Source organism: Cupriavidus sp. UBA2010, from assembly GCF_002335265.1.
In the GTDB taxonomy this organism is placed as follows: Bacteria; Pseudomonadota; Gammaproteobacteria; order Burkholderiales; family Burkholderiaceae; genus Cupriavidus; species Cupriavidus metallidurans.
Genome location: NZ_DDCI01000036.1, coordinates 113,449 through 169,813 on the forward strand (window position 1 = coordinate 113,449; position 56,365 = coordinate 169,813).

Consider the following 56,365-nt stretch of genomic DNA (forward strand, 5'->3'; position numbering starts at 1 on the left):
GGAGGACACCCCGGCGCGGCCCTGCATCCGTACCGCATCCAGCCAGCCACGCACGCGTGCGTCGAAGTCTGCGGTGGCGGCCAGCGGATAGGCCAGCGTGGCGCGGTTGGCCAGCATCGGCGGCAGCAGCTTGTCGATGTCTTCGACCGAGTGCGCCTCGTCGAAGCCGAACATCGCGCGCGCGCCTTCTGGCCCATAGCGGAAGCCATCCCAGATCTCGCGTTCTTCGTGCTTGGGCCGGCAGAACAGGATGCTGCTGTTGGTGTCGTCGCCCGGGCCGCCCGCCACCAGCACGAGCACTGCGTCTGGCTCGGTGAATCCGGTAAGGTAATAGAAATAGCTGTCGTGCCGGTACGGATAGTCGCTGTCGCGATTGCGCATGGCTTCCGGCGCGGTTGGCACGATGGCCACGCCGCCGCCGTTGGCGCGCAGATGTTTCAGCACACGGGCGCGGCGATCGCTGCACGCGCCGAGGAGGGCGGAGTCGGGTGCGGACATGGATGAAAGACGGTGAGGGGAATGCCCCGATTCTAAACCCGTCGGCGGGTAAAGCGGGCCGCGCGTGCGCACGATGCGGCGCAAAAGCGGGCGCGTACGGGGCTTTGGTAACGTTTGGGAGCGCGCCGCTATGCCCGCAGCGAGCGATCAAGCGCCGACAGTTGCGCAGGAGTGCCAACGTTTTCCCAGCGTCCGTCGAAGCGCTCGCCCGTGGCCAGGCTTGCCGCGATGGCTTCCCGATAGTAGGGCGACATCGCCACCTTCGCCCCGCGTTCGATTTCGCGGAACAGGCGGGTGTCGTACAGGCCGATATTGCCGAACGTCAGCGCGTGGCCGTCGGCGCTGGGCATCCGCAGCAGTCCGCCCGCATCCAGCACGAAATCGCCGCGCGGATGGAAGGGCGGATTCGGCACCATCACCAGATGCATGTGCGGGCGCGGGGCCGTGGCCATGGCGCGGGCGCGCGGCAACAGGGTGCGGTAGTCGAAGTCGCAGAAGATGTCGCCCGATACGGCCAGGAACACGTCGTCGGCGTCGGCCTTGCCGGTCAGCAGGGGCAGCGCGTGGGCGATGCCGCCGGCCGTTTCCAGTGCCGTGCCTTCGGCCGACCAATGGATGCGCGCGCCGAATTGCGAACCATCGCCCAGTGCCGACTCGAGCTGCTCGCCGAGCCAGGCGTGATTGATGACGATATCGGTGAGGCCGGCCCGCACCAGCGCCTCGACCTGCCACACGATCAGCGGCTTGCCTCCCACGGCCAGCAACGGCTTCGGGCAGGCATCTGTCAACGGTCGCATACGATCGCCGCGGCCGGCGGCGAAGATCATCGCTTTCAAATCAGAGCCTCCAGGGCAACCAGGGCGGCCATGCCTCCGGCGATGGTCCAGCCAACGCTGCGCGTGCGCGCGGCGATGACGATGGCCACCACGCCGGCGATCAGGCGTGCATTGTGCGGGCTGACGAACACGGCGCCGTCGCGCATTAGCAGGTCCGGCGCGATCAGGGCCGACAGCATGGCCGCCGGCACGAACTGCAGCGCCGTGCGAAACCATGCCGGAAGGCGCACGCGGCCCTCGACGGCGATGAATGACAGCCGGATCAGGAAAGTGGCCAGTCCCGCGCCGATGAATACCCACAGCAGGGTCATCTGGCTCATGCTGCGTGCTCCTTGCGATCGGTTTGGCCCGATGCGTCCGACGAGCGCCGCCCGGTACCGTCCCGGTCGCGCCCGCGCAGCAACATGCCTGCGGCAATGCCGCCCAGCGCCGCCACCATGATGCCGAGCTTGTGCGGCATGGCGAAGCACGCCACGGCCAGTACCGAGGCCACCAGCGCGGCGGCGGTCTGCGAGCGGTGCTTCAAATTCGGCACGATGATCCCGATGAAGGTCAGCGGCAGGAAGAAATCGAGCGGCCAGTCACGCGGCACCTGCGCGCCAACCAGCACACCGGCCAGCGTGGAGACCTGCCAGCTCGCCCAGAGCGAAAAGCCCGCGCCAAAGTAGAACCAGTGCCGGTAGCGCGCGCGCGGGCCAGTGTCTCCCAGACGGCGGGTCATGGCCGCGAACGCCTCGTCGGTCAGCAGATAGGCAATCAGCGCCTTCCAGCGGCGTGGCAGCGGTGCCAGGGATGCGGCAATCGTCGCGGAATAGAGCGCGTGTCGCAGATTGACCATCGCCACCGTGAACGCGACCACCAGCGCCGGCGTGCCGGCTGCCCAGAGTTGCGTCAGGATCATCTGCGATGCCCCGCCGAAGACGATCGCGCTCATCGCGCAGGCCAGCCAGGCCGGCATTCCGGCATTGACTGCCAGCACGCCGTAAATCAGGCCGAACGGCATCACGCCGAGCAGCATCGGCGCCAGCGCGCGGGCGCCGGCCCACCATTCGCCGCTGCGGGTGATAGCCTCGGCGGCCTCGGGGGTGTCAGGGGTGTCGGATGGGACCTCCACGTTGCACCCGCCTAGAACGTGAAGCCGGTGGGCCGCTCGGTGCCTTCGATCGCATCGAGCAGGCGCACGAGCTTGCGCATCTCGCTATACCGGCCTGCCACGTTGCGGGTGTATCGGAGCACGAGCGGCAGGTTGGCCAGATAGCCGTCCTTGCCGTCACGGTGATACAGACGCGCGAAGATACCAAGCACCTTGAGGTGGCGTTGCAGGCCCATCCATTCAAAGTCGCGGTAGAACTCGCCGAAATCGGCCGCCACGGGCAGCCCGGTCTTGCGGGCGCGTTCCCAGTAGCGGATCAGCCAGTCGAGCTGTTGCTCTTCTTCCCATTCGATATAGGCGTCGCGCCAGAGCGACACGGCGTCGTAGGTGATCGGGCCGATCACCGCATCCTGGAAGTCCAGGACACCGGGGTTGCTGGCTTCGGGCAGCACCATCAGGTTGCGCGAATGGTAGTCGCGATGCACGTAGACCTGCGGCTGCGCCAGGTTGTTGGCCATGATGGTCTCGAACACCTCACGCAGGTCGGCCTGCTGACGGTCGTCGAGCGTCACGCCGAGGTGCTTGGCGATGTACCACTGCGGGAACAGGTCCAGTTCGCGCTGCAGCAGCGCGCGGTCGTACGCCGGCAGTTCGCCCGGGCGGGTGGCGGCCTGGATCTTGACCAGCGCGGCGGCCGCATCGGTATAGAGATTGTGCGCCGAGGTGTCGTCCAGGCGCGACAGGTACGTCTGGCTGCCCAGATCGGCCAGCAGCAGGAAACCCTGCTCGAGATCCTGGGCCAGCACCGTCGGCACCGTCACGCCGGCATCGCCGAACAGCTTTGCCACATGGATGAACGGTCGGCAATCCTCGTGCGAGGGTGGCGCGTCCATCACGATCGCGGTGGGGTGCGCAGGGTGGCCGGTCCGCACGCGGAAGTAGCGGCGAAAGCTTGCGTCGGCCGACGCGGGGGCGCAGGAATCCGGGTCGATCGACCATGCCGCACCGAGTCTGGCTACCCACGTTTTGAGTTGTTCGATGCGCGGGTCTTGGCCCGTGGCGTGAAGAAGTGCAGACATGCCTGAAAGGGAGAATACGATGCCCCGTATAATACCCGACCAGACCCGGGCGCCGGGTGGCCTCCGGGAGGGGCCTTTGTCGCCCCGCAGCCCGCTCTGGCAATGGGTTGGCGTCGAAGCAGGGGCAAATTTTGCAGCCCCTTCGAAGCGCCGGCCCGCCGAGCTGACCGACCACCGTTTGCATGACCGAACAACGACGATCACCGCATCATCCGGCCACCCGACCGCCAGCGCCCCCGGGCACGTCCCGGCGCGTCCGCCTGCCCGCCAGCGCGCTGCGGCCGCTCGTGCTCGCCATGGCCGGGCTGACGGTGAGCGCCCATGCGCAGTACGGCGCGACGTCCGCCATTCCGAACATCGACCTCGTCGAGCCAGTGGTCACGCAGACCCCGGAGGCACCGCCGCCGCCGGCTGAAGGCGGCGATCTCGTTCCGCGCCTGACCGAGCCCGCCATGCGGACCGCTCCCAGCGGCAACACGCTCAACCTATCGCCGTCATCTACGCCCTCGAATCCGAACGCCCCAGCCTACGCGTCCGGCGACCGCGTAACGGGCTACAGCGAGAAGGGCGTGGAGATGGAAGGGCACGCCGAACTGCGCCGCGACGGTGGTGTGATCAAGGGCGACAAGGTCACCTACGACCAGGACACCGACGAAGCACATGCCACTGGCAACGTGCGACTTTCGAAGAGCGGCACGCTGGCCGTAGGCCCGGAAGCGCGGATGCGCGTGCAGGCCAATGAAGGCTACATGCTGTCCCCGGACTACTACTTCCAGCAGACCGGCGGCTCCGGCAGCGCCGAGCGCGTAGATTTCCTGGATCCGGACCGCAGCACGCTGAAGAAGGCGACCTACACGACCTGTTCGCCCGATAACGCGGACTGGTACTTCAGCGCCAGAAAGCTCGATCTGGATAGCGATCGTCAGGTGGGCACGGCCTATGGCGGTGTGCTCAATTTCTTTGGCGTGCCGATCGCGGGCGCGCCGGCGTTCAGCTTTCCGCTCAATAGCGAGCGTCGTAGCGGCGTGCTGCCGCCGTTGTTCGGATACGGCTCGAACTCCGGGTTCGATCTCACTGTTCCGTACTATTTCAACCTGGCACCGAACCGTGATCTGACGCTCTACCCGCGAATTCTGTCGTCCCGCGGCGTGCAGCTTGGCGAGGATTTCCGGTACATGGGGGACGGCTACAGCGGCCGCATCCGCGGCGAGTTCCTGCCCGACGACAAGAAGGCGGGCCGCAATCGCTGGGCCTACTCGATCCAGCATTATCAGACCGTCATCCCCGGCATGACGGCGTACGTGAACGTCAGCAAGGTTTCGGATGACAAGTATCCCGACGACCTGACGCGTTCCGTATCGCAGTCGACCCTGCGTCAGTACACGCAGGAAGGCGGCGTGATTTATGCGTGGCAGGACTGGGTGTTCATGGCACGGGTGCAGAAGTTCCAGACGTTGTTGCCCAGCGAGCCGTCCTACGAGCGCGAGCCGCAGTTGAACGCGAAGTACAACCGCTATGACTTCCACGGCTTCGATATTTCGCTCGAGACGGACTACACGCGATTCCGTATCCCGCTGACCAGTACCGGCATCCAGCAGCCCGAAGGCAATCGCGCATTCATCCAGCCGACAATCAGCTACCCGATCATCCGCCCGGGCTGGTACGTGACGCCGAAGTTCATCTTCAACGCGGCGCAGTACAACATGGATACCGGCACCAACACGGTTGGCGCGTCGAATACGCTCAATCGCACTATTCCGACCGTAAGCCTGGATTCGGGCATGACGTTCGAGCGTGACGCGCCGGGCGTCAGCAAGCTGTTTGGCGTGAAGTACACGCAGACACTCGAGCCGCGCCTGTTCTACGTCTATACGCCGTTCTACGACCAGAGTCAGTTCCCGCTGTTCGATACGGTGCAGTCGGACTTTGGCTACGGTCAGATCTTTACCGAGAACCCGTTTACCGGTAACGACCGCATCGCTGACAATAACAAGCTGACCCTGGGCCTGACCACGCGCCTGATCGAATCTGAGACTGGTGTCGAGCGTTTCCGTGGCACGATTGCGCAGCGTGTCGACTTTACGGGCCAGCGTGTGCAGCTCAATGGCACGCTGCCGGATGCCAAGCCGAGCTACTCAGACCTGCTGGCAGCCACCACGATCCAGCTGTTCCGCGGCTACTATCTTGATGCCGGCATCCAGTGGAATCCGGACCAGGACAAGGTCAACTACTCGAACGTGGCATTCGCGTACCGGCCGGAATCGCGCAAGCTCATCAATTTCGGCTATCGCTACCGTCGCCCGACCTCGGTGACGGACAATACCGCGATCGACCAGATCGAAGTGTCGGGGCAGTGGCCGATCACGCAACGCACTTACGGTATTGGCCGCGTGGCATTCGACAAGTCGGCCAACCAGCTCGTGGATGCGCTGGCCGGTTTCGAGTACGCCGCCGACTGCTGGGTCGGCCGGTTCGTGTACCAGCGTTTCCGCAATACCTCGAACGGTTACACCGGGCGGGTTTTCTTCCAGGTGGAGTTCCGTGGGCTGTCGAAGATCGGCTCCAACCCGCTGGACATGTTGCGCCTGAACGTGCCGGGCTACGAGCCCGTGACGGCACGGCCGGTGCCGACAACCCCGTACGATCACTATGAATGACGGACCAAGATGAAACGTCAAGCCTTCTCCCTGTTGTCCCGCCTGAACCCCTGGCAGCACCTGCTGCTGTCGGCCGTGCTCGTGACGCTGGCCGCGCCGGCAGCTGCGCAACTGCGCGCGCCCGGCACGCGTACGCAGGGCATCTTCACGCAGCAGGGCAGCCAATCGGCCAGCCAGGGCAGCGGCAGCACCGTGGCGCCGAGCCAGCCGATAATGGGCGTGCCGCAGCCTTCGTCCCAGCCGCGCTCGCAGTTGGTGGACGAGGTGGTGGCCGTCGTCAACAACAGCGTGATCACGCGCCGGGAACTGCTTGACCGCGCTGACGAGATCGAAAACCAGCTTCGCGCCGCCAAGCGCGAGGTGCCGCCGCGGCCCGACTTGCTCGGCGAAGTGCTGGAACGCCTCGTGATGGAGCGCGTGCAGACGCAGGCCGCGCAGGAAGCCGGGATCAAGGTGACCGATCAGGAAGTAGATCGGGCGATCGAATCGGTGGCGCAACAGAACAAGATGTCTGCGACGGAGCTGCGCAGCCGCGTGGAAGCCAGCGGCATGTCGTGGACCAAGTACCGCGACGAACTGCGCAAGCAGGTCCAGGTGATCCGCCTGCGCGAACGCGAGGTGGACTCGAAGGTGCAGGTCTACGACGGCGAGATCGACAACTATCTGGCCGCGCGTAACGGTGGCCAGGCGGCCGCCTCGGGCCCGACTGAGTTCAATGTGGCGCAGATCCTCGTGCGCGTGCCCGAAGATGCGTCCGATGCACAGAAGGCCCAGCTCAAGACGAAGGCGGAAGGCCTGCTGAAGCAGGCGCAAGGCGGGGCGGACTTTGCCGAACTGGCCAAGGCCAACTCCGAGGCGCCGGAAGCCTCGCAAGGCGGCTCGCTGGGTTTCCGCGAGATTGGCCGGTTGCCTGCCGTGTTTGCCAATGCCGTGGTCGACCTGCAGCCGGGCGCGGTGGTGCCCGAGGTTCTGGAATCGGCCAACGGTTTCCACGTGATCAAGCTCGTGTCCAAGCGCACGGCCGCCGCGCAGCCGGCGGCGAGCGACCGCATCGCGCAGACGCAGGTGCGCCATATCCTGATCCGCACCGGCCCGAACATGCCCGAGGCCGAAGCGAAGCGTCAGATGGCGACGATTCGCGACCGGATCACGCACGGTGTCGATTTCGCCGATGCCGCCCGTCGCTACTCGCAGGACGGCTCGGCGTCGCAAGGCGGTGAACTCGGCTGGGTGTCGCCGGGCGAACTGGTGCCCGAGTTCGAGCAGGCCATGAACCGCCTGCGCCCGGGCGAAATCTCCGACCCGGTCGTCACGCAGTTCGGTGTGCACCTGATCCAGGTGGAAAACCGCCGCGAGACCGAAGTGTCGCCCGAGAAGCAGCGTGACTTCGCACGAGCCGAAGTTCGCGAGCAGAAGCTGCGCGCCGCCTATGATGACTGGGTGCGCCAGCTCCGCAGCGCGGCGTATGTCGAATACCGGATCAACCGCCAGCGCTGATGCGCTGGCCCGAACAATGCCCGACCCCGCGCCACTCGACCTAGCAATCACGACCGGAGAACCGGCCGGCATCGGCCCCGACATCACGATCGGTGCCCTGCTGCAGTTCGCCGCCAATCACGGCGCCAACGGCGGCAACGTCGGCCATGGGGGGACGGTCCGCTTCCATGTGATCGGAGATGCGCGTCTGCTCGATCAGCGTGCCGAGGCGCTCGGCGTGGCCCATGCGTGGGCACGTCGGATTGCCGATGGCGACGTGATCGTGGAAGACATCGCGCTGGGCGTGCACTGCGAGCCGGGGCGGCTCGATGCCCGCAATGGCCACTACGTGCTGGCGCTGCTGGATGCCGCCGTCGATGGTCTGCGGACGGGCCGCTATGCGGCCATGATTACCGCGCCGGTGCAGAAGAGCACGATCAATGATGCTGGCGTGCCGTTTTCCGGGCATACCGAATATCTGGCCGAATGCGCTGGCGTGCCGCGTGTGGTAATGATGCTGGCCGGCCCGCAGCCGGCGCATGACAACGCCATGCTGCGCGTGGCGCTGGCCACCACGCATCTGCCGCTGCGCGTGGTGCCTGATGCGCTGAACGTTCCGATGCTGGTCGAGACGCTGACGATTGTCGATGCCGACCTGCGCCGGAATTTCGGCATCGCGCGCCCACGCATCCTGGTAACCGGGCTGAACCCGCACGCGGGGGAGTCCGGTCATATGGGGCGCGAGGAAATCGACGTGATTTCTCCCGCGCTCGAGCAGGCCCGCGATGCCGATATCGACGCGCGCGGCCCGTATCCCGCCGACACGCTGTTCCAGCCGCGCCATCTGCGTGATGCCGACTGCGTGCTGGCGATGTACCATGACCAGGGCCTGGCGCCCCTCAAGTACGGTACCTTTGGTCACGGCGTGAATATCACGCTGGGGCTGCCCTTCATCCGCACATCGGTGGACCATGGCACCGCGCTCGACCTGGCCGGCACTGGCCGCGCCGAGCACGGCAGCATGATCGAAGCCATCCGCTGTGCCATTACCATGGCCGGACATGCCAGCGGGCGCCACAGCAATGGGCGCGCGGACAATGGCATCGCCAACGGCCAGCACTGACTTATGCGTTCAAACGTGCATCAGGGCCATGTGGCCCGCAAACGGTTCGGACAGAACTTCCTCGTCGATGACGGCATTATTCATGGCATCGTCAGCGCGATCGACCCGCAGCCAAACGACATCGTGGTCGAGATCGGTCCGGGCCTCGGCGCGCTGACCGATCCGCTGCTGGAGCGGCTGCCAGGCATGCAGGTGGTCGAACTCGACCGAGATCTCGTGGAGCGGTTGCGCCGGCGCTACGGCGACCGCCTTGTGGTCCACGCCGGCGACGCGCTGGCGTTCGACTTTGGCAAGCTGCGCGAGCCCGGCCGCGCGCTGCGCATCGTCGGCAACCTGCCGTACAACATTTCCAGCCCGCTGCTGTTCCATCTGGTGGATTTCGCCGATGACGTGCGCGACCAGCATTTCATGCTGCAGAAGGAAGTGGTCGAGCGCATGGTGGCCGACCCCGGCAACAAATCGTATGGCCGCCTGTCGATCATGCTGCAGGTCCGCTATCACATGGAGCACGTGCTCGATGTGCCGCCCGCGTCGTTCAATCCGCCGCCGAAGGTCGATTCCGCCGTGGTGCGCATGATTCCGTGGCCACGCGCCGAGGATGGCACGCTGCGGTCGCCGTACGCCGCGTGCGATGCGGGCGTGCTGGGCGATGTGGTGACCGCCGCGTTCTCGCAGCGCCGCAAGGTGCTGCGCAATACGCTGTCGTTCCTGCGCGACCAGGTTGATTTCGACGCGCTGGGCTTCGATCTGACCCGCCGCGCCGAGGAAGTGCCTGTTGCCGAGTATGTCGAGCTCGCGCGAATCGTCGGTGGGGCGGAGCCGCCCGCCCGCGTGGCCTGAGCCCATTTTTATCCTGAATACCCTGAAGTCCTTGCGACGCCCATGACTGACCAGACCAACCCTGATAAGCGTCCCGTCATCCTGACTGGCGACCGTCCTACCGGCCCGCTTCACCTTGGCCATTTCGTCGGCTCCCTGAAGAGCCGCGTCACCCTGCAGGAGACGCACAAGCAGTACGTGCTGCTGGCCGATACCCAGGCGATGACCGATAACGCCCACGATCCCGACAAGGTGCGCCGCAACGTGCTCGAAGTCGCGCTCGACTACCTCGCCGTGGGCATCGATCCGGCCAAGACCACGATCTCGGTGCAGTCGCACCTGCCGGCGCTGGCGGAACTGACGCTGATGTATCTGAACTTCGTCACGGTATCGCGCCTGGAGCGCAACCCGACGATCAAGGAGGAAATCCAGGCGCGTGGCTTCGGCCGCGACATCCCGGCTGGTTTCCTGTGCTACCCGGCTTCGCAGGCCGCCGACATCACCGGCTTCAAGGCCGTGCTGGTGCCCGTGGGCGAAGACCAGGCACCGCTGATCGAGCAGACCAACGAGATCGTGCGTCGGGTCAACAACCAGGTGGGCCGCGAGGTGCTGCCCGAAGCCGCCGCGCTGATCCCGAAGCATGGCCGTCTGCCGGGCGTGGATGGCAAGGCGAAGATGAGCAAGTCGCAGGGCAACGCGATTCCGCTCGGCGCGTCGCCGGACCAGATCCGCGAAGCCGTGCACAAGATGTACACCGATCCGAACCACCTCAAGGTGTCCGATCCGGGCCAGGTGGAAGGCAATGTCGTGTTCACGTACCTCGACGCATTCGATCCGAATCCGGCCGAAGTGGAAGCGCTCAAGGAGCACTACCGCCGTGGCGGCCTGGGCGACATGGTGCTGAAGCGCCGTGTGGAAAGCGTCCTGCAGGAAATGCTGCGCCCGATCCGCGAACGCCGCGAGCAGCTTGCCCAGGACCCGGGCTACGTGTTCGACATCCTGAAGAAGGGCACCGCTGAAGCCCGCGAAATCACCCAGCAGACGCTGGACGAAGTGCGCGGCGCGCTGGGGATGTTCTCGTTTCCGCAGTAATTCGGCACGGATCGTTGTCGCCCTTGCCCGCTACGCGGGAGAGGGCGACAAACCGCCGGGGTGCACTACGCCCGCCGATTCACCAGCACAATCCCCCCCAGCACCATCACCGCCGCCAGGGCGAACCGCACGCCGACGTGGTCGTGCATGAGCAGCACGCCGAATGCCACGCCGAACAGCGGCGTCAGGAACGAGAACACTGACAGTCGTGATGCCAGATACTGGCGCAAGAGCCAGAACCAGATCAGGTAGCTCGCGAACGCGATCAGCACCGACTGGTAGAACAGGCTTGCCACGACGAAGCCCGTGATTTCCACCGTATGCGCCTGGCCTGCCGCCAGCGCCATCAACAGCAGCATCACCGCCGACACACCCAACTGGTAGAGCAGCGTCTTGCTGGCAGGGGCACCAGACAGCTTGCTGCCGCGCACGACGACGGTTGTCGCCGCCCACAAGCCGCCGGCCACCATGCCCAGGACATCGCCAATCACCGTGCTGCCTTGCGTGGAAGGCGAGGCAATACCGTCGGCGAAGGCCAGCGCAATGCCGCAGAACGCCAGAACCACGCCGAGCCACTGGCCCCGGTGCAGATGCTCGCCCGGCACAAACAGGTGCAGGCCGAGTGCGGTGAAGATCGGGGCTGTATAGAGAAACACCGCCATACGGGATGCGGTGGTGTGGCCGAGTCCGACGAAGATGCAGAAGAACTCGGCCCCGAACAGTAGTCCGGCTACCAGTCCCGCGCGCAATGTGCCATCGCGTTCCCAGAGCGGCGTGCCGCGCCAGGCCGCGAAGCCGAACACCAGCAGCGCCGCGATGGCCGAGCGCACACCCGCCTGCAGCACGGCGCCCATCAGCGGGGCGGTGACCTTGATGATCACCTGCTGGAGCCCCCAGGCGGCGCACAGCAGCACCATCAACCCGATGGCCGTGCCGTCCAGCGGGCGCCGCGTCATTGCTTGCGCGCTCATTGCGCGTTACGGGCGGGCAGCGTCGCGCGTCGAGTGACGCTCGATCAGTTCGATCTTGTAGCCGTCCGGGTCCTCTACGAACGCGATCACCGTGGTGCCGCCCTTGACCGGACCGGCTTCGCGGGTGACCTTGCCGCCGGCCGACCGGATGCGCTCACAGGCTTCGGCCGCGCTGGGTACTTCCAGGGCGATATGGCCATAGGCGGTGCCGAGGTCGTACTTGTCGACGCCGTAGTTGTAGGTCAGTTCGATGACGGCGGTCTCGGTCTCGGGGCCGTATCCGACGAAGGCGAGGCGGTACTTGTATTCGGGATTGTCGCTCTCGCGCAGCAGCGTCATGCCGAGCACGCGCGTGTAGAAATCGATCGAGCGCTGGTAGTCGCCAACGCGCAGCATGGTGTGGAGAAGTCGCATGGGGGTCTCTTTGGCAAAACTGTAAAGACAGAGTCCGCCATTCTATTCCCATGCCGCGGAACGCGCCGGCCGCCGTCGATGTCGGTCCCTATGCCGATACCCGGTTTCGGTATGCGTGGTTCGACAACAGCGTGCGGGGCGACCAGTCGCCGGAGGCCGGTGATTACAGCCAGGTGTGGAACATATCCGTCGATGGCGCCTGGACGCACGGTATGCACGGTGAGCGACGAGGGCGCCGGAGCGCCGGAACGTCAGAACGTCAGAACGTCGGCAACAGTTCCGGTGGATGCGCGCGAAGCTGGGCGCGGGCGTCGCGGAACTCGGGGAAGATCGATTCCACTGTTTCCCAGAAACGCGGTCCGTGGTTCATCTCCTTGAGATGCGCCAGCTCGTGGGCGGCCACGTAGTCGATCATCGACAGAGGGAAATGCATGAGGCGCCAGTTCAGCCGGATCTTGCCGTCGGCCGTGCAGCTTCCCCAGCGCGTGGCTGCCGAGGTCAGGGCGAAGCCGGTATGACGCACGCCCAGTTTCGCGGCATAGATGTCCAGCCGCTCCGCCAGCAGGCGGCGCGCCTGGTTCTGCATCCAGCCCTGCACGCGGTCCTTGATCTGCTGCTCGTCGGCGTGCGCGGGCAGGGCCAGATGCAGCATGCGCAATTCCGCATTGAACATCAGCACGCCGGCCGGCGATTCGAGTTGCAGGGTGATCGGCTGGCCCAGGAACGGTAACGATGCGCCGTCGCGCCATTGCACCGTCGGCAGGATGCGGCGTGCTTCGCGATGGCGCCATTCGCCCAGCTTGTTGAAGATCCAGCGCTGCTTCTCGAGGATGGCTGCCTCGACGTCGGCCAGGGTGACCCAGCGGGGCGCGGTGATCGACAGGCCGCGATCGTCCACGGTGAAGCCGATGGTGCGCCGCGACGAGCGCTTGAGGGCGTAGTGCACCGTGCGTTCGCCCACCTGCAGTCGCCGGCCATTGGGCAGGGCCGGGGGCCAGGGCGACGCGGTTTCGGGTGTGTGCGGCGCGGATGTCGGCGACAGGTCCTGCTGCTCCGGCGTGACGGGCGGCAATGCCTCCGCCAGCGGCAGCTCGAGCTGCGCGCCGGGTGTCTCGGGAGCAGGACGCAGCAGCTTCATGCGGTGGCCTGGTTACCTGCGCGGCGATAGCTGTCTGGATCGATGCGGCGCATCTCTGCCTCGATCCACGTTTCGACTTCCTGATTCAGCATGTCTGCGGTCTTGTTGGCCGACGCAATCGGGGCGCCGATCGAAATCGTAATCATGCCCGGATATTTCAGGAAGGAGTTGCGGGGCCAGAGTCGTCCCGAATTGACAGCCATCGGGATCACCCATGCACCGGTTTCCACTGCCAGACGGGCGCCGCCGCTCTTGTAGCGCGGCTTCTCCAGGCCCGAGGCGGTGCGCGTGCCCTCCGGGAACATGATGATCCAGGCGCCTTCTGCCAGGCGGTCGCGGCCCTGGCGGGCGGCCGACGCGAACGCGCGCGGGCCATCTTTGCGATTGATATGGACCATCTTCAGCATCCCCAGGGCCCAGCCGAAGAACGGTACCAGCAGCAGCTCGCGCTTGAAGACGAAACACAGCGGCTTGGGCATCAGGGCCACATAGGCCACGGTTTCCCATGCGGACTGGTGCTTGGACAGCAGCACCACATGCTTGTCGAGCATCGACTGCGCCTGCTCCATGCCCTCGATGCGATAGTGGATGCCGCAGATCAGGCGGCCCGCCCAGATTACAAGCCTTGTCCAGCCGCGCACGAAGCGGAAGCGGTTCTCCGCGTTCATGAACGGAAACACGATGAAGCAAAGGCACGCATAGGGGGGCGTGAGTGCCAGGAGGTACAGCGAGAACAGCAGGGAACGGAGGAAAGTCATCGATCGGGGGCGGTAATCGGGGACGGATATCAGGGCGCGGTTGGTTGCGGCTTGGGCGCCGCATCGTCGATCAGCCAGCGCGCAAACGCTGCCAGGTCGTCATGCACGCGCGTGCCATCGGGCAGGCCGCCTTTTTCCAGCGTTTTCATGCCCTTGCCCGTGCGAACCAGATGCGGGATGCAGCCAACCGCCACGCCCGCCTGAAGGTCGCGCAGCGAATCTCCCACCGTGGGCGCGGTGCGCAATTCGATGCCGAACCGCTCCCCAATCTGCTCGTACAGGCCGGATTTGGGTTTGCGGCAGTCGCAGTTGTCGGCGGCCGTGTGCGGGCAGAAGAAGATGGCTTCGACGCGGCCACCGTGGTTGGCCAGCGCCTTGTACATCTTCTCGTGCATCGCGTTGAGCGCGCTCATCTCGAACAGGCCACGGCCGATGCCCGACTGGTTGCTGGCCACCACCACGCGGTAGCCGGCCTGGTTCAGCATGGCGATGGCTTCAAGGCTACCCTCGATCGGTATCCATTCGTCGGGTGTCTTGATGAACTGGTCGCTGTCGCGGTTGATGACCCCGTCGCGATCCAGGATGACGAACTTCAACTGGGACTGTGGCATGGCGCGCTCCGGTGATGCAGCGTATGAGACAGCTTAGGCCGCCAGCTTCGAAATGTCCGCGACGCGATTCGCCAGGCTGTGCAGCGTGGCCAACAGCGCCAGGCGGTTGGCGCGCAGCTTTGCGTCCTCGGCCATGACCATCACGTCGTTGAAGAAGCGGTCCACGGCATCGCGAAGCTGGGCCAGGTCGCGCAGCGCGGCGGTGAAATCACCACCCGCGAACGCGGCTTCCACGCCCGGGCGCACGCGCTCGATCGCCTCGTGCAGCGCGCCTTCGGCGGCCTCCTGGAACAGCGATACATCGACGCTGCCGATTGCCTCGTCCGTCTTCTTCAGGATGTTCGTAATGCGTTTGTTCGCTGCGGCCAGGGCTTCGGCTTCAGGCAACGCCGCGAACGTGCGGACGGCTTCCATGCGCGCCAGGATGTCGTGCAGTTGCTGCGGGCGCAGGCTGACCACGGCTTCCACCTCGTTGGTCGTGTAGCCCTTGTCCTTCAGGTAGCCACGTACGCGGTCGAAGAGGAAGTCGGTGATCGCTTCGCGCGAAGGCTTGACCGCCGCGATGCCGGCGAAGGCTTGTTCGGTCAGACCCAGCACGTCGTTCAGGGACAGCGCCAGCGGTTTTTCGATCAGCATCCGCAGGATGCCCAGCGCGTGGCGGCGCAGTGCGAACGGGTCCTTTTCGCCGGTCGGCTGCAGGCCGATGCCCCAGATGCCAATCAGCGTCTCAAGCTTGTCGGCCAGCGCCACGGCGGTGCTCACGTTGCCTGCTGGCAGCGCGTCGCCGGCAAAGCGCGGGCGATAGTGCTCGGAGCAGGCCAGGGCGACGTCCTCGGCTTCGTCGTCGTGGCGGGCGTAGTACGTGCCCATCGTGCCTTGCAGCTCGGGGAACTCGCCGACCATGTCGGTCAGCAGATCGGCCTTGGCCAGTTCGGCGCCGCGCATCGCGGCGGCCTTGTCGACCGGGGCGCCGGCGGCGTTCATCGCGTCGGCAAGATGGCCGGCGATCTGCTGCAGGCGCTGCACGCGGTCGAGCTGGTTGCCGATCTTGTTGTGGTAGACCACGTTGGCGAGTTGCGGCACGCGCGAGGCCAGCGTCTTCTTGCGGTCCTGGTCGAAGAAGAACTTCGCATCGGCCAGGCGTGGGCGCACCACACGCTCGTTGCCCGTGATGATCGATTGCGGCGTGTCGGTGGCCAGGTTCGAGACGATCAGGAAGCGGTTGCGCAGGTGCCCTTCGGCATCGGTCAGCGCAAAGTACTTCTGGTTGGTCTGCATCGTCAGGATCAGGCACTCCTGCGGCACGGCCAGGAAGGCTTCCTCGAAGTGGCACGGGTAGATCACCGGCCATTCGACCAGCGAGTTCACCTCGTCGAGCAGCGAGTCCGGCATGATGACCTTGTCGGCGCCGGCTTCCTTGAGCAGCGCCGTGCGGATGCGCTCGCGCCGGTCGGCGTAGCCGGCGACGACGCGGCCGCGCGATTCCAGCAGGCCGGCGTACTCGGCCGCGTGGGGAATCTCGATCGTGCCCTGCGACAGGAAGCGGTGACCTTGCGTGAGATTGCTGGCTTGCAGTCCGAGTGCCGAAACCGGCACGATCTCTGCGCCATACAGGGCGATCAGGCTGTGTGCCGGACGCACGAAATGCACGGTGGTGCCGTCCGGACGCTGGTAGCTCATCACCTTCGGGATCGGCAGCTTGGTCAGCGTCTCGTCGAGCGTTGCCTGCAGGCCATCGGCCAGCGTCGCGCCGCGCGCGGTATAGCGGTAGAAGAACGCATCGGCCTTGCCATCGGAGGCGCGCTCTAGCGTCTGCCAGTCGATCTCGGCTACGCCGACCGACTTGGCCAGTGCCGCCAGCTTCTTGCCCAGCGGAGCCGTCGGGGCGCCGTTGGCATCGAGCGCCACGGTCAGCGGCAGTACCTTCTCGCGCTGCTCACGGTCCGGCGCGGTGCGGCGCACGCCGGAGACCAGCGCGCCCAGGCGGCGCGGCGTGGCGAAAGGCGTAACGGTGGCGCCTGCTTCGAGCAGATCGCGCGCGCCGAGGCCGTCGAACAGGCCCTGGGCAAAGGCCTCGCCCAGGCGTGCCAGCGCCTTCGGCGGCAGTTCTTCAGTGAACAGTTCGATCAGCAGCGAATCGGTCATGGGTTGCGACATGAATCGTATCCAACAGGTATGGGCGCGCGCTTAGCAGCGCGGCGAGAGATTGGGTTCCACGCCAGACAGCAGCCACAGGCCATTCTGCTGGCGGAATTGCAGCGTGGTGTAGGCGCATTGCGCCGCCACGCCGGAAGCGCCGCGGGTACCCGCGGCTGGAAAGCGTGCGTCGATCCGCTGCGTACGACGGTCATAACGGATCTCGTCGATGCGTCCGCCGATCCAGAACTCGATCTTGGCGGGAAGCTGCGCGGCCGAATAGTAAGTGCGCACGGTGCGGCGCGGCCGGCCGTTGTGGTCTTCCCACTCGGCCCACTGCAGCGGGTAGCGGATCGCGCTTTCATAGGCGCGCAGCGGCACCCGGTGCCAGCCGAGATCGCGCGAGCCCGACAGGTCGCACGAGAACGACCGCACGAGCTGCGTCCACTGGTCGATTGACTTGAGCGCCGGACGCCAGTGCCGCGTGATGGCCAGTTGCAGGGCCTGCTGGTCGGCTTCGCAAACATTGCTCAGGTCCTCGGGCAGGTAGAGCGCCTGCGGACTTGGCGGCGATGCGGTGCGTGCCAGGGCGTCGGCGCTGCCACCGAACACCGCCACGGCGGACACGGCCAACGCGACGATCGCACAGACGCCGCGCAGATGGGGTGTCATGCGCGGGCCTCGGTCTTGCACATCGGGAAGCCAAGCGCTTCCCGCGAGTCGTAGTAGGCCTGCGCCACCTGGCGCGACAGATTGCGGATTCGCCCGATATACGCGGCACGCTCGGTCACGGAGATCGCGCCGCGCGCGTCCAGCAGGTTGAAGGTGTGGGCGGCCTTGAGCACTTGCTCATAGGCCGGCAGCGCCAGGCGTGTGCCAGCGGCCTTCTCCTGCTCGCCTTCGGCCTTTTCGCCGGTATCGCCCATCAGGCGTTTGGCTTCGCTCTCGTGCTCGGCAAAGTGGCGGAACAGGATTTCCGTGTTGCTGTGCTCGAAGTTATAGGTGGACTGTTCCACTTCGTTCTGGTGGTACACGTCACCGTAGGTCAGGCGGCGCGTCTCGCCGTTCTCCTGCCATTCGGTCCAGACCAGGTCGTAGATGTTCTCGACCTTCTGCAGGTACATCGCCAGACGCTCGATGCCGTAGGTGATTTCGCCGGTGATCGGCTTGCAGTCGATGCCGCCAACCTGCTGGAAGTAGGTGAACTGCGTCACTTCCATGCCGTTGAGCCAGACTTCCCAGCCCAGGCCCCATGCGCCGAGCGTTGGATTTTCCCAGTCGTCCTCGACGAAGCGGATGTCGTTCTGCTTCAGGTCAAGGCCCAGCGCCTCGAGCGAGCCGAGGTACAGCTCGAGAATGTTCTCGGGCGCCGGCTTGAGCACCACCTGGTACTGGTAGTAGTGCTGCAGGCGGTTGGGGTTCTCGCCGTAGCGGCCGTCCTTGGGACGGCGCGACGGCTGCACGTATGCGGCACGCCACGGCTCCGGGCCGATGGCGCGCAGGAAGGTGTGCACGTGCGACGTCCCGGCGCCGACCTCCAGATCGATCGGTTGCAACAGCGCGCAACCCTGCCGGTCCCAGTAGGCCTGCAGGGTCAGAATCATTTGTTGGAAGGTCAGCATAGGAAGACGAAAAGGAAATCTGGCGGGCAAGTGCGCGAGCCGTCTCGCGCGGGGTTTGCCAAACCTTGAATTCTATCGGGTTTTTGGGTCGCCCCCCGCGCAAGCGACGTCGAAACAGGGGGGGCGGGGCATGAATCATGCTTGGCGACACTGTCGGGCTTTTGCAACGGGTCGGGTAAATCCTGACCGGGGTTTCAGAACCGTCTTATAGGTGCCGATAACGTTTTTGTATACAGTTGAAGCACGCGGCTGAACACAAAACGAACAGGCTGCGGCTGGAACCGCCTCCCTTATCCGCGTGGGTCGATGCACAGGCCGGAAGGCGCTCCGGGAAACATCATCTTTACTTCTTGGGATTGGTCATGTCGCTGCTGTCTCGCAAACCGTACCTCGTCGCCATCGCTGTGATGGCCGCCGCTGCGGCCGTCTCGATCGCCACTTCGGTGATCGGCTAAGCCCCGAGGCTTCGCACCGTCGTTTCGCCTACCCGCGCGCGCGTCGCGCGCGGGCGGCCACCAACAGCACCAGCAGGCTGCCGATCAGCACCGGCACGTTGCCCCAGCGGATGTAAGGCGTCAGGCCCTGCATGCCCTGCACGGTCGCGGTCAGCGTCCCCACGTGAAACGTCGGCAGCTTTGCCTGCACCGTGCCATCCGGTGCCACCACGGCGGTCATGCCCGTATTCGTGGCACGCAGCATGGGCCTGCGCATTTCCAGCGCGCGCATCCGCGAGATTTGAAGGTGCTGGTCCAGTGCGATCGTGTCGCCAAACCAGGCCAGGTTCGTGACATTGGCCAGCACGTTGGCCGGTGTTGCCTGCTGGCGCAGCGTGGCCGCGATCTCCTCCCCGAACAAATCCTCGTAGCAGATATTCGGTGCCACATGAATGCCGCGCACCGGAACCGCTGGCTGGTCCAGCGTACCGCGCCGGAAATCGCCTAGCGGCATTTTCATCATGTCCACGAACCAGCGGAAGCCGAACGGGATGAACTCGCCGAATGGCACCAGATGGTGCTTGTTGTAGCGGTAGAGCTGATCCTGTTCCGGGCCGATCGCGAACACGCTGTTGGTGAAATCCACCGGCGAATCGGCGCCGGCAGCGCCGAAGATGATCGTGGTGCCGGTCTTTTCCATGAAGGTACGCACCGCACGGGCGATCTCGACGGGCAGTTCCTGCAGGATTACCGGGAATGCGGTCTCCGGCGTGACCACCAGATCGGCCGGCGCCTCGGTGATCAGGTCGCGGTAAAGCTCCAGCGATCGCTCGATGCCCTCGGGTTCGAACTTGATGTCCTGGGCCACATTGCCTTGCAGCAGCCGGACATGGATCGGTTGTCCGAAGGGCGAGGTGTACTGGATCGGCGCAAGCGCCGCGCCGCAGGCCAGCACGCCTACCGCGAGTCCGCCGGCGAGCACCGCGGTTCGGGCTTTTCGCTGGCGACCGATGGCGCCGACGACTGCCACCAGCAAGGCCGCGATGAACCCGGCCAGCGCGGAAATGCCATAGACGCCGATCAGCGGCGCGAAGCCCGCCAGCGGGCCGTCAGTGTGGGGATAGCCACTGCCGAGCCACGGAAACCCCGTGAACACCACGCCGCGCAGCCACTCGGAGAGCGCCCACGTGGCGCCGAACGCCAGCGCGGGGAGCACGCCATCACGGCCGCGTTGTGTCAACCAGTGCCAGGCCGCGCCGGCCAGGGCAGGCCAGATCGACAGGTAGCCGGCAAACAGCACTACGGCCAGCCCAGCCATCCACGACGGCATCTCGCCGTAGACGTGCATGCTGATGAACAGCCACCAGATGCCGGACAGGAACCAGCCCAGCCCGAAGGCATAGGCCGTGGCCGCTGCGGCGCGCGGGCGTGGGGCGCCGGCGATCAGCGCGACGAGTCCGGCCAGCGACAGGATCTGCAGCCACCACCAGTTGTGCGGTGCGAAGGCTTGGGTATGGGCCACGCCCAGGACGGCCGCGATCAGCAGCCGGAACACGGTGCCGGAGCGGGACGTGACTTGCATGGTCTGAAAAGGGGAGGGCGGCGTGCCGCCCATTGGTGAGTCGGCCGAACCGGCCCGAGGGGTGCCCACGGCGCCGGGCGTGCCGACACGCGTCATGCTTCGGCGACGAGAGCCGGTTCGGCGGGCGCCTCGCGGCGCACCAGCAGCAGGTGCACCTGGCGGGCGTCCGCGCGCAGGACTTCGAACTGCATCGGCGGCAGCGTGATGATCTCGCCACGATGCGGTACATGGCCCACATGGTTCGTGAGCAGGCCGCCGACCGTATCGACGTCGTCATCGGGAAATGCCGTGCCGAAGGTCTCGTTGAACTGCTCGATCTCGGTCAGACCATGCACGCGCCAGGCGCCGTCGGCGGTAGGCAGGATGTTGTCATGGTCCTCGTCGAGGTCGAACTCGTCCTCGATGTCACCCACGATCTGCTCGAGCACATCCTCGATCGTGACCAGACCGGCCACGCCGCCGTATTCGTCGACGACGATCGCGATGTGATTGCGATTGATACGGAACTCGCGCAGCAGAATGTTCAGCCGCTTCGACTCGGGGATGAACACGGCCGGGCGCAGCGTTTCGCGCAGGTCGAAGTTCGGGTCCGTGTAATAGCGCAGCAGGTCCTTGGCCAGCAGGATACCGATGATGTTGTCACGGTTGCCTTCGTAGACGGGAAAGCGCGAGTGCGCGGTCTGCTGCATGTACGGGATGAAGGTCTCCGGCGCGTCCGCGATGTTGACCGTGTCCATCTGCGCCCGGGGCACCATGATGTCGCGCGCGGTGAGTTCAGACACCTGGAACACGCCTTCGATCATCGACAGCGAGTCGGCGTCGATCAGGTTACGCTCGTGCGCGTCCTGCAGCACTTCCAGTAATTCGGCGCGGGTATCGGGCTCGGGAGAGATGAAGTCCGAAAGGCGTTCGAGTAGGGATCGTGGTCGATCCGTCTGCTTATGATTGGCAGGCTTCGAACTGGGATAGGGGTCGTTCATGTCGCGGCTAGCGCGTGGTGGAGATCGTCTGAAGCATACACTAAAAGCCTTCCGGGCCCGTGACAGGGCCGGGTGGGGCGGCTGATCAGGTGGCTTTTCGTGCTCCCCGCTCACGCTTGCGGGAGTGGGGAGCCAGACTGGCTGTTACTCGCGGATCGGCTTGTACGGATCCTCGTAACCCAGGGCCTGCAGCGTTTCGGTCTCGATGGCTTCCATTTCCTCGGCCTCGGTGTCGTCATCGTGCTCGTAGCCCTGGGCATGGAGCACCCCGTGCACGATCAGATGGGCGTAGTGGGCTTCGAGCGACTTCTTCTGCGCCTTGGCTTCGGACTCCACCACCGGGCAGCACAGCACGATGTCGCCGGCTACCGGATCGTCGTCGTTCTCGGCATAGGCGAACGTGAGCACGTTGGTGGCGTAGTCCTTGCCGCGGTAGCTGCGGTTCAGCGTGCGGCCTTCCGTCTCGTCGACGAAACGCACTGTCAGCGCGGCGTCGGCATAGAGCGCGGACTTCACCCATTTCTCAATTTGCTTGCGGCTCGGCAGGCCGTTGCGCTTTGACACGCCATCGCCATGTTGCACGTCAAGCTCGAGCGCGGGCGGGGTCGCCGGCGTGCCCGTGGTGGTGACGATCGGCGTGGCGGTCACGGCCACGGACAGCGCGTCGCTGTTGTCCGGGCGCACCAGCAGGCCAGCCTGCTGGCGGGTATCGGTGTGCTCGGCGAGCAGCGCCACCACGCCGTCGCCGGCCTGGGACAGGTCCAGCGTCAGGCTGCGGCCGTCGGCCAGCTGGATACGCAGCGCGTGCGCGTTTGCCTTGCGGGCGCGGCCATCGGCATCGAACAGCACGAGGCTGGTGGCATTGGGAGACTTCTTGGTCAAGATCAGGCGTCCTTGTGCTGGGCGTGATATTCGTCATAAGCCTCGACGATGCGCGCCACGAGCGGGTGGCGAACGACGTCGACGCTGGTAAAGCGTGTGAGCGACACCCCACGCACGTCGCGCAGCACGTGCTGCGCCTCCACGAGGCCGCTCTTCTGGCCGCGCGGCAGGTCGATCTGGGTGGTGTCGCCGGTGATCACGGCCTTGGAGCCGAAGCCGATCCGCGTCAGGAACATCTTCATCTGTTCCGGCGTGGTGTTCTGTGCTTCGTCCAGGATGATGAACGCGTGATTGAGCGTGCGGCCGCGCATGTACGCGAGCGGCGCGATCTCGATCATCTGGCGTTCGAACATCTTCTGCGTGCGGTCAAAGCCGAGCAGGTCGTAGAGGGCGTCGTAGAGCGGGCGCAGGTACGGGTCGACCTTCTGCGCCAGGTCACCGGGCAGGAAGCCGAGCCGTTCGCCCGCTTCCACGGCCGGGCGCGTCAGCACGATGCGCTTGACCACGTCACGCTCGAGCGCGTCGACGGCGCAGGCCACGGCGAGGTAGGTCTTGCCGGTACCCGCCGGGCCGACGCCGAGCGTCAGATCGTGCGACAGGATGTTGCGCAGATAGTCGCGCTGCATGGCCGTGCGGCCCTGCAGCCCGGTGCGGCGCGTATGCAGCACCGGCGATTCGTCTTCGATGCTGGAACCGTCGTCGCCTTCCGTGCTCGGCAGGTAGGCGCCATGCGCGGCCACCTGACGCGATTCCACGAGCCCAAGCTGCACGTCGTCGATCGATAGCGACACGCGGGCATTGTTGTAGAAGCGCTCCAGCGCCAGCGTCGCGTCCTGGGCGCGTTCGCCGCGCACCGTCATGCGGTGGCCGCGGCGCTGGATCGTCACGTCGAGCGCCTGTTCGATCTGGCGCAGGTTCTCGTCGAGCGGCCCGCACAGGTTCTGCAGGCGCGTGTTGTCGTCCCTGGGAGCGACGAATTCGGCGGTTGGAATCTTCATGGGGCCTTGTTGAACGGCGCTTACTGGCGCACGACGAACTCGCCGCGCAGCGAATGCGGGAATGCCTGCGTGACGTTCACGTCGACCATTTGGCCGATCATGCGGTCGCGCTGGGCCTGCGGCACGCCCGGCAGCGCGAAGTTGACCACGCGGTTGTTTTCGGTGCGGCCGTGCAGTTCGGTCGGGTCCTTGCGCGCCGGGCCTTCCACCAGGATGCGTTGAACCGTGCCGACCATACCCTGGCTGATGCGCTGCACGTTCTCCTCGATCGTGGCCTGCAGCAGTTGCAGGCGGCGCAGCTTGACCTCGTGCGGCGTGTCATCGTGCAGGTTCGCCGCTGGCGTGCCGGGGCGCGGGCTGAAGATGAACGAGAACGAGGTGTCGTAGCCGATCTCGTGAACCATGGCCATCAGCTTGTCGAAGTCGGCATCGGTCTCGCCGGGGAAGCCGACGATGAAGTCCGACGACATCGACATGTCCGGACGCAACGCGCGCAGCCGGCGGATGATGCTCTTGTACTCCAGCACGCTGTAACCGCGCTTCATGCCTGCCAGCACGCGATCGGACGCGTGCTGCACGGGCAGGTGCAGATGGTTCACCAGCTTGTCGCAACGGCCGTAGAGCTCGATCAGGCGCGACGTGAATTCCTTCGGGTGGCTGGTGGTGTAGCGGATGCGTTCGATGCCGGGGATTTCGGCCACGTACTCGATCAGCAGCGCGAAGTCGGCGATCTCGCTCGTGCCACCCATCGCGCCGCGATAGGCGTTGACGTTCTGGCCCAGCAGCGTCACTTCACGCACGCCCTGTTCGGCCAGCCCGGCCACTTCGGCCAGCACATCCTCGAACGGGCGGGATACTTCCTCGCCGCGGGTGTACGGCACCACGCAATAGCTGCAGTACTTCGAGCAGCCTTCCATGATCGACACGAACGCGCTCGGGCCGTCCACGCGCGCCGGCGGCAGGTGGTCGAACTTCTCGATCTCCGGGAACGAGATGTCGACCTGCGACAGGCCGGTCTGCTGGCGGCGGTTGATCAGGTCGGGCAGGCGGTGCAGTGTCTGCGGGCCGAACACGACGTCGACATACGGCGCGCGCGATACGATCGAGGCGCCTTCCTGGCTGGCCACGCAGCCACCCACGCCGATTACCAGATCGGGTTTGGCGGCCTTCAGCGCCTTCATGCGACCCAGTTCGGAGAAGACTTTCTCCTGGGCCTTTTCGCGGATCGAGCAGGTGTTGAACAGGATCACGTCGGCGTCTTCGACGTTGTCCGTGGGCTCCATGCCCTGCGTGGCGTTCAGCACGTCCACCATCTTGTCCGAGTCGTACTCGTTCATCTGGCAGCCGTACGTTTTGACAAATACCTTCTTCATGGTGCCGGTCTCAGTGGTTTACCTGGGGGCATCAAGGGCACAACAGGTTGAATCGAAAATGCGTCAGTGCGCGGCCTTCCAGGCCTTCACTTCGGCGTCGGTCATGACCCAGGCGGTCAGCAGCTGACCGTACAGGTCGAGCTTGTAGCGCACCGGGAATTTCTTGCCGGCCACGGTGACCGGATTCATCAGCAGCGTTTCCGTGCTGAAGATGCGCAGGCCTGGCGCCAGGCCAAAGGCCTTGCCGTCGAGCTTGGCGCGCATCGGGTCCGTATCTGTCGATCGCACGATTTCCATGCGGGCCATCATGGCATCCGCAGGGATCACGCGCACCGGCGCGCCGGGAATCGGCTGGGTTTCCTGCGCCATGGCGGGGGCCACGGACATCAGCAGCGTCGCGGCGCACGCGACCAGCGACAGACGCGAAAACAGCTTGGGCATGAAGGCTCCGGCAAAAGTGGCGAGCGAGTGGAACTACAACGCCACCGGCGCCGGACGCGGTCACCGCGGTCCCGAAAACGGCCGGCATCGCGCTGGCAGGATAACCCGCGATTCTACCCTTTTGTCCCCGGAGCGGGGGACGGTGGCCGGGCCCGGTGTGGCGTATTCAGAACAAGGAGGAGGCTTCCTGCAGCACCCGCTGCTTGGACACCGTACCCATCAGTTCGCGGCCGGTGGTGTCGCGGACCAGCGGAATCCGGTTGATGCCATGGACCGAGAAAATCTCCAGCGCGTCACGCAGGCGCGAATCCGGCGTCAACGACGGAAAGCCGAGGTCGCCGAGGTCCAGCAGATTTGCCGAGGGTGCATCGCGTTGGGCGCGCTGGACGGCGTGGATCGAGATTGCCCCGATCAGCGCGCCGTCGGCATTGACCAGATAGAGGTAGCGCGTGCCGGTCTCGGCAAACTTGTCGGCGGCCTGGGCCACGCTGGCGCCGGGGTCGATGACGGTGTCGGTCGGGTCGCACAGGCCCGCCAGCTGGAGCCTGCGGGCGCGCTCGGCAGCCGCGGAGGCCTGCTCGCGCTCCACCACCACGCTGTAGAGCGACAGGGTCTGGCAGCGTGACGCCGTGTAGTAGGCCGCCACGGCGCCGATCATCGACGGCAGCAGCAGCGCCGGGGCCAGCGTCATCTCGAACACCATCAGCACCGACATCAGCGGCGCCTGGCTGGTAGCCGCCAGGAACGCGGTCATGCCGACCAGCGGCAGCACCGGGGTCATGCCGCCACCGGGCACCAGCATCGCCAGCAACTGGCCAAGCGCCGCGCCGACGAACAGCGACGGCGTGAAGACACCGCCCACCGCGCCCGAACCGATGCTGGTCACGGTGGCCACGAGCTTCGCCACGAGCACGCCCCAGACCGGCACCGACAGCGGATGGCCCTGGAGGATCGTCTGGATCGTGAAGTAGCCGTTGCCGACCACCTCCGGCACCACGATCGCCAGCATCCCGACCAGTGCGCCGCCGAGCGCCAGACGGGCGACCGGGCCACCGGGCACGTGACGGAAGCCGTTGCGTGCGATCGTGGTGGCGCGCATGAACAGGGCACCGGCCGCGCCGGCCAGCACGCCGAGCAAGACCGCTGCCATCAGCATCTGCGGGCGCAGGTCGGGTTCGATATGGAGGCCGGGATAGAGCGGTTGCAGGCCGCCATGCCACTGGCTGACCATCGCCCCCGCCACCGAGGCCAGGAACAGCGGCATCAGTCGCTGCACGGCCAGTGCGCCGAACACGACTTCGGCAACGAAGACGGCGGCAGAAAGCGGCGTGTGATAGACCGAGGCCAGGCCGGCTGCCGCGCCGCAGGCGGTCAGCATCCGGCGCATATTGGTGTCGCCCGAGGTGTGGTCGGCGCGCGCCGACGGGAACAGCGAGCCGCATAGCGCCGCAAGCTGGATCATCGCGCCTTCCTTGCCGACCGAACTGCCCGAGATGATCGAGCAGAACGACGACAACGAGCGCAGCAGCGTGATCTTCAGCGGCAGCTGCCCCGTGCCGCGAGATACCGCGTCCATGTAGTCGGCCGGGCCGGGCTCGGCGGCAGCCAGGCGGTTGGCCACCACGAGCAACGCGCCGGCCAGCGCGCCGCCAAGTGCGGGGATCACTACGCGCCAGGCGACGGCGAGCCCGGCGAACACCATGACGATGTCCGCCTCGGTGCCGAACATGACCAGCCCGCTCGATTCGAGCGCGGTCTTGAATAGCGTCGTGACGATGCCGGCCAGGATCCCCACGGGGATGGCCGCGAAAAGCGTGACTTCCTGATCTTCGAGAAAACGGAGCCGCATGGCGATGAGCGGTGACGGTGGGGGGGGCGGGCCGGGTGGCCGCAATGATAGCGCAGCGCCACCTCGATATCGTATCGCTCCGGGTCTCTCGCCGGACTGGTACACTACGGCCCTTTCCTGATCGGAGACGGGGGCAATCGACCTGTCCCGCCGAACCTGACCCTCAGGTAACGGTTTTCTACCCGAGCTGCCCCACGATTGGCGCACTTTCTTGCGCGACGGGCGGCCGAAGCGTCATTTCATGTCTTTTTCCGAACTCGGCTTGTCCGACAAGCTGGTGCGTGCCGTGGCCGAACAGGGCTACACCACGCCGACCCCGATTCAGGCGCAAGCCATTCCCGCAATTCTCAAAGGTGGCGATCTTCTTGCCGGCGCGCAAACCGGCACCGGCAAGACGGCAGGTTTCACGCTGCCGATGCTGCAGTTGCTCTCCGAATCCGCCGCGCGTGCCAATGGCGGCAATGCGCCCCGCGGCGCGCGCCCGAACGTGCGCGCGCTGGTGCTGACGCCCACGCGTGAACTGGCCGCGCAGGTCGAAGAGAGCGTGCGCAACTATGGCAAGTATCTGAAGCTGCGTTCGATGGTGATGTTCGGCGGTGTCGGCATCAATCCGCAGATCGAAGCGCTCAGGCGCGGTGTCGACATCGTGGTGGCCACGCCTGGCCGTCTGCTGGACCATGTGGCGCAGCGCACGATCGACCTCTCGCACGTGGAACTGCTGGTGCTCGATGAAGCCGACCGCATGCTCGACATGGGCTTCATCCACGATATCCGCAAGGTCCTGAACGTTCTGCCGCCCAAGCGGCAGAACCTGCTGTTCTCGGCCACGTTCTCGGACGAAATCCGCGCGCTGGCCGATCGCCTGCTGGACAACCCGGCGTCGATCGAGGTGGCACGCCGCAATACCACGGCGGAAACCGTGGCGCAGCGCGTGTTCCCGGTCGACCGGGAGCGCAAGCGCGAACTGCTGGCCCATCTGGTGCGTCAGCACGACTGGCATCAGGTGCTGGTGTTCACGCGTACCAAGCATGGCGCCAACCGGCTGGCCGAACAGCTGACCAAGGACGGCCTCTCCGCGCTGGCGATCCACGGCAACAAGAGCCAGTCGGCCCGTACGCGCGCGCTGACCGAGTTCAAGGCCGGCACGCTGCGCCTGTTGGTGGCCACCGACATCGCCGCACGCGGCATCGACATCGACCAGCTCCCGCACGTGGTCAACTTCGATCTGCCTAACGTGCCCGAGGACTACGTGCACCGTATCGGCCGTACTGGTCGTGCCGGCGCCGAAGGCGAGGCGATCTCGCTGGTCTGCGTGGACGAGCACGGTCTGCTGCGCGATATCGAGCGCCTGATCAAGCGCCAGATCGAACAGGTGCTGCTGCCCGGTTTCGAAGTCGATCCGAGCATCAAGGCCGAGCCGATCCAGAAGGGCCGGCAACAGCAGCGTGGCGGTCAGCCGCGCGGCAACGGCCAGGGGAGTGCCGGCAACGGTGGCGAGCGCCGCCAGCCGCGCGCCGCGCAAGGTGAGCGTCAGGAAGCGCCGCGCCAACCGCGTCCGGCGCAACCGGCGCGTGGCGAGGCCCGTAACGGCAATGCCGGAGGCAGTGGTAATGCGCCGCGTACCGGGCAGGGAGGTGGGCGCGGCAACGGCCACGCCAATAGCGCCGCCAAGGGCACGGCCAAGGGCAATGCGCAGGGCAATGCGAACGCCAGGGGTGCGAACCCGCGTCCGCAGCAAGCGCGTCCGGCTCAGGACAACACTGCCGCACCGCCCGCTCGCAATCGTCGGCCGGCCCCGCAGGCGGCCCTGCTTGGCGGTGGCCGCAAGCCCGCCCACTGATCGCATCCATCATGAGCGAGCCGGATCGTCCCTCGTCGACCGATGACGTCCCCTACGCGGGACTGACACCCGAGTGCATCCTCGATGCGCTCGAGGCGGCGGGGTTCTATCCGGATGGGCGCCTGCTGGCGCTCAACAGCTACGAGAACCGTGTCTGGCAGGTGGGCATCGAGGATGCCGCGCCGGTCGTCGCCAAGTTCTATCGGCCGGGCCGCTGGACCGATGCAGCGATCCTTGAGGAACATGCATTCGTGCAGCAGCTGGCCGGTGCGGAAGTGCCTGCTGTGCTGGCCCTGGCGGCCAACAGCGGCGACCAGCCCGGCACCACGCTGTTCACGCACGAGGGCTTCCGCTTCGCGGTGTTCCCACGCTGCGGGGGCCGCGAACCGGCGCTCGACAAGGCCGCAACCCGCACCTGGCTCGGGCGCTTCATCGGCCGTATTCACGCCATCGGCGCCACCGCGCCATACCAGGCGCGGCCCGCGCTGGATATCGACACCTTCGGCATTGCATCGCGCGACTATCTGCTCGCGCACGACTGCATTCCCGCCGACCTGCTGGCGCCCTGGCGTGCAGCGGCGGACCTCGCGCTGGATGGTGTGCGCCGCAGCTATGAGCGTGCCGGAGACGTTCGCCTGTTGCGTCTGCATGGGGATTGCCATCGCGGCAACGTGTTGTGGATCGACGAAGAGGATGCACGCGGCCGGGGCACACCCGGGCCGCACTTCGTTGATTTCGATGACAGCCGAATGGGACCGGCCGTGCAGGATCTGTGGATGCTGCTGGAGGGAGACCGTGCGGCGATGCAGGACCAGTTGGCCGACGTCGTGGCGGGTTACGAGGACTTCGCGGAATTCGATGCGAGGGAGCTCTGGCTAGTCGAGGCGCTTCGCACGCTGCGCCTGTTGCACTACAGCGCGTGGCTGGCCAGCCGATGGCGCGATCCCGCCTTTCCGGCCGCGTTTCCGTGGTTCGGCACGGCGCGCTACTGGCAGGATCGCATTCTGGAGTTGCGCGAACAGATCGCGCTCATGGACGAGGCGCCGCTCTGGGCCTGAAATCAGCCCAAAGCCGCGCCGTCATGGAACGGCTTGGCCCGAACGGGCCGGTCTTCAGCTTTTTTCCGGCTTGACCATGATTACCGGGCATCCGGCGTGCGCCAGCACGCGGCCCGCGACCGAACCAATCACCGCATCAAGGAACGAGCCACGTCCGTGGGTACCCATGACGATGGCGCCCGCGTCGACCGACTTCGCATAGGCCACGATCTTCTCCGGCGGGAAGCCGTGCAGCGCGTGCTGCTCGAACGGCACCTTGGCTGCCGACAGGATTTCGCAGACCGATACCATCGCCTTGCCGCTCTCTTCCTGGTGCCAGGCGTCGATGGTTTCCTTGCTGACAAATGCGCGTACCTGCCCGGTTACGTCGGGCGTGACGTGGATGACGTGAACGGTGAAGCCGGTCTGCAGCAGTTTGCCGTCGGCAAGAAAGCGCGCTGCCTCGTCGCTGAAAGCGGAGCCGTCGGTGGCAAGTACGATTTGGGGCATGTTTGGATCTCCTAATAGAAAGGTCTGCAACTGCAAGTTTCCATCATGGCACGTGCCTGATGCTACACCTCTAACTTAGGTCAATTCCCGTTGAATTTTTTAAAGATTTCATGATTGTCATCTGCGCTGGGAGACTCTGCGGCCACAGATCTCCGGTGTCTGGTGTCGTTCGGAACTGGTGCAATCCAGCGGAAACAAGTCTGCAACATCCGAAATGTCCGCATGATGGTCTGGAAATTTCGAAGCGCATCGCTGGCGCCTTCCACATCCGGCCCATGACCTGACGACCTATGCTCTCCGCACATTCGTTTCATCGGAGAAATCGTATGTCCAATGCGCTCGTAATCGACAATCATCCTGGTGTACGCGCGGCGGCTTCCGCCGCGTTGATGGAAGGCATGGGCTTCGAGGAGGTCCGCCTGGCCACAACTGCCATTGAAGCCTTGGAGGAACTGCGCACAAGACAGCGCCCCGACCTGGTCATGGTAGACCTCGATCTCGGTGACCTGCCGGGCGATGCCGTGGTGGAGGAGGTGGTGTCCCATCACCCGACAACGCGCGTGCTGGTGCTGTCAGCCGCAGCCGGCGCTGCCGAACGTGCGTTGCTCAGCGGCGCGCACGGATATGTCGACAAGGGCAACGGCATCGACGGCATCGAGCATGCCGTGCGCGCGGTCATGAGTGGCTATGCCGCATTTCCGCTGGCCCTGCTTACGACGATTCGCCGCGCGGCCAACGCGCCGGTCGATCCAATCTATGTCTTGAGCCGACGCGAGCTGACCGTCATGCGTTTCCTTGCGGCCGGGCATTCCAACAAGGCGATCTCCGTGGTGCTCGGTATCAGCAACAAGACCGTGAGTTCGCACAAGGCTAGCATCATGACCAAGCTGGGGTTCCGTTCCCTGATCGATCTGGCCGAGTTTGCGCGGCGGCATCATCTGGCCTGCTGACAGGGCTTGGGCGATCGTGCGATCGGGCGTGCAGCGCCGGCCTCGGCTTATCCGGCATAATCCCAGCGATTCGCCGCCGCTGCAGTGGCGGCACCACACTGGACTGGGACTGGAAGAGGCACATGAAGGCGCGCAAGGCGGGGAGGTCAGACAACGCTCGCGAGGCAACCGGCAACGACGCGGAAATGGGCGAAGGCTGTCCGCTGCACTGGTTCGATGCGGACCTCGGCGCGTTCGACGACCTGGAACGGCGCGTTGCCGAGCATCCCGCGGACTTCTTTGCCGGGCAGGACTTCGATCCGGTCGGTGCCTGCGCGACGCGCGAGGCGTCCTTCGCCTCGGTCCAGATTCCGGAAAATCCGACCGCGCCGCAGCAACACGCGGATCATCTGCTCAACGATGTGTTCCGGCATGTGATGCCCGTGGCGTCACCAACGTTCGTCGGTCACATGACGTCGTCGCTGCCATCGTTCATGCCGTCGCTGGCCAAGATCGTGGCGGCGCTGAACCAGAACGTGGTCAAGCTTGAAACGTCGGGCGCATTGACGGGGCTGGAGCGTCAGGTGATCGGGATGCTGCATCACCTGGTCTTTGCGCGGGACGACGCGTTCTACGCGCAATGGCTGCACAATGCCGAGCACTCTCTCGGGGCATTCTGCGCGGGCGGCACCACGGCCAATCTGACCGCGCTCTGGGCCAGCCGCAACAACACGCTGCGCGCACGCGACGGCTTCGCGGGCATCAATCAGGCAGGGCTGGTAGCGGCGCTGCGGCACTACGATTACGCCGGGCTGGCGATCATCGTGTCGGAGCGCGGCCATTACTCGCTACGCAAGGCGGCGGATATCCTCGGTATTGGTCGCGAGAATCTGGTGCCGGTAGGCGTCGATGAAGACGGGCGGATGCGCGTCGACCTGTTGCGCGAGACCTTGCGCGATCTTCAACAACGCAACATCCGGACACTGGCGATCGTTGGTATCGCCGGCACCACTGAGACCGGCGCGGTGGACCCGCTCGATGCCATTGCCGATGTGGCGCAGGAGGTCGGCTGCCACTTTCACGTGGATGCTGCGTGGGGCGGTGCCACGCTGCTCTCCGAACGCGAGCGCGCGCGCTTTGCCGGGATCGAGCGCGCGGATTCTGTCGTCATCGACGCGCACAAGCAGTTCTATGTGCCGATGGGCGCCGGCATGGTGCTGTTCCGCGATCCGGCGTGGACGCAGGACATCATTCAGCACGCAAACTACATCGTGCGGAAGGGCTCGGTGGACCTGGGGCGCCATACGCTCGAAGGGTCCCGCGGGTCGGCAGCCGTCATGCTCTATGCGAACCTGCACCTGCTTGGACGCAAGGGGCTGGCGAAGCTGATCGATACGGGCATCGACAACGCAAAGTACTTCGCGTCGCTGATCGAACAGCAGCCCGACTTCGAACTGGACAGCCGGCCGCAACTTTGCATCCTCACCTATCGCTATGTGCCGGCGCCGGTGCGGGCGGCGTTGCTTTCGGCCTCGCCCGAAAAGCGCGAACAACTGCTCGGGGCGCTCGACGCGCTGACCATCAATATCCAGGAAATGCAGCGCGACGCAGGCCGCTCGTTCGTGTCGCGGACGCAGTTGACGTCGTCCCAGTGGGGTGGGCGTCCGATCGCGGTGTTCCGTGTGGTGCTGGCGAATCCAGATACGACGCACGAGATCCTGCAGAGCCTCCTGGAAGAGCAACGTGGGCTGGCGATGCAGAGTCCGATACTGCCGGAGTTGATGGCGTTGGTTGGCGGCTAAGAGGCGCTATCAAAATGATTCTGGCGTCGTTGCGCGGCCTTGGCCAGTCTACTTGTACTGTCTGCGGCCGCGCGCCTAGCCAGAACCGCTTCGCTTCATTTTGATAACGCCTCTAAGGGAGTTCGGCTGCAACCTATGGCGGCTGGACAGCCTCCTTGCAGGTAACTCGTGGCCTTCTGCTCGGCATGACTGACTCTCTTCAAGGGCGACCTGCGTGGCGCTGCCCGTGCCCGCAAGTTGTCCGAGGCCACGATCCGGAACATGAAGCAGAACCTCGGCTTCGCTTGCGTCCACAACGCCCTGGGCATTCCCTTGGCTGCGGGCGTCCTGTAGGCATTGACCGGACTGCTGCCTGCCGTTCCTGGTGATCGCCGCGCTGGCAGTGAGCCTCAACTCTGCGCCGGTAGTGACCAACGCATTGCGGCTGGGTAGGGCGAGGATGTAGAGGGGGCGGGTTCCCGGGTGCCGGTGGTAGCAGAGACCGTCGGCGTGTTCCAGCGCCCCAAAGAAAAAAGCCGCAATCCCGTGAAGGACTGCGGCTTTTTAAATAGATGGTGGCGAATCAGGGACTCGAACCCCGGACCTGCGGATTATGATTCCGTCGCTCTAACCGACTGAGCTAATTCGCCAACGAAGACCGCAATTATACCTGTGCCTTTTAGGCTGTCAACACCTTTGTGACAACTTTCTGCAAGCCTCGGTGGCTGCCTAAAAAAACGGCAGGCGCGAGGCCTGCCTGGGAAGCGGAGACCAGCCTGCCGGCTGGCCATCCTGAGCGAAGGTTCACCGACTGGCGATCAGTCGTTCGCGTAGATATCCACGTCCTTGGTCTCGCGGACGAACAGCGCGCCCAGCACGAAGGTCATGGCCGCGATGATGATCGGGTACCAGAGGCCGTAGTAGATGTTGCCGTTCTGCGCCACCAGGGCAAAGGAGATCGTTGGCAGCAGGCCACCGAACCAGCCATTGCCGATGTGATACGGCAGCGACATCGACGAATACCGGATGCGGGTCGGGAACATCTCCACCAGCATCGCGGCGATCGGGCCGTAGACCATGGTCACGTAGATCACCAGGATAACCAGGACCACCAGCACCATGATCGTGTTCATCTGCGCCGGGTCTGCCTTGGTCGGATAGCCGGCCGCGCTCATGGAGTCGCTCACTTCCTTCTTGAACGCCGCGATCTGCTTCTTGCTGGCGTCGTCGAAGCTGTGGCCGCCGGTCACCGTGGCGTCGAAGGCCTTGATTTCCTTGTCGCCGATCTTTACCGAAGCCATCGTGCCGGCCGGGGCCTGCACCACTTCATAGCTGGCCGATGCCTGGGCCAGCGTGCGCTTGACGATATCGCACGAGCTGCGGAAGTCGATTTCGCGAGCGATCGGACTGCCCTGGAACGAGCAGGTCTTCGGATCGGCCGTGACCACGATCTGCGCGGTCTGCTGCGCACGTTCCAGCGCCGGGTTGGCGTAGTGGGTCATCGCCTTGAACAGCGGGAAGTAGGTCAGCACGGCCAGCGCGCAGCCCAGCATGATGATCCATTTGCGGCCGATCTTGTCCGACAGCGAGCCGAAGAAGATGAAGAACGGCGTGCCAATCACCAGTGCGCCGGCGATCAGCAGGTTGGCCGTCTTGGCGTCCACCTTCAGCACCTGCGTCAGGAAGAACAGCGAGTAGAACTGGCCGGTGTACCAGACCACGGCCTGGCCGGCGGTCAGGCCTACCAGCGCCAGGATCACGATCTTCAGGTTGCGCCATTGACCGAATGCCTCGGTCAGCGGGGCCTTCGAGGTCTTGCCCTCGGCCTTCATCTTCTGGAAGGCCGGCGATTCGCTCATCGACAGGCGGATATACACGGACATGCCCAGCAGCAGGATCGAGACCAGGAACGGGATGCGCCAGCCCCACGTGTCGAACTGCGGGCCCGTGAGTTCACGGCACAGCAGAATGACGATCAGGGACAGGAACAGGCCCAGTGTGGCGGTGGTCTGGATCCAGGCGGTGTAGGCGCCGCGCTTGCCGTGCGGAGCGTGTTCAGCCACGTAGGTGGCTGCGCCGCCGTACTCGCCGCCGAGCGCCAGGCCCTGCAACATGCGCAGTGCAATCAGGATGATCGGTGCGGCCCAGCCGATCGTGGCGTAGCCGGGCAACAGGCCGACGATGAATGTCGACAAGCCCATGATCAGGATTGTCACCAGGAAGGTGTACTTGCGGCCGATCATGTCGCCGAGACGGCCGAACACCAGTGCGCCGAACGGGCGCACGATGAAGCCTGCTGCGAACGCCAGCAGCGCGAAGATGAATGCGGAAGTGGGGTCGAGGCCCGCGAAGAACTGCTTGGCGATCACCGCCGCCAGCGAACCATACAGATAAAAGTCGTACCACTCGAACACCGTGCCGAGCGACGAGGCGAAAATGACCTTCTTCTCCTCGCGCGTCATCGGCGCATTGTGGGCTTTGCCGCCAGGCATTGCCACGTTTTGCGCGTTTGCCATTGTTGTCTCCTCCGTCTGTCGAAAGGGTCCCCGGTCTGGCCGTGTCTTGCGCTTGAGGTATCCGCGCGTGCCGGCCTCTGCACCGAAGCTGCAAAGGATTGTGGGAGGCGAAACTTACTGAGTTCTGACAGAGTTCCCGCAAAACGTGCCGGATTCGTCGGGGTATACGCTAGACGTTTCGAGGCTGCTTTCAGCGGAGTATTTGCTGCGTTGCGTCGGTCCGAAACCGCAAACCGCATGGCTTGTGGGGTGCGCGGGAATCTTGCTTTGCAGCATTGGCGCACGTGACGCGGCATGGTCATCGAATTGCCCCTTACGAGGGGTGCCGCGTGTTTGCGTCAGGATCGGCCGGTGGGATTGGTGGGTGGTGCGGGATGGGTCTCGGCGTCTGGCGTCTCGCTGTCGAGTTCGCGATCCACCCGATTCATGTGCCAGGCGTAGAGCGCGGCCATTGCTACATATACGATCAGCGCGCCCTGCGCGGCCGCCCAGAACGAGAAGGGCCAGCCGAAGAAGTCGAAACGCAGTTCGCGTGCGAACCAGGCGACGACGAACGTCACGACGAACCAGATCACCAGCAGCACGGCGATCCAGCGCAGGTTGTGGCGCCAGGCAAGCCGCTCGCGCGGCGTCATGCGGTCGGGCGGGGCTTTCCTCATGTGTTGGTCTCTTCCGGCGGCGCGCGGCGCAGCGTCACGTGGAACCGGGCACCGGCCAGACGAGGCTCGGTCTGGTACACGTTGTCGTCGATGGATACTTCGCCGCCGTGCTGCTGCACGATCTCGCGCACGATGGCCAGCCCCAGGCCGCTGCCTTCGGTGTTGGTGCCGAGCACACGATAGAAACGCTCCATCACGCGTCCGCGCTCGCTCGGGGGGATGCCCGGCCCGGTGTCTTCCACATCGAGATATGCGAACGGCTCGAATGCATCGGCGATGACGCGCACCGTGGCATGTCCGCCGGGTGGCGTGTAGCGAATGGCGTTGTCGACGAGGTTGTTGAGCATCTCCGTCAGCATCACGCGATTGCCCGTGACCATCACGGGGTGCTCGTCGCCTTCCAGGCCAAGGTCGATCTGCCGCGCCCATGCCTGGGGCAACAGGTCCTTGACCACGTCGCGCGCCAGCGCGGTCAGGTTTACCGGCGTCATGCCGCCTACCCCTGCCAGATTTTCCATGCGTGCCAGCGACAGCAACTGGGTAACCAGATGCGCGGTGCGTTTGGAGCTGCCGGCGATCTGCGCCAGCGATCGATGCAGTTCCTCCGGTGATTGCTCGCGCTGGGCCAGTTCCGCCTGCATGCGCAGACCCGCGAGCGGTGTCTTCATCTGGTGTGCGGCATCGGCGATGAAACGCTTCTGTGTCTGCACCGACTGCTCGAGTTGCGACAACAGGTCGTTGAACGATGCTACCAGTGGCGTGATTTCCTGCGGCGCGGCGCGCTCGTCGATCGGGCTCGTGTCGCCGGGATTGCGCGCGCGGATGCGCTGCTGGATCGCGGTCAGCGGTGCCAGCCCCCGCGTGAGGCCAAACCACACCAGCACCACCGCGAGCGGCAGGATCACGAACTGCGGCAGGATGACGCCCTTGATGATTTCATTGGCCAGCCGCGCGCGCTTGTCCAGCGTCTCGGCCACCTGCACCAGCACGGGCTGGGCGCCGTTGACGTTCTTCAGGTCGACGTAGGTATAGGCGACACGCACATCGTTGCCGGCCACGCGATCGTCGCGCAGCGATACCAGCCCGGCATGTCCCTCTTCGTCCTCGGACGGAAGCGGCAGGTCGTGATCTCCCGCCACGTACTCGCCGTGCTTGCCTACCACCAGGTAGTAGATGTTGTCGGTCTCGTCGGCGCGCAGGATCTCCCGCGCGGACAGTGGAAGCTGCAGCGTGACGCGGCCGTTGACCTCGCGCACCTGCTGCGACAGCACGATGGCGCTTGCTTCTAGCGCGCGGTCGAACGGCCCGTTGGCAATCGACTTGGCGACGAGGTATGTGACGGCGATGCTCATCGGCCAGAGCAGCAGAAGCGGCGCCAGCATCCAGTCGAGAATCTCGCCAAACAGCGAGCGGGGCGCAGGGTGCGCCGAGGTTTCTTCGAGGTGCGGCAGGGCGTCGGCCAGCGCCTGGTCTTCGGCCGCGGCATCGGCCAGCGTGGGCCGGGTGGGGTCCGTCGCGCGTGCGGGGCCCGCGGCGGAACGGCGTCGCCACGGCAGTCGCAGCAGGCTCATGCGCGATCAGCCCCCGTGGTGTCAGCCATGCGCGGCCACGGCCGGCTGGAATTTCTCGAGGCAGTAGCCCAGCCCGCGCACCGTGGCGATGCGGATGCCGCCAACCTCGATCTTCTTGCGCAGGCGGTGCACATACACCTCGATCGCGTTATTGCTGACTTCCTCGCCCCATTCGCACAGGTGATCGACGAGCTGCTCCTTCGATACGAGCCGCCCGCTGCGCGTGAGCAGGATTTCGAGCAGACCGACCTCTCGCGCGGAGAGATCCAGCATCTGTTCATTGAGATAGGCGATGCGGCCGACCTGATCGAACGCGAGCGGCCCGTGGCGCATCAGCGTGGCGCCACCGCCTGCGCCACGGCGCACCAGCGCGCGCACCCGGGCCTCGAGTTCGGACAGCGCGAACGGCTTGGCCATGTAGTCGTCGGCGCCGAGGTCCAGCCCCTTCACGCGTTCGTCGACGCTGTCGGCCGCAGTCAGAATCAGCACGGGCACCATGGCGCTGCGCGCGCGCAGCCGCTTGAGCACCTCGAGCCCGGACATGCGGGGCAGGCCGAGATCGAGGATCAGCAGGTCGAACGACTGCGTGGAAAGGGCCGAATCGGCTTCCACGCCATTCGCAACGTGATCGACGGCATAGCCGGACTGGCGCAACGAGCGCGTCAGCCCGTCTGCCAGCACATCGTCATCTTCGGCGATAAGAATCCGCATGATTGTCTCCACCTCGTGGCCGGCCACAGCCGGCCGCCGGCCGCGGTGCCGGTGGGGCTTGCCAAGCATACTGTTTTTTTATACAGTACCCGACATTCCGGGCGAGCTACCATGAAAGGTGATCGCACCATGCCGGGTTGGGCGTCGTGGCCTGGAAATTCCATCCCGAAAAAGGGCTTTGGGTTCCGGGCGCCGCGCCGTATGCGGCCTATTTATACACCATTGATTGAAGGACGACCATGGACGACAAGAAGGCCGGCGCCGGCGTGAGCGCTGAGAAGCAGAAGGCGCTTGCCGCCGCGCTCTCCCAGATTGAGAAGCAGTTCGGCAAGGGCTCGATCATGCGCCTGGGCGATGGCGAAATCGAACAGGACATCCAGGTAGTGTCCACCGGCTCGCTGGGGCTGGACATCGCGCTGGGCGTGGGTGGCCTGCCGCGCGGCCGCGTGGTCGAGATCTACGGTCCGGAATCGTCCGGCAAGACCACGCTGACGCTGCAGGTGGTGGCCGAGATGCAGAAGCTGGGCGGCACCTGCGCGTTCATCGACGCCGAGCACGCCCTGGACGTCCAATATGCCGGCAAGCTTGGCGTGGACGTCGGCAACCTGCTGATCTCCCAGCCCGATACCGGCGAGCAGGCCCTGGAAATCACCGACGCGCTGGTGCGCTCGGGCTCGATCGACCTGATCGTGATCGACTCGGTGGCCGCTCTGGTGCCGAAGGCGGAAATCGAGGGCGAGATGGGCGATTCGCTGCCCGGCCTGCAGGCTCGTCTGATGAGCCAGGCGCTGCGCAAGCTGACCGGCACGATCAAGCGCACGAACTGCCTGGTGATCTTCATCAACCAGATCCGTATGAAGATCGGTGTGATGTTTGGTTCGCCTGAAACCACCACCGGCGGTAACGCGCTGAAGTTCTACGCTTCGGTGCGCCTGGACATCCGCCGTATCGGCTCGATCAAGAAGGGCGACGAAGTCGTCGGCAACGAGACCAAGGTCAAGGTGGTCAAGAACAAGGTGTCACCTCCGTTCCGCGAGGCGTTCTTCGACATCCTCTATGGCCAGGGTATCTCGCGCCAGGGTGAAATCATTGACCTGGGCGTGGACGCCAAGATCGTTGAGAAGGCCGGTGCCTGGTACAGCTACAACGGCGAAAAGATCGGCCAGGGCAAGGACAACGCACGCGAGTACCTGCGCGAGAACCCGGACATCGCCGACGAGATCGAGAACAAGGTGCGTCTGGCGCTGGGCGTGGCGCCGCTGAATACCGTGGCGGGCGCGCCGGCAGAGGTCGAAGGCTGACCCTGACGTCGCTGTCTGACGAAAGCCGTCGCATACTTGTGCGGCGGCTTTTTTGTTTTCACCCCGATTTTCCCGTATCCCGCAGCGCCGACTGCCGGCTTCCTCGTTATCAGCCGAATATCAGCCGAATGCCCCGTCCCCCCCTCTCCCTGAAAGCCCGTGCCGTCGGCTACCTTTCCCGTCGGGAGCACAGCCGGGCCGAACTCGCGCGCAAGCTGGCGCCTCATGCCGAATCGGCAGAGGAGGTGGAGGCTCTGCTCGATGTGCTCGAACGCGACAACTGGCTGTCCAATGAGCGGTTCGTCGATAGCCTCGTTCACCGCCGGGCCAGTCGCTACGGCGCGGCGCGTGTATTGCAGGAAGCCAAGACGCACCAACTCGGCAATGAGCAGCTACGAGATCTGCAGGACCGCCTGCGCGATTCCGAGCTGGATCGCGCACGCGAGGTTTGGCGCAAGCGTTTCGGTGCTCCGCCGGACTCGCCGGAGGCCCACGCCAAGCAAGTCCGGTTCATGATGGCGCGCGGATTTTCCCGATCGGTTGTGGGCAAGATCATCCGCGGGGCCGAGGACGAAGGCCTGGACGACTTGGGGAAATGACGGGCTATGCGGGCAGCCGCATACCTGTGTACGCATGAGGGGTATTCGTGTGAAGTCGGCGTAGTCGTCGTACCACTGATGCATCGCAGCGAGGCGTCACGTGGACGCCGGCCAGCCGTTGCGCAGGCTGGGTTTGCCGGGATCGTCGCTGCAACAATTGCGTGCGGACAGTTCGTTGCGCAGGATGTATCCGGTCAAACCAGCGCGGCATGTTAAACTCCACGAGTTCAGCGGCCCAAATGGCCGTCCATGGTGGTCTTACCCATGGACCAAGCCATTTGCCGTGATGAATTGCCCCCGATCCGCCACTTTCAGCCTGCCGCGTCAGCCCCTGGTGTCATGCCGCTTTCCCCGCCAGCCAATCGAGTCCTGCGTCACCGTCGTGCCATCACGGCCGAGGCCTATTTGCGGGACGATGGCCTATGGGACATCGAAGCGCGCCTGACTGACACCAAGCCCCGCGACATCGAACTGGCGGGCGGCCGGATTCGCCCTGAAGGCCAGCCGCTGCACGATCTGTGGCTGCGCGTCACGATTGATCTGCGCATGAACGTCGTCGATGCGGAGGCATGCTCTGATTGGGTGCCTTATCCGACGCATTGCGACCTCATCGGCCCTGCCTACCGCAAGCTGATCGGTCTGAACCTGTCGAAGGGGTTCCGCAAGGCAGTTCGTGAGCGCCTGGGCAGCGTTGCCGGTTGCACCCATCTGACCGAACTGGCCGGCGTGCTGCCGACTGCGGCCATTCAAGCCTTCGCGGGCGATGTGTTCAATATCCGCGATGGCGCGCAAGACATCGATCCCGAACCCCCCATGCAGCTCCATGGATGCCACGCGCTCCATTTCGAGGGCGAGGTGGTTCGTCAGTTTTACCCGCGCTGGTATGGTCACCAGCCGAAACCGAAAGCCGGCGCTGCGGCGTCGTCCCCCCAGACCGCGTCACGCGCCGATGCCCCCGCATCAGGTGGCGAAGACACCCTGGCCCACCGGCCCAACGGTACGTCAGGCTGACTGTCACGGTCGGCCCCAGGAAAAGGCGAGAGCCCTTCGTCTCCTATCATTTTTCCCATCCCTTTACGCCTACCCGAAAGGAAACACGCATGAATATCCATGAGTATCAAGGCAAGGAAATCCTGCGCAAATACAATGTGCCGGTTCCGCGCGGCATCCCTGCTTTCTCGGTTGAAGAAGCCCTGAAGGCGGCTGAACAGCTCGGCGGCCCGGTGTGGGTCGTCAAGGCGCAGATCCACGCAGGCGGCCGCGGCAAGGGCGGCGGCGTGAAGGTGGCCAAGAGCATCGACGAGGTCAAGACCTACGCCACCAACATTCTCGGCATGACGCTGGTGACGCACCAGACCGGCCCGGAAGGCAAGAAGGTCAATCGCCTGCTGATCGAAGAAGGCGCCGACATCAAGAAGGAACTGTACGTTTCGCTGGTGGTGGACCGCGTGTCGCAGAAGGTGGCCCTGATGGCATCGAGCGAAGGCGGTATGGACATCGAGGAAGTCGCTGCCCACACCCCGGAAAAGATCCACACGCTGATCATCGAGCCGTCGGAAGGCCTGAAGGATTCGGACGCTGACGACATCGCCCGCAAGATCGGCGTGCCCGACGCCAGCGTTCCCCAGGCTCGCCAGGCCCTGCAAGGCCTGTACAAGGCATTCTGGGACACCGACGCCTCGCTGGCCGAAATCAACCCGCTGATCCTGACCGGCGACGGCAAGGTCGTTGCCCTGGACGCCAAGTTCAACTTCGACTCGAACGCGCTGTTCCGTCACCCGGAAATCGTCGCGTACCGTGACCTGGACGAAGAAGACGCCAACGAAATCGAGGCCTCGAAGTTCGATCTGGCCTACATCTCGCTGGACGGCAACATCGGCTGCCTGGTGAACGGCGCTGGCCTGGCCATGGCCACGATGGACACCATCAAGCTGTTCGGTGGCGAGCCGGCCAACTTCCTCGACGTGGGTGGCGGCGCCACCACCGAGAAGGTGACCGAAGCCTTCAAGCTGATGCTGAAGAACCCGAACGTGCAGGCCATCCTGGTCAACATCTTCGGCGGCATCATGCGTTGCGACGTGATCGCCGAAGGCGTGATCACCGCTTCGAAGGCCGTGCAGCTTGGCGTGCCGCTGGTCGTCCGCATGAAGGGCACGAACGAAGAGCTGGGCCGCAAGATGCTGGCCGATTCCGGTCTGCCGATCATCTCGGCCGACACGATGGAAGAAGCCGCCCAGAAGGTCGTGGCCGCCGTCGCTGGCAAGTAAGGACAACTTTCGTTGCCGCCTGGCCGCAGCCGGGCGGGGCGACTAAAAGGACTAGCAAATGAGCATTCTGATCAACAAGGACACCAAGGTCATCACCCAGGGCATCACCGGCAAGACGGGCCAGTTCCACACCCGCGGCTGCCGTGACTATGCCAATGGCAAGAACTGCTTCGTGGCAGGCGTGAACCCGAAGAAGGCCGGTGAAGATTTCGAAGGCATTCCCATCTACGCAAGCGTCAAGGATGCCAAGGAACAAACCGGCGCGACCGTGTCGGTGATCTACGTGCCGCCGGCAGGCGCCGCAGCCGCCATCTGGGAAGCCGTTGACGCCGATCTGGACCTGGTGGTCTGCATCACCGAAGGCATCCCCGTCCGCGACATGATGGAAGTCAAGGACAAGATGCGTCGCCAGAACAAGAAGACGCTGCTGCTCGGACCGAACTGCCCGGGCCTGATCACGCCGGACGAGATCAAGATCGGCATCATGCCGGGTCACATCCACCGCAAGGGCCGCATCGGCGTGGTGTCGCGCTCGGGCACGCTGACGTATGAAGCCGTGGGCCAACTGACCGCGCTGGGCCTGGGCCAGTCGTCGGCCGTCGGTATCGGTGGCGACCCGATCAACGGTCTGAAGCACATCGACGTGATGAAGATGTTCAACGACGATCCGGAAACGGACGCCGTGGTCATGATCGGTGAGATCGGTGGTCCGGACGAAGCCAACGCGGCTTACTGGATCAAGGAAAACATGAAGAAGCCGGTGGTTGGCTTCATCGCTGGCGTGACCGCGCCTCCGGGCAAGCGCATGGGCCACGCCGGCGCGCTGATCTCGGGCGGTGCCGACACCGCCCAGGCCAAGCTGGAAATCATGGAAGCCTGCGGTATCAAGGTCACCAAGAACCCGTCGGAAATGGGCCGCCTGCTGAAGGCAATGCTGTAAGGCATTCCCACCGATGTCGCTTGTGTGTGCTCTTAATAGCACGTGCAACGCGATTGCCGTACCTGCGGCGTATGCCGGCTCCTGCCGGAGCGCTTCGCCGCATTCGTTGCCCCCGCCTCAGAAGCGGGGGCAATGTCATTCTGGCGACGCAAAATCCTAGGGTATATCCCGAGGCTGTTGCAGCGCGGATTGAAACCGAATCGAAAGGTTCGTACGATAAATCTCCATGTCTGGTAACTCAGACATCCAAAAGTCCGCAGTGGGAGCCCCTGCGGACCTGGAATAACTTAGAAATCGAGGAAGGAGTCTTGCCGTGGAATTGTTGTCCAGCAGCGCATTCTGGATTGCGCTGGGATCGATCATCCTGACCAACATCGTCCTGTCGGGCGACAACGCAGTCGTGATCGCGCTCGCATCCCGCAATCTGCCCCCTGCCCAGCAAAAGAAGGCCATTTTCTGGGGTAGTGCCGCCGCCATCATCATGCGGGTGGTTCTGACCGTGGCCGCAGTCAAGCTGCTGAGCCTGCCGTATCTGAAGATCGTGGGTGCCTTGCTGCTGGTCTATATCGGCGTGCAACTGCTGACCGGCGACGACGATGAAGATGGCCATGACGCCAAGGACAATATCTGGGCTGCCATCCGCACCATCCTGATCGCCGACCTGGTGATGTCGCTGGACAACGTGGTGGCCGTGGCCGCAGCCGCGCAGAAGGGTCCCGAAGGCAGCCAGCTGATGCTGCTGGTGCTGGGTCTGGGCCTGTCGATTCCGCTGATCGTCTTCGGCAGCACGATCCTGCTCAAGGTGATGGAGCGCTTCCCGATCATCATCGTGCTGGGCGCCGCGCTGCTGGGCTATCTGGCTGGCGAAATGCTCGTTAGCGACCCGGTGGATGCCGAGTGGTTCCAGGTACACGTGCCGCATGCGCATCTGGTGTTCGGCGTCGTGGGCGCGGTGCTGGTTGTCATGCTCGGCAAGTTGCTGCGTCGCCGTTCCGCACAGACGGCCTGATCGCAAGTCATATCGCGAGCCTGAAACGGGCGACCCTCACGGGGTCGCCCGTTTTGTTTTGCAGGGAGCGAATTGCCTCCAGCAGGCCTGTCTCGCGCTTTTGCCTGTGAAAGAGCGGTTGGAGCGGTTGGAGCGGTCGGGCCGGTTGGACAAGGGGCGACGCAGGCGTACCCAGTGGTTTCGACGCAACACCCGTCTTGCAGCATCCACACCACACACTCCTGTGGTTTTCCAAACAATTCCCACAGCGCTGTCAGATTTGTCCGAGGTCATTGGGACCTCGCGGTTTCGCTCGCGATCATGGCCCCGTGCGCATCGCGGATTGCGGGCGCACCCGCACTTTTCCAATCGCACAACACTAATGAAAGGGGTCAACATGACGCGTCAAACCAAAGTCGTTTTCCTGCGCGGACAACGTCGCGCATTGGAGCGAAAGAATCGTCGAGGCTTCACGCTGATTGAGCTGATGATCGTTGTCGCGATCATCGGCATTCTTGCCGGCATCGCCATCCCGCAGTACCAGGACTACATCGCGCGGTCCCAGTTTGCCGAAGGCATGAGCCTGGCCTCCGGGCAGAAAGCCGGCGTGATCGATTCGTTCGCGGCGGCTGGTACCTGCCCAAACAATGCGAGCGCGGCGGTCGGCGGCGTGCCCGTGGCCTCGGCGATCAAGGGGAGCTATGTGCAGAGCGTCACAACGGGTGGCACGGCCTCCGATGCTGGCGGCTGCACGATCATCGCCAAGTTCAAGGACGAAGGCATTACCAGGGGCCTGCTCGGCAAGCAGGTGACGTTGACCATGGGTAATGCAGACGGCGGGTCGGTGACCTGGCAGTGCGAGTCTTCGGCGGACAAGCGATACGTGCCGCAGGCCTGCGCGAAAGCGAGCCAGTCTGGCAAGACGACTACGACGACCACGACGACGGGCTGAGGTAACTAGCATTGCTTCGCGCGCTGGGCTGCCGATGGCATGGATCGGAGGCATCTGATCCGCGTATCGGCAAGGGCTGGGGCATCGCGCGATTGTGCATTTTCGTCGCACATACCTGCGATTGCGACGTTCCTCCGCCACTTGTGCAACGTCAATTTCTACGCAACCGACTCCTTGGAAGATGCCTCGGGCCGGGCGGCACTCAAGCCGTCCTGGCCAGATGCCAACAACAACTTCCTAGGGGGTCATATGCAATACCGGGTCTCATGCCAACGCTCGCAAGCGCGTTCACTGCGCCAGGCAGGCTTCACACTGATCGAACTGATGATCGTCGTCGCGATCGTCGGCATTCTTGCGGTGATCGCGGTTCCGCAGTATCAGGACTACGTGGCCAGGGCGCAGTTTGCCGAGGGCCTCACGCTAGCTTCGGCGCAGAAGACGGCGGTCGTCGAATCGTTTTCGCAGCGTGGTACCTGCCCGAGCAATTCTTATGGGGAATACGACGGTATTCCCGTGTCTGGGAACATATCCGGCTCATATGTTCAGTCTGTAACTGTAGGCGGATCTGCGGCGAGCGGGGGTGGTTGCACGATTACGGCAACCTTCCGGACTAAGGACGTCTCGCAGGGGCTCAACGGAAAAACGCTGACACTGACGATGCTTGGCGCCAATACCGGCTCCATCGCGTGGACCTGTACGTCCAATGCCGAGGCTAGATACATTCCTCGATCCTGTACGAATAGTCCCGAGGCGGTCTAGGGCGACCGCCTGGGACGAACGTAGTGTTGGCCTGTAGTACGCGAGCGCTTGGCCCATCCGCTGGGCCGAAGAACACCTTGGTGCAGGCGCCTGGTCCCACCGCTGCGCGGGAGCTCATACCTCCAAGTCATCGCCGATCTACGTCACCGATCTTTCGGCACCCCCACTGTGCCGCGCTATCATGTCGCCTTTGCCCCTGATTGCGCGCGAATGCCGGCACCTCGAGCTACGCTTCCCGCGACGGCGATCGTCGTCGCATTTACCTTGCCCCTGCTGGTTTCGAAGCACACGCTGCCGCTTGCCACGTTCTATGGCGAGTGGACGGCCGGATTGCTTGGCGTATTCCTGGTCATCGCCCTGGCGCTGAGGTCAAACCAGTCGGGCTCGCGAGCGTCCGGAGCGTTCCCGTGGATCGTGCTGTTGCCGATCTGGTTGATCGTCACGACCGTCGCGCAAGCCGCCATGGGTATGGTCGATGTCACCGGCAGCCGTCAGCTCACGCAAATCGTGCTGGCGCTGGGCGCGGCGCTGATGTTGGCCGCATGGCGTGCCAGCCAGTCGATGTCGACCGACGAGCGCGCGAGTATTGTCGATTCGCTCGCGATCGCCTTCATGATTGCGGGGCTCCTCGGCACGCTGGCGCAATGGGTGCAGGTCTTCCATCTGGAAGATCAGGCATTCAATCTCGTATCTGAATACTTCTACGACAACAACCGCCGCCTCTGGGGCAATCTGAACCAGCCGAATCATCAGGCCACGATTCAGGGCCTGGCGCTGGTGGCTTCGGTGTGGCTCGCCACGCGTGGGTGGCTGCGGTTTCCGGGCTGGCTCGTCGCGGTGCTGCTGCTGGAAAGCGGCATCGTGTTGAGCGGGTCGCGCACGGGCGTGCTGCATATCGGATTGGCCGCGCTGTACGCGCTGATCGCCGCGCATCTGGCACGGGGCACGCCTCGTGGCACGGATCCGATGCATCGCGCGCCGGGGCTGATTGTCGCCGCAGTGCTGATGGTCGTCGGCATCGTGGTGCTCCAGCCAGCCATCAAGCACGCTGGTCAGTTGTTCGACTGGCGGCTGTTTGACACCGTCGCGCAACTCCAGTCCGGCGATCAGGTTTCCGGCCGCGGCGCCTTGTGGGCACATGCCTGGGCGATGTTCCGCACGCATCCACTGCTCGGGGTTGGCTATGGCGAGTTTGGCTGGGCCCAGTTCCAGCAGATGGCCGAGGTTGGCAAAACGGCCGAGATGTCGCTCCATGCGCATAACGCAGTACTCGATCTGCTGGCAAAGACAGGTCTGGTCGGCACCGTCGGCGTGGCGCTGGTGCTGGTAGGGTGGCTCTGGCGCGTGGTGCGCGATCGGATCTGGACAGCGTCGTCGGGCGAGCGCGCCATGGCCGTGCCGATGCTGTTCTGGCTTGCGATGTATGGGGCGCACTCGATGCTCGAGTATCCGCTGCACTACCTGTACTTCTTCCTGCCGTTCTGTTTCCTGCTGGCGTGGCTCGAACCATCCGGCTTTGGCAAGCGCTTGCCGCGTGCCGTTCCGGCGATGGCGTGCGTGGTGTTCATTGTCGTGTCCGCCTTTCTGCTTGTGACGCTCTGGCAGGACTACAAGCGTGTCGAGGCACGCGAGTACGCGCATGAAGAGAAGCGGGATAGCCTGCCGATGCCCAAGCTCTGGTTCCGCCAGCACGCGGCTTCGGACAGCGTCGAGCACGCCAGGATCACGCCGGACAATGCTGCCAGCCTGCTGCCGGCGCACATGGCCGCATTGCATCTGCTGCCAACGCCGAACCTCATCGGGCGCACGGCCTGGTTGCTCGCGTTGACTGGCGATCAAGCGAAAGCACGCCAGTGGGTAGAGCGCTTGCAGTACTACTTTCAGGGCGACGAGGCGACGGTTTTCGAGATGCTCTCACGCGACTGCGACGCGTTAGGCGCCGACCGCAGGCCGCGCGAGTTCTGCGCCTGGGCGCGTCTGCGCGCCCGGCGCGGTTGAGGCACGTTCGCGCCGGCAGTATTCAGCGAACGTAGCCAGGCGGCGGAGGCGGCGGATAGTAAGGCTGGTAGTTGGCCGGAGGCATCGACTCGTGCGCGGGCCCGGGCGGCGGTGCGGACACCATCTGCCCGTACACCGGTACGCGATTGCCGGTTGCGTACATGCACTGGACGTATGCGGCGTCGTACTGGCGCTGCGTGCCGTAGGCGGAGTTATAGGCGGCACCAGTGCCAACGGCCGCGCCCGTCAACATGCCGGCGCCCGCACCCACGGCTGCGCCGCTGCCGCCACCGAATGCCGCGCCGGCCGCGGCGCCGAGCGCAGTCCCGACCACCGTGCTACCCACAGCTGCTGCGTTGGCGTTTTGCTGGGCGGTGGTTCCGCCGATCTGTTGGAAGGCGAATTGGCGGCAGTTGTAGTCGTCACCGCGGAACTGGTCGAACGTCTTGTTGGAGCCTGGCAACGCCATCACCGTAGGCCCGGATGGCATCACCGCGCAGGCTCCCAGGCCCAGCGAGGCTGTCGCGGCCAGGGTCAGCAAGCTCAGGGTACGCAAATTCATGAAGACACTCCGGGGTTAGAGGGATTTGAAGACGACGGCTGCTGTGGCGGCACGCGTTGCCATCCTCCAGGGCAATCCTTGACGTAGGGGTAATAGCCCTCCGGCCGGCTGCAGTGGTACCACCACGCATTGGCGTCGCCGGGCGCGCCGTGGTTGCTCACGTTGCCCTGTTCGACGTATTGCGGAGGCTCGGAAGGGGCGACCGCTGCGGCGGGCGGATAGTAAGGCGGGTAGTAGCCGGGATAGTAGTAAGGACCATAGGGCGCATACCAGCCGGGGCCCCAGCCCCATCCGGGACCCCAGCCCCAGCCCCAACCCGGTCCGACGACGACGCCGACACCAACATGCGCGTGTCCGCCTCCGCCACCGTGTCCACCGCCGTGAGCCTGCGAGGACGTGCTGACGATTGCCAATGCCGCCGCTGCCACCAGCGCTATCTGGCAAAGCTTGCGCCCGTTCATGATGTACCCCCTGCCTGGCCTATCTTGCTGTTAACGCGTCTTGTCCTGATCCCGCGTACCGAGGCCGGCGGAGCGCGTCAATCCAATTACATTGAATAGCAATTTGCCTCAGGCAGGGGTAGCCTGGATCATTCCGAAATGTGGCGTTACCTTTATTACGGGCGGGATATGCGGTGACAGATACGCGGCGGTCCGGTGTCGTGAATCACGATACGTCCACGGTACGTCATGGGTGACATTGACTGGCTGGGTTCATCCCACGCTGTCACGGGTGCCGGCTGATGAGCACAAGAAAAAGCCAGGGACGTTGCCCTGGCCTGGTATTCCGGCGCCCATCTCGCCACCCGTGAAGACGCCTTTCAGGCGCCGTCGGTGAATGTGTCTCGCTTGTCAATGGTGCTCGCGCCATCGCTGAACACGTCACGTTTGCCAAGCACACTTGCCCCATCGGTATAGACGTCGAAGCGGGTGGCCTTGGCGCCATCGGTGTACGGATCTGGCGTCCTCGCGCCATCCAGGTACATATCTCTCGGACCATTACCGGCGTGGGCCATGCCGGCGCTTAGCGCGGCACAAGCGGCCGCTAGCATAAAGAATGTCTTCACTTTTCCACCTCCCCTCAGGTGGCTGTTGTCCCCGGCGTAAAAACGTTCGTTCCAATATAGGCGCGACGGTAGCGGTGGTCGAATGCAGTTACGACATTAATGTCATATGCGATATTTCAGTGCGGCATAAGCGGCGTCGGTGATCGGGAAGGCAAAGCCCGGCTATGCAGCGGTGTCGTTATGCGGTGCCCGCCACCCAGTCGCCCGACTTGCCGCCATGCTTTTCCAGCAGCTTCACATTCCCCATCACCATCCCCCGGTCCACCGCCTTGCACATGTCGTAGATGGTCAGCAGGGCGACCTGCACGCCGGTCAGCGCTTCCATCTCCACGCCGGTCTGGCCGTGGGTCTCGGTGCGGACGATGCAGGCGATTGTCGAACTCGGTTCGTCGAGTGCGAAGTCGACCGCCACCTTGGTCAGGCCAATTGGATGGCAGAGCGGGATCAGGTCGGCGGTTCGCTTGGTGGCCATGATCGCCGCCACGCGGGCGATGCCGAGCACGTCGCCTTTCTTGGCGTTGCCGTCGCGCACCAGCGCGAAGGTCGCGGGCAGCATCGTGATCGTGCCGGTTGCCACGGCGACGCGATGGGTGTTGGCCTTGTTGCCGACGTCGACCATATGGGCTTGTCCGGCGTTGTCGAAATGTGTGAGCTGGCTCATGGCGAAACAGGAGGAAATGTGTGCTGGGGCTTGCCCGATGGGAACGTCAATCGCAGGCCGCTATCATAGCAACATGCCCAAGACCCTCCGGCCTTTCCGCCTGCCAGCCCGGCTGAGTGCTCACCCACTCGCAGCCGCAGCGCCAGCCTCGCGCGCATCACATATGACGCGTGCGCTTGCCGCCGCGCTGGTGCTGACAATGGCTGCTCCGGCGTGGCCTCAGGGCGTGCAGGGGACGTCCGCAAAGCCGCCGGGCACGACGAGCAGCGCCCCGGCCGCGCCCCCCCCTCCAAGCGACGCCAGCGATCAGGTCTACGACAACCTTAACCGGAGCGTGCGGGCCGGCCAGAAATCCGAATTCGGGCTGCGCAGCGCCAACACGGTGGTGGAGAGTTCAGGCAATCAGTTGCCCGATCTTGGTGATCCGTCGACGGCCTCGCTGTCGCCGGACATGGAGAAGCGCCTCGGCGACCGGATCATGCGCGACATCCGCCGGGATCCCGACTATGTCTCCGACCCGCTAATGAACGACTACCTGAATGCGCTTGGTTACAGGCTCGTCCAGGCGGCCCGTCGGCAAAACATCTCGGGCTCGAACGGTTCGGGCACCTTTGCCACCGGTTTCGAGCTGTTTGGCGTGCGGGATCGCTCGATCAATGCCTTTGCCATGCCGGGTGGCTACATCGGCGTGCATACCGGGCTGCTGGTGCAGTCGGAGACCGAATCCGAACTGGCGTCGGTGCTGGGACACGAAATCGGCCACGTGATGCAACGGCACATCGCGCGCGGCATCACCAATCAGAACCAGTCGATGTGGATCGCGCTGGCCTCGATGGTGCTGGCCGGCCTGGCCGCCACCAAGAGCGGCGATGCCGCGGCGGCGCTGGCGATGGGCGGGCAGGGCGCGGCCGTCGCGAACCAGCTTTCGTTTTCTCGCGGCGCCGAGCGCGAGGCCGACCGCGTCGGCTTCCAGATCATGACGGCGGCGGGATTCGATCCCCAGGGGATGCCCGATTTCTTCCAGCGCCTGCAACGCGTGATGGGCATCTCGGACAATTCCGTCCCGGCCTATGTGCGTACCCACCCGCTGACGTCCGAGCGTATCGCCGACATGCAGGACCGCGTAAGTCACGTGCCGCCGCACAAGGTACCGAACACGCCCGAGTACGAGTTCGCGCGCGCGCGGGCACGCGTGATCCAGGAGCCCACACCGAACGATGTGCGCAACGTGCTGGCCGTCTTCCAGGCCCAGGTGAACAGCAACACGTCGGCGGTGCGACTGCCGGCGGTCTACTACGGCATCGCCTTCGCCAATCAGCGGCTGGGCCGTTTTGCCGATGCCGAGAAGGCGCTTGCGGAGGCGCGTCGCCTCTACGGCAATATCCCGGGTGCGACGTCGGGCAGTCCGATGCTGGATGTGATGGCGGTGGAGCTGGCGCGTGCCGAGGGGAGGACGCAGGATGCGCTGACGCAGGCGTTGGCCACGATGCGCGCGTTTCCGCTGTCTCATGCGGCGGCGCTGGCCTATGCGGACACGCTTGTCGCAGCGAACAAGCTAGACGACGCCGTAACGTTCCTGCGGTCCCGCACGCGCGAGGAAACCAGCCGATCCGAATGGTGGGAACTGCTCGCGCGCGCCTACGCGGCGCAAGGCAAGCGCCTGCAGCAGCATCAGGCGATGGCCGAGAAGTATGCGATGGATGGCTCGTACCAGGCCGCTATCGAACAACTCCAGATCGCGCGCAAGGCTGGTGATGGCGACTTCTACACGCTGTCCGAAGTCGATGCGCGTCTGCATCAGCTCCAGCTTCAGTTCAAGGAAGAGAAGCAGGACAACAAGGGGATGCCGAACTGATCGGCCTGGGTGATTGGCCCAGGCGTGGGGAGAGGAGAAAAGCCTAGGAGCCGCTATCAAAATGAAGCGAAGCGGTTCTGGCTAGGGTGAAGCAGGGGTTTCGGCTCGTATGCGAGCCGCCTGCGGAACGGCATGTGCCTGCGAGCACATGCGCGCCCTGCAAGGGCGCGGCCGCAGACAGTACAAGTGGTACGGCAAGGCCGCGCAACGACGCCAGAATCATTTTGATAGCGGCTCTTACTCGGCTACCGGCGTTCGCACATAGCCATAGCGCTTGGGCAACTCCGCTTCCGTCACCGGTTCGATGTCGATGTCGACCCCGTCGTGATGGAACACCCCCAACGTGGCGCCGCACGCTTCGCCATGCCAGTCGCACGCCTCGCTGAATGCCTCGAGATCATGGTCGTGCAGCAGCGCGACCTGCACGGCATTGTCGACACCCTGCACTGTGCCCGCGAATACCACGTTGCCTTGCTCGTCGGTAAAGCAGGCGGTTGGCGTGAATGGACGGTCCGACGTCGTGGTCAGGCGGCCGTTGTGCAGCCTCGCCACCCACGGCGTGTACATCAGTGAGACGAACACGCGCTGCGGACCATTCTGGAAGTACCACGCGCCGCGTTCGTCGTGCGTGTAGTTGCGCTCGATGAAACCGATCAGCGCCTCGTGCCGGATCGGATCGCCCGAGAGTCCATGCTGCTGCGCGAACTCGTTGCGCATCCGCCATTGTCCGCGCCGGTCCAGTGCTAGCCAGCCGTAGCAGTACGGCACATTGGGCCAGCGCGCCATGGCCTGCTTGACCATCTCATCCATGTCTGTCTCCTTCTTGTCTCTGCCAGTGTGGCGGTTCCGGCGTTGGGCCGGAGATGCGCCGCCTCAGGTGGCTGGTGTTCCTCGGGCCGCGCGCACGCTGTCGAAATAATCAAGGATGCGTGTGGGCAGCCATTCGATATGGCCCGCGAAGGGTAGCAGCGGCAACTGGCCCAGCAGACCCTCGCGTGGCGTCATGAAGCCGACATGGCCGCCGTGCTCGGGCTGTTCCAGCAGCACGTCGTCGCTGACCTCGCGTGGGCCCGGCAGATGCTGGCTGGGCAGGAACGGATCGTTGCGGGCGTTGAGGACCAGCGTCGGGATGCGGATCTCGCCGAGGATCGGCTTGCTCGATGCGCGCGCCCAGTAATCGTCGGTGTCGCGAAAGCCGTGCAGAGGCGCGGTCACGACGTTGTCGAACGCATAGAGATCGCGGCTGCCGAGCATCGTTTCCCGATCGTACAGACCCGGAAACTGTTCCAGCTTCGCCAGCGACTTGCGCTTGAGCGTCTGCAGGAACATGCGCGTGTAGATCATGTTGAAGCCACTGGACAGCGCCGCGCCGCCAGCGGCCAGATCCAGCGGCGCCGAGACGGCCGCGGCGGCGGAAAGGAAGTTCGCGCCGCGGCCTTCCTCGCCCAGATAGCGCAGCAGCGCATTGCCGCCCAGCGAGATGCCCACGGCGAGCATCTGTCGTCCCGGTTGCACCGTGTGGACCTGATTCCGCACGCGTTCCAGCACCCAGCGGATCTCGGCCGAGTCGCCCGAATGGTAGAAGCGCGGCGCGATGTTCAGTTCACCCGAGCAGCCCCGGAAATGCGGGATCACGCCTTGCCAGCCACGTTCGCGCAGCGCGGCCATCAGCGTTTGCGCATAGTGGCTGCGCGAATCGCCCTCGAGACCGTGGAACATCACTACCAGCGGCGCGCCCGGGGTGGTCGGGTGAGTGGTCCAGTCCAGGTCGATGAAGTCGCCGTCGGGGGTATCCCAGCGTTCGCGCCGGAACACGATGCGCCGATGGCGCGTGAAGCGTGCCGGCAGGATCGTCTGCGCGTGGCCACCGCGCAGCCACCATGGTGTTTGAAAGGCTTCGCCGAACAGCATGGCGTCTTGCGCGGGGATCAGTGCAGCGCCTGCCCCGGAGCCGCCGCCACGGCCGCTACCTGCACGGCATTCGCCGGGCTGCAGTGGATGTGGGCAAGGCGCCAGCCCTCGTGGTTCTGCATCAGCACGTAGGTGGTGTGCACGTAGAGGTCGGCCTCCACGCGGTCGGTGCCGAATCGCAGCGCTTCCGTCACGTCGAAGATCGACACGGCCAGCGACGCATGGCTGCTGGTCTCGATCGCATCGATCAGCACGGGCTGCTCCTCGAGCAAATGCGCGAATGCCTGGCGCAGTTGGTCGTGGCCGATCAGGCGCTGGCCATCGGGCATCACGCACGTGACAGAGTCTTCATCCAGCCACAGTCGCAACGCGCCATCGGCGTCGCGCAATTTCATGGCTTCACGGAAGGCATCGACGATGTCTTCGGCGGAATCGAACAGGCGGGCGAAACGAGGCATGTTGGATGAGTCAGGGGCGGTGCAGGAGCTTGCGCAGCTCGACAAATACCATTTCGGGCTCGATCTCCTTCAGGCAGCGCAGGTGGCCGAGCGGGCACTCGCGCTTGAAGCAGGGACTGCACTCGAGTTGAAGCCACATGATACTCGCTGCCTGTGACAGCGGGGGGGTGTGGCGCGGATCGCTGGAGCCGAAAACGGCTACCTGCGGCCGGTTCAGGGCGGCGGTGACGTGCATCAGGCCCGAGTCGTTGCAGACCGCGGCCTCTGAGAGCGCCAGCAGATCCACGGCATCGTCGAGCGATGTCTGACCGCACAGATTCCTGACGAACGGCGCGCCTTTGACGATCTCGTCGGCGATCTCGGCATCCTTGGCCGAGCCGAGCGCGATGATCTGCGCGTACGGGAACGAGCGGCGCAGCATCTGCGCCAGCGCGGCGAAGTGCGCGGCCGGCCAGCGCTTGGCCGGGCCGAACTCCGCGCCCGGGCAGAACGAGATCAGACGCGTGCCCGGCGCGATGCCGAAGCGCTCGGCCGTGGCGGCCATGCGCCTGGGATCGCTCTTGAGCTTCGGGTCGGGAATCGACTCGGGCAGGCGGGCGCCGGGTTTGAGCGCCAGACGCGCGTAGTGCTCCACCATCGGCGGCCGCTTGTCACGCGGCGGATTGGCGTGGCGCACGTTGAGCATGCCGAAGCGTGCTTCGCCCCGATAGCCGATGCGCAGCGGTATGCCGGCCAGAAACGGAATCAGCGCGGACTTCAGCGAATTGGGCAGCACGTAGGCCATGTCGTAGCCTTCGTGCTTGAGCTGTTGCGCGAACAGCAGGCGCGCGCTCAATTGCAGCTTGCCGTGTGCCAGATCGGTCGGGAAGACCTTGCCGATCTCCGGCATGCGCGCCAGTACGGGCGCCACCCATTTGGGGGCGAGCGCGTCGATCACCAGTTGCGGGTGACGGGCCTTGAGCAACGCGAACAGCGGTTGCGCCATCAGCGCGTCGCCGATCCAGTTCGGGGCAATGACGAGGGCTTTTCTCATATTGTGGGTATTGCGTGGCCCTGTGATGCGGTGCCCGGGCATGTCAACGCCCCGGGGCGCTGGGCGGCCCGGGGCGTCAGTTCGAAACGACAGGAATTGGCGAGGGCCGGGCGGGTCAGTGATGACCCTTCAGTACGGTGCCCGGCTTGAGCTTGTACACGGTGCCGCAGTACGGGCACCTGACCTCGCCAGTGTCCGCCACGTCCAGGAAGACGCGGGGATGGTAGTTCCATGCCGGGGTGTTGGCCGTGGGGCAATGCAGCGGCATGTCTTCTGCGCCGATTTCTACGACGGATGCGGTTTGAGTCATGGTGTTGCTTTTCTGTCTTGCAGGGATGTCGATTGGAAATGCAGGGTTGGCGCGGTCGATCAGACCAGCGTCAGCCACTTCTTGTACTTTTCGTCGGTGCCACCCACGGCCGCGAAGAACGCGTCCTGGATGCGCTTGGTAACGGGGCCGCGGCGGCCTTCGCCGATAACGCGGTCGTCCAGCTCGCGGATCGGCGTCACTTCGGCAGCGGTGCCGGTGAAGAACGCTTCATCTGCGCAGTACATCTCGTCACGCGTGATGCGCTTCTCGCGCACCTCGATGCCGAGGT

Annotated in this window: 54 protein-coding genes, 1 tRNA gene and 1 pseudogene (2 of these 56 running past the window's edge); 20 read left to right on the forward strand and 36 right to left on the reverse strand. The window is 64.8% G+C overall.

The features are described 5' to 3' along the window. The 5 genes from B2246_RS27795 to B2246_RS27815 form a co-directional block, all read right to left on the reverse strand. Positions 1-498, reverse strand: partial view of an aminopeptidase P N-terminal domain-containing protein gene (locus tag B2246_RS27795; protein WP_008648703.1) — the 5' end (the start) only. It extends 900 nt beyond the left edge of the window; 498 of the gene's 1,398 nt are visible here — the first part of the coding sequence; it begins with the start codon at positions 496-498; the stop codon falls past the left edge of the window. Between the two features lie 128 nt (positions 499-626). Then, positions 627-1,334, reverse strand: coding sequence for an N-acetylmuramate alpha-1-phosphate uridylyltransferase MurU (gene murU, locus B2246_RS27800; protein WP_286882478.1), 708 nt, complete (start codon positions 1,332-1,334; stop codon positions 627-629). Further along, the gene (locus tag B2246_RS27805; protein WP_286882477.1) at positions 1,331-1,654 is read right to left on the reverse strand and encodes an AzlD domain-containing protein; all 324 of its coding nucleotides are present in this window, start codon (positions 1,652-1,654) and stop codon (positions 1,331-1,333) included. Before B2246_RS27805 ends, murU begins: the two co-directional genes overlap by 4 nt. Then, positions 1,651-2,448 (reverse strand): AzlC family ABC transporter permease, encoded by a 798-nt coding sequence (locus tag B2246_RS27810; RefSeq protein WP_008648709.1) that lies wholly within the window; start codon positions 2,446-2,448, stop codon positions 1,651-1,653. Before B2246_RS27810 ends, B2246_RS27805 begins: the two co-directional genes overlap by 4 nt. 11 nt (positions 2,449-2,459) lie before the next feature. Next, complete coding sequence (locus B2246_RS27815) at positions 2,460-3,506, reverse strand: aminoglycoside phosphotransferase family protein (RefSeq protein ID WP_008648711.1); 1,047 nt, start codon at positions 3,504-3,506, stop codon at positions 2,460-2,462. Positions 3,507-3,688: 182 nt separating this feature from the next. Here B2246_RS27815 and B2246_RS27820 point away from each other — a divergent pair, with 182 nt between their 5' ends. The 5 genes from B2246_RS27820 to trpS are packed head-to-tail and all read left to right on the forward strand — an operon-like array spanning position 3,689 to position 10,673. Continuing rightward, positions 3,689-6,163: an LPS-assembly protein LptD gene (locus B2246_RS27820; protein ID WP_035881383.1), complete on the forward strand. Its 2,475-nt coding sequence runs from the start codon at positions 3,689-3,691 to the stop codon at positions 6,161-6,163. Between the two features lie 9 nt (positions 6,164-6,172). Then, positions 6,173-7,660 carry a peptidylprolyl isomerase gene (locus B2246_RS27825; RefSeq protein WP_035881384.1) on the forward strand — a complete coding sequence of 496 codons (1,488 nt, stop codon included), beginning with the start codon at positions 6,173-6,175 and terminating at the stop codon, positions 7,658-7,660. Positions 7,661-7,676: 16 nt separating this feature from the next. Continuing rightward, positions 7,677-8,762, forward strand: coding sequence for a 4-hydroxythreonine-4-phosphate dehydrogenase PdxA (gene pdxA, locus B2246_RS27830; protein WP_286882513.1), 1,086 nt, complete (start codon positions 7,677-7,679; stop codon positions 8,760-8,762). Positions 8,763-8,765: 3 nt separating this feature from the next. Continuing rightward, entirely contained in the window at positions 8,766-9,602 is an 837-nt protein-coding gene (gene rsmA, locus B2246_RS27835; protein WP_008644052.1) for a 16S rRNA (adenine(1518)-N(6)/adenine(1519)-N(6))-dimethyltransferase RsmA, read from the forward strand. A 42-nt stretch (positions 9,603-9,644) separates the two neighbouring features. Beyond that, positions 9,645-10,673 carry a tryptophan--tRNA ligase gene (gene trpS, locus B2246_RS27840; RefSeq protein ID WP_017511086.1) on the forward strand — a complete coding sequence of 343 codons (1,029 nt, stop codon included), beginning with the start codon at positions 9,645-9,647 and terminating at the stop codon, positions 10,671-10,673. Positions 10,674-10,738: 65 nt separating this feature from the next. On the opposite strand, the gene B2246_RS27845 is transcribed toward trpS, so the two are convergent. From B2246_RS27845 to B2246_RS27915, 15 genes are all read right to left on the reverse strand, one after another. Further along, entirely contained in the window at positions 10,739-11,644 is a 906-nt protein-coding gene (locus B2246_RS27845) for a DMT family transporter (RefSeq protein WP_008644048.1), read from the reverse strand. A gap of 6 nt (positions 11,645-11,650) precedes the next feature. Next, a complete protein-coding gene (gloA, locus tag B2246_RS27850) occupies positions 11,651-12,058 on the reverse strand; it encodes a lactoylglutathione lyase (protein ID WP_008644047.1) in 408 nt (135 codons plus the stop codon). Positions 12,059-12,317: 259 nt separating this feature from the next. Then, positions 12,318-13,196, reverse strand: coding sequence for a M48 family metallopeptidase (locus tag B2246_RS27855; protein ID WP_008644044.1), 879 nt, complete (start codon positions 13,194-13,196; stop codon positions 12,318-12,320). Beyond that, entirely contained in the window at positions 13,193-13,954 is a 762-nt protein-coding gene (locus tag B2246_RS27860) for a lysophospholipid acyltransferase family protein (protein ID WP_008644043.1), read from the reverse strand. Before B2246_RS27860 ends, B2246_RS27855 begins: the two co-directional genes overlap by 4 nt. Before the next feature lie 29 nt (positions 13,955-13,983). Beyond that, positions 13,984-14,565 carry a D-glycero-beta-D-manno-heptose 1,7-bisphosphate 7-phosphatase gene (gene gmhB, locus B2246_RS27865; protein WP_286882476.1) on the reverse strand — a complete coding sequence of 194 codons (582 nt, stop codon included), beginning with the start codon at positions 14,563-14,565 and terminating at the stop codon, positions 13,984-13,986. 33 nt (positions 14,566-14,598) lie between these two features. Next, the gene (gene glyS / locus B2246_RS27870; protein WP_035881387.1) at positions 14,599-16,722 is read right to left on the reverse strand and encodes a glycine--tRNA ligase subunit beta; all 2,124 of its coding nucleotides are present in this window, start codon (positions 16,720-16,722) and stop codon (positions 14,599-14,601) included. A 30-nt stretch (positions 16,723-16,752) separates the two neighbouring features. Then, a complete protein-coding gene (locus B2246_RS27875; RefSeq protein WP_008648966.1) occupies positions 16,753-17,373 on the reverse strand; it encodes a hypothetical protein in 621 nt (206 codons plus the stop codon). Next, entirely contained in the window at positions 17,370-18,323 is a 954-nt protein-coding gene (glyQ, locus tag B2246_RS27880) for a glycine--tRNA ligase subunit alpha (RefSeq protein ID WP_008648968.1), read from the reverse strand. Before glyQ ends, B2246_RS27875 begins: the two co-directional genes overlap by 4 nt. A gap of 483 nt (positions 18,324-18,806) precedes the next feature. Further along, the gene (lnt, locus tag B2246_RS27885; protein WP_152415039.1) at positions 18,807-20,339 is read right to left on the reverse strand and encodes an apolipoprotein N-acyltransferase; all 1,533 of its coding nucleotides are present in this window, start codon (positions 20,337-20,339) and stop codon (positions 18,807-18,809) included. A gap of 92 nt (positions 20,340-20,431) precedes the next feature. Then, entirely contained in the window at positions 20,432-21,319 is an 888-nt protein-coding gene (locus B2246_RS27890; protein ID WP_011515324.1) for an HlyC/CorC family transporter, read from the reverse strand. Positions 21,320-21,463: 144 nt separating this feature from the next. Continuing rightward, entirely contained in the window at positions 21,464-22,201 is a 738-nt protein-coding gene (gene ybeY, locus B2246_RS27895) for an rRNA maturation RNase YbeY (protein WP_186425966.1), read from the reverse strand. Between the two features lie 2 nt (positions 22,202-22,203). Then, the gene (locus B2246_RS27900; RefSeq protein ID WP_008648613.1) at positions 22,204-23,199 is read right to left on the reverse strand and encodes a PhoH family protein; all 996 of its coding nucleotides are present in this window, start codon (positions 23,197-23,199) and stop codon (positions 22,204-22,206) included. A 20-nt stretch (positions 23,200-23,219) separates the two neighbouring features. Next, complete coding sequence (gene miaB, locus B2246_RS27905) at positions 23,220-24,572, reverse strand: tRNA (N6-isopentenyl adenosine(37)-C2)-methylthiotransferase MiaB (RefSeq protein ID WP_008648608.1); 1,353 nt, start codon at positions 24,570-24,572, stop codon at positions 23,220-23,222. A gap of 63 nt (positions 24,573-24,635) precedes the next feature. Then, positions 24,636-25,013: a hypothetical protein gene (locus tag B2246_RS27910; RefSeq protein ID WP_286882475.1), complete on the reverse strand. Its 378-nt coding sequence runs from the start codon at positions 25,011-25,013 to the stop codon at positions 24,636-24,638. Positions 25,014-25,179: 166 nt separating this feature from the next. Continuing rightward, complete coding sequence (locus B2246_RS27915) at positions 25,180-26,862, reverse strand: ClcB-like voltage-gated chloride channel protein (protein WP_186425969.1); 1,683 nt, start codon at positions 26,860-26,862, stop codon at positions 25,180-25,182. A gap of 241 nt (positions 26,863-27,103) precedes the next feature. Here B2246_RS27915 and B2246_RS27920 point away from each other — a divergent pair, with 241 nt between their 5' ends. Next, on the forward strand, positions 27,104-28,702 hold the full coding sequence (locus B2246_RS27920; protein ID WP_186425970.1) for a DEAD/DEAH box helicase: 1,599 nt from the start codon (positions 27,104-27,106) through the stop codon (positions 28,700-28,702). 11 nt (positions 28,703-28,713) lie between these two features. After that, positions 28,714-29,760 carry a serine/threonine protein kinase gene (locus B2246_RS27925; protein WP_286882474.1) on the forward strand — a complete coding sequence of 349 codons (1,047 nt, stop codon included), beginning with the start codon at positions 28,714-28,716 and terminating at the stop codon, positions 29,758-29,760. Between the two features lie 54 nt (positions 29,761-29,814). Here the strand turns inward: B2246_RS27925 and B2246_RS27930 are convergent, their stop codons facing one another. Further along, complete coding sequence (locus B2246_RS27930; protein ID WP_008647920.1) at positions 29,815-30,249, reverse strand: universal stress protein; 435 nt, start codon at positions 30,247-30,249, stop codon at positions 29,815-29,817. A 326-nt stretch (positions 30,250-30,575) separates the two neighbouring features. Between B2246_RS27930 and B2246_RS27935 the strand changes: the two genes are divergently transcribed. The 3 genes and pseudogenes from B2246_RS27935 to B2246_RS27945 all read left to right on the forward strand — a co-directional run. Further along, a complete protein-coding gene (locus B2246_RS27935) occupies positions 30,576-31,199 on the forward strand; it encodes a response regulator transcription factor (RefSeq protein WP_008647919.1) in 624 nt (207 codons plus the stop codon). A 122-nt stretch (positions 31,200-31,321) separates the two neighbouring features. Beyond that, on the forward strand, positions 31,322-32,980 hold the full coding sequence (gene panP / locus B2246_RS27940) for a pyridoxal-dependent aspartate 1-decarboxylase PanP (RefSeq protein ID WP_286882473.1): 1,659 nt from the start codon (positions 31,322-31,324) through the stop codon (positions 32,978-32,980). A gap of 189 nt (positions 32,981-33,169) precedes the next feature. After that, a pseudogene (locus tag B2246_RS27945) lies at positions 33,170-33,425 on the forward strand (copper-transporting ATPase); the annotation flags it as partial. A gap of 107 nt (positions 33,426-33,532) precedes the next feature. Here B2246_RS27945 and B2246_RS27950 read toward each other — a convergent pair. The 5 genes from B2246_RS27950 to B2246_RS27970 all read right to left on the reverse strand — a co-directional run bounded on the left by B2246_RS27950 (position 33,533) and on the right by B2246_RS27970 (position 38,416). Further along, positions 33,533-33,609 (reverse strand) — tRNA-Met (locus B2246_RS27950). 168 nt (positions 33,610-33,777) lie between these two features. Further along, positions 33,778-35,475 carry an MFS transporter gene (locus B2246_RS27955; RefSeq protein WP_035881396.1) on the reverse strand — a complete coding sequence of 566 codons (1,698 nt, stop codon included), beginning with the start codon at positions 35,473-35,475 and terminating at the stop codon, positions 33,778-33,780. 338 nt (positions 35,476-35,813) lie between these two features. Continuing rightward, on the reverse strand, positions 35,814-36,134 hold the full coding sequence (locus tag B2246_RS27960) for a DUF4212 domain-containing protein (RefSeq protein WP_035881397.1): 321 nt from the start codon (positions 36,132-36,134) through the stop codon (positions 35,814-35,816). After that, on the reverse strand, positions 36,131-37,705 hold the full coding sequence (locus B2246_RS27965; RefSeq protein WP_035881398.1) for a sensor histidine kinase: 1,575 nt from the start codon (positions 37,703-37,705) through the stop codon (positions 36,131-36,133). Before B2246_RS27965 ends, B2246_RS27960 begins: the two co-directional genes overlap by 4 nt. A gap of 21 nt (positions 37,706-37,726) precedes the next feature. Continuing rightward, positions 37,727-38,416, reverse strand: a complete 690-nt coding sequence (locus tag B2246_RS27970; RefSeq protein WP_008646497.1) for a response regulator — start codon at positions 38,414-38,416, stop codon at positions 37,727-37,729. Between the two features lie 239 nt (positions 38,417-38,655). Between B2246_RS27970 and recA the strand changes: the two genes are divergently transcribed. From recA to B2246_RS28015, 9 genes are all read left to right on the forward strand, one after another. Further along, the gene (gene recA / locus B2246_RS27975; RefSeq protein ID WP_008646499.1) at positions 38,656-39,717 is read left to right on the forward strand and encodes a recombinase RecA; all 1,062 of its coding nucleotides are present in this window, start codon (positions 38,656-38,658) and stop codon (positions 39,715-39,717) included. A 128-nt stretch (positions 39,718-39,845) separates the two neighbouring features. Then, positions 39,846-40,316: a recombination regulator RecX gene (gene recX / locus B2246_RS27980; RefSeq protein ID WP_008646500.1), complete on the forward strand. Its 471-nt coding sequence runs from the start codon at positions 39,846-39,848 to the stop codon at positions 40,314-40,316. Between the two features lie 339 nt (positions 40,317-40,655). Then, positions 40,656-41,327: a DUF2889 domain-containing protein gene (locus B2246_RS27985; protein ID WP_008646501.1), complete on the forward strand. Its 672-nt coding sequence runs from the start codon at positions 40,656-40,658 to the stop codon at positions 41,325-41,327. 89 nt (positions 41,328-41,416) lie between these two features. Beyond that, positions 41,417-42,583, forward strand: coding sequence for an ADP-forming succinate--CoA ligase subunit beta (gene sucC / locus B2246_RS27990; RefSeq protein WP_008646502.1), 1,167 nt, complete (start codon positions 41,417-41,419; stop codon positions 42,581-42,583). A gap of 58 nt (positions 42,584-42,641) precedes the next feature. Then, the gene (gene sucD, locus B2246_RS27995; RefSeq protein WP_008646503.1) at positions 42,642-43,523 is read left to right on the forward strand and encodes a succinate--CoA ligase subunit alpha; all 882 of its coding nucleotides are present in this window, start codon (positions 42,642-42,644) and stop codon (positions 43,521-43,523) included. Positions 43,524-43,836: 313 nt separating this feature from the next. Continuing rightward, entirely contained in the window at positions 43,837-44,532 is a 696-nt protein-coding gene (locus B2246_RS28000) for a TerC family protein (protein WP_008646504.1), read from the forward strand. A gap of 376 nt (positions 44,533-44,908) precedes the next feature. Beyond that, positions 44,909-45,463 (forward strand): pilin, encoded by a 555-nt coding sequence (locus B2246_RS28005; protein ID WP_080709651.1) that lies wholly within the window; start codon positions 44,909-44,911, stop codon positions 45,461-45,463. Between the two features lie 174 nt (positions 45,464-45,637). Further along, positions 45,638-46,222 (forward strand): pilin, encoded by a 585-nt coding sequence (locus B2246_RS28010; RefSeq protein WP_272938070.1) that lies wholly within the window; start codon positions 45,638-45,640, stop codon positions 46,220-46,222. A gap of 210 nt (positions 46,223-46,432) precedes the next feature. Next, the gene (locus tag B2246_RS28015; RefSeq protein WP_040011071.1) at positions 46,433-48,220 is read left to right on the forward strand and encodes a PglL family O-oligosaccharyltransferase; all 1,788 of its coding nucleotides are present in this window, start codon (positions 46,433-46,435) and stop codon (positions 48,218-48,220) included. Positions 48,221-48,242: 22 nt separating this feature from the next. Here B2246_RS28015 and B2246_RS28020 read toward each other — a convergent pair whose 3' ends face one another. The 4 genes from B2246_RS28020 to moaC form a co-directional block, all read right to left on the reverse strand. Further along, positions 48,243-48,782, reverse strand: coding sequence for a glycine zipper family protein (locus tag B2246_RS28020; protein ID WP_035881400.1), 540 nt, complete (start codon positions 48,780-48,782; stop codon positions 48,243-48,245). Next, positions 48,779-49,243: a hypothetical protein gene (locus B2246_RS28025; protein WP_080709653.1), complete on the reverse strand. Its 465-nt coding sequence runs from the start codon at positions 49,241-49,243 to the stop codon at positions 48,779-48,781. The genes B2246_RS28020 and B2246_RS28025 overlap by 4 nt, the downstream gene beginning before the upstream one ends. Before the next feature lie 359 nt (positions 49,244-49,602). Continuing rightward, positions 49,603-49,767 (reverse strand): hypothetical protein, encoded by a 165-nt coding sequence (locus tag B2246_RS28030; protein ID WP_008645046.1) that lies wholly within the window; start codon positions 49,765-49,767, stop codon positions 49,603-49,605. Between the two features lie 259 nt (positions 49,768-50,026). Further along, positions 50,027-50,509, reverse strand: coding sequence for a cyclic pyranopterin monophosphate synthase MoaC (gene moaC / locus B2246_RS28035; protein WP_008645047.1), 483 nt, complete (start codon positions 50,507-50,509; stop codon positions 50,027-50,029). A gap of 163 nt (positions 50,510-50,672) precedes the next feature. Here moaC and B2246_RS28040 point away from each other — a divergent pair, with 163 nt between their 5' ends. After that, the gene (locus tag B2246_RS28040; RefSeq protein WP_035881401.1) at positions 50,673-52,364 is read left to right on the forward strand and encodes a M48 family metalloprotease; all 1,692 of its coding nucleotides are present in this window, start codon (positions 50,673-50,675) and stop codon (positions 52,362-52,364) included. A gap of 237 nt (positions 52,365-52,601) precedes the next feature. Here the strand turns inward: B2246_RS28040 and B2246_RS28045 are convergent, their stop codons facing one another. The 6 genes from B2246_RS28045 to B2246_RS28070 all read right to left on the reverse strand — a co-directional run. Next, positions 52,602-53,174 carry a DUF2946 family protein gene (locus B2246_RS28045; protein ID WP_008652638.1) on the reverse strand — a complete coding sequence of 191 codons (573 nt, stop codon included), beginning with the start codon at positions 53,172-53,174 and terminating at the stop codon, positions 52,602-52,604. Between the two features lie 63 nt (positions 53,175-53,237). After that, positions 53,238-54,275, reverse strand: a complete 1,038-nt coding sequence (locus B2246_RS28050; protein WP_186425976.1) for a YheT family hydrolase — start codon at positions 54,273-54,275, stop codon at positions 53,238-53,240. Positions 54,276-54,292: 17 nt separating this feature from the next. Next, positions 54,293-54,733: a YybH family protein gene (locus B2246_RS28055; RefSeq protein WP_035881404.1), complete on the reverse strand. Its 441-nt coding sequence runs from the start codon at positions 54,731-54,733 to the stop codon at positions 54,293-54,295. A 10-nt stretch (positions 54,734-54,743) separates the two neighbouring features. After that, positions 54,744-55,766 carry a lipopolysaccharide heptosyltransferase II gene (waaF, locus tag B2246_RS28060; protein ID WP_008652635.1) on the reverse strand — a complete coding sequence of 341 codons (1,023 nt, stop codon included), beginning with the start codon at positions 55,764-55,766 and terminating at the stop codon, positions 54,744-54,746. Positions 55,767-55,881: 115 nt separating this feature from the next. Next, positions 55,882-56,076 (reverse strand): zinc-finger domain-containing protein, encoded by a 195-nt coding sequence (locus B2246_RS28065; RefSeq protein ID WP_008652632.1) that lies wholly within the window; start codon positions 56,074-56,076, stop codon positions 55,882-55,884. A gap of 59 nt (positions 56,077-56,135) precedes the next feature. Further along, a protein-coding gene (locus B2246_RS28070) for a branched-chain amino acid transaminase (RefSeq protein WP_011515363.1) crosses the window boundary here: on the reverse strand, positions 56,136-56,365 show its final stretch. The gene runs 691 nt beyond the window's last position; only the last 230 of its 921 coding nucleotides appear in the window; its start codon lies off the right edge, out of view; the stop codon is at positions 56,136-56,138.

Excerpts from the sequence above, each read along its gene's own strand:
- B2246_RS27805 (WP_286882477.1), bottom strand. The coding sequence starts at position 1,654 with ATGAGCCAGATGACCCTGCTGTGGGTATTCATCGGCGCGGGACTGGCC.
- B2246_RS27815 (WP_008648711.1), bottom strand. The coding sequence starts at position 3,506 with ATGTCTGCACTTCTTCACGCCACGGGCCAAGACCCGCGCATCGAACAA.
- B2246_RS27820 (WP_035881383.1), top strand. The coding sequence starts at position 3,689 with ATGACCGAACAACGACGATCACCGCATCATCCGGCCACCCGACCGCCA.
- B2246_RS27825 (WP_035881384.1), top strand. The coding sequence starts at position 6,173 with ATGAAACGTCAAGCCTTCTCCCTGTTGTCCCGCCTGAACCCCTGGCAG.
- pdxA (WP_286882513.1), top strand. The coding sequence starts at position 7,677 with ATGCCCGACCCCGCGCCACTCGACCTAGCAATCACGACCGGAGAACCG.
- rsmA (WP_008644052.1), top strand. The coding sequence starts at position 8,766 with ATGCGTTCAAACGTGCATCAGGGCCATGTGGCCCGCAAACGGTTCGGA.
- trpS (WP_017511086.1), top strand. The coding sequence starts at position 9,645 with ATGACTGACCAGACCAACCCTGATAAGCGTCCCGTCATCCTGACTGGC.
- B2246_RS27845 (WP_008644048.1), bottom strand. The coding sequence starts at position 11,644 with ATGAGCGCGCAAGCAATGACGCGGCGCCCGCTGGACGGCACGGCCATC.
- gloA (WP_008644047.1), bottom strand. The coding sequence starts at position 12,058 with ATGCGACTTCTCCACACCATGCTGCGCGTTGGCGACTACCAGCGCTCG.
- B2246_RS27855 (WP_008644044.1), bottom strand. The coding sequence starts at position 13,196 with ATGAAGCTGCTGCGTCCTGCTCCCGAGACACCCGGCGCGCAGCTCGAG.
- B2246_RS27860 (WP_008644043.1), bottom strand. The coding sequence starts at position 13,954 with ATGACTTTCCTCCGTTCCCTGCTGTTCTCGCTGTACCTCCTGGCACTC.
- gmhB (WP_286882476.1), bottom strand. The coding sequence starts at position 14,565 with ATGCCACAGTCCCAGTTGAAGTTCGTCATCCTGGATCGCGACGGGGTC.
- glyS (WP_035881387.1), bottom strand. The coding sequence starts at position 16,722 with ATGTCGCAACCCATGACCGATTCGCTGCTGATCGAACTGTTCACTGAA.
- B2246_RS27875 (WP_008648966.1), bottom strand. The coding sequence starts at position 17,373 with ATGACACCCCATCTGCGCGGCGTCTGTGCGATCGTCGCGTTGGCCGTG.
- glyQ (WP_008648968.1), bottom strand. The coding sequence starts at position 18,323 with ATGCTGACCTTCCAACAAATGATTCTGACCCTGCAGGCCTACTGGGAC.
- lnt (WP_152415039.1), bottom strand. The coding sequence starts at position 20,339 with ATGCAAGTCACGTCCCGCTCCGGCACCGTGTTCCGGCTGCTGATCGCG.
- B2246_RS27890 (WP_011515324.1), bottom strand. The coding sequence starts at position 21,319 with ATGAACGACCCCTATCCCAGTTCGAAGCCTGCCAATCATAAGCAGACG.
- B2246_RS27900 (WP_008648613.1), bottom strand. The coding sequence starts at position 23,199 with ATGAAGATTCCAACCGCCGAATTCGTCGCTCCCAGGGACGACAACACG.
- miaB (WP_008648608.1), bottom strand. The coding sequence starts at position 24,572 with ATGAAGAAGGTATTTGTCAAAACGTACGGCTGCCAGATGAACGAGTAC.
- B2246_RS27910 (WP_286882475.1), bottom strand. The coding sequence starts at position 25,013 with ATGCCCAAGCTGTTTTCGCGTCTGTCGCTGGTCGCGTGCGCCGCGACG.
- B2246_RS27915 (WP_186425969.1), bottom strand. The coding sequence starts at position 26,862 with ATGCGGCTCCGTTTTCTCGAAGATCAGGAAGTCACGCTTTTCGCGGCC.
- B2246_RS27920 (WP_186425970.1), top strand. The coding sequence starts at position 27,104 with ATGTCTTTTTCCGAACTCGGCTTGTCCGACAAGCTGGTGCGTGCCGTG.
- B2246_RS27925 (WP_286882474.1), top strand. The coding sequence starts at position 28,714 with ATGAGCGAGCCGGATCGTCCCTCGTCGACCGATGACGTCCCCTACGCG.
- B2246_RS27930 (WP_008647920.1), bottom strand. The coding sequence starts at position 30,249 with ATGCCCCAAATCGTACTTGCCACCGACGGCTCCGCTTTCAGCGACGAG.
- B2246_RS27935 (WP_008647919.1), top strand. The coding sequence starts at position 30,576 with ATGTCCAATGCGCTCGTAATCGACAATCATCCTGGTGTACGCGCGGCG.
- panP (WP_286882473.1), top strand. The coding sequence starts at position 31,322 with ATGAAGGCGCGCAAGGCGGGGAGGTCAGACAACGCTCGCGAGGCAACC.
- B2246_RS27955 (WP_035881396.1), bottom strand. The coding sequence starts at position 35,475 with ATGGCAAACGCGCAAAACGTGGCAATGCCTGGCGGCAAAGCCCACAAT.
- B2246_RS27960 (WP_035881397.1), bottom strand. The coding sequence starts at position 36,134 with ATGAGGAAAGCCCCGCCCGACCGCATGACGCCGCGCGAGCGGCTTGCC.
- B2246_RS27965 (WP_035881398.1), bottom strand. The coding sequence starts at position 37,705 with ATGAGCCTGCTGCGACTGCCGTGGCGACGCCGTTCCGCCGCGGGCCCC.
- B2246_RS27970 (WP_008646497.1), bottom strand. The coding sequence starts at position 38,416 with ATGCGGATTCTTATCGCCGAAGATGACGATGTGCTGGCAGACGGGCTG.
- recA (WP_008646499.1), top strand. The coding sequence starts at position 38,656 with ATGGACGACAAGAAGGCCGGCGCCGGCGTGAGCGCTGAGAAGCAGAAG.
- recX (WP_008646500.1), top strand. The coding sequence starts at position 39,846 with ATGCCCCGTCCCCCCCTCTCCCTGAAAGCCCGTGCCGTCGGCTACCTT.
- B2246_RS27985 (WP_008646501.1), top strand. The coding sequence starts at position 40,656 with ATGCCGCTTTCCCCGCCAGCCAATCGAGTCCTGCGTCACCGTCGTGCC.
- sucC (WP_008646502.1), top strand. The coding sequence starts at position 41,417 with ATGAATATCCATGAGTATCAAGGCAAGGAAATCCTGCGCAAATACAAT.
- sucD (WP_008646503.1), top strand. The coding sequence starts at position 42,642 with ATGAGCATTCTGATCAACAAGGACACCAAGGTCATCACCCAGGGCATC.
- B2246_RS28005 (WP_080709651.1), top strand. The coding sequence starts at position 44,909 with ATGACGCGTCAAACCAAAGTCGTTTTCCTGCGCGGACAACGTCGCGCA.
- B2246_RS28015 (WP_040011071.1), top strand. The coding sequence starts at position 46,433 with ATGCCGGCACCTCGAGCTACGCTTCCCGCGACGGCGATCGTCGTCGCA.
- B2246_RS28020 (WP_035881400.1), bottom strand. The coding sequence starts at position 48,782 with ATGAATTTGCGTACCCTGAGCTTGCTGACCCTGGCCGCGACAGCCTCG.
- B2246_RS28025 (WP_080709653.1), bottom strand. The coding sequence starts at position 49,243 with ATGAACGGGCGCAAGCTTTGCCAGATAGCGCTGGTGGCAGCGGCGGCA.
- B2246_RS28030 (WP_008645046.1), bottom strand. The coding sequence starts at position 49,767 with ATGTACCTGGATGGCGCGAGGACGCCAGATCCGTACACCGATGGCGCC.
- moaC (WP_008645047.1), bottom strand. The coding sequence starts at position 50,509 with ATGAGCCAGCTCACACATTTCGACAACGCCGGACAAGCCCATATGGTC.
- B2246_RS28040 (WP_035881401.1), top strand. The coding sequence starts at position 50,673 with ATGACGCGTGCGCTTGCCGCCGCGCTGGTGCTGACAATGGCTGCTCCG.
- B2246_RS28045 (WP_008652638.1), bottom strand. The coding sequence starts at position 53,174 with ATGGATGAGATGGTCAAGCAGGCCATGGCGCGCTGGCCCAATGTGCCG.
- B2246_RS28050 (WP_186425976.1), bottom strand. The coding sequence starts at position 54,275 with ATGCTGTTCGGCGAAGCCTTTCAAACACCATGGTGGCTGCGCGGTGGC.
- B2246_RS28055 (WP_035881404.1), bottom strand. The coding sequence starts at position 54,733 with ATGCCTCGTTTCGCCCGCCTGTTCGATTCCGCCGAAGACATCGTCGAT.
- waaF (WP_008652635.1), bottom strand. The coding sequence starts at position 55,766 with ATGAGAAAAGCCCTCGTCATTGCCCCGAACTGGATCGGCGACGCGCTG.
- B2246_RS28065 (WP_008652632.1), bottom strand. The coding sequence starts at position 56,076 with ATGACTCAAACCGCATCCGTCGTAGAAATCGGCGCAGAAGACATGCCG.